A 47669-nucleotide genomic window follows, 5' to 3' on the forward strand; every position below is an offset into this window, starting at 1 on the left:
GCAATCCATGGGGCGTTTGACCGAGGCAGCATGTCATTGCGGGCTTGACCCGCAATCCACGGGGCCTTTGATCGAGGCAGGGAGATGGATCCCGGGTCAAGCCCGGGATGACACCTGGAGCCCGGGATGACGAGCGCTCAGCCCTTCTTCGCCGCCGACCTCTTGATCGCCTCGTTGATCTCGGCGATCGAGCGCTCGATGGCCGCGTCGTCGAGGTCGTCGACCAGCGTGTCGAGCACGCCGGCCTGGATGGTGGAGGCGAACACGCCGTCGCTGATGGTGTCGGTGGAGATGCCGCGGGTGGACTCGAAGGAGTCCGGGGTCTCCCACTCCATTGCGATCACCGTGACGTTGTCCGAATGCTCGCCGCCGTTGCGCAGCGCCGCTTCCACCAAGTCGGGCACGGCTTCGGCCACCGGCTTGGTGCTCAGGTCCTGCACGATCACCTTGTCTTCCAGGCTGCTCCACAGGCCGTCGGAACACAGCATGATCTTGTCGCCCTGCTGCAGTTGCACCGGCCCGGTGACGTCGAACACCGGCTTGGTCGGCGAGCCCAGGCAGGTGAACAAGATGTTGCGGTTGATCCGGTCCATGCGGATCACGCCGGCGTTCTGCTGCTCCAGGTACGAGTGGTCGCGCGTGCGGGTGAGCATCTCGCCCTCGCGCACGACGTACAGGCGCGAGTCGCCGCAGTGCACCCAGGTGGCGCTGGTGCCTTGCACGATGGCCGCCACCAGCGTGGTGCGCGGCGTGTCGAGCATGCCTTTTTCGCTGGCGTAGCGGATGATCTGGTGGTGCGCCGCCATCAGCGCCTGCGACAGGAACTCGGCTACGTCCTTGACGATCGGGCGCGCTTCCTTCTGGTACAGCGCGGAGATGGCTTGCAGGGCCAGCTGGGCGGCGACTTCGCCTTCCGGGTGGCCGCCCATGCCGTCCGCCAGCAGGAACAGGCCCGACTCGCGCGTGTAGCAATAGCCCATGCGATCTTCGTTCTTTTCGCGGCCGCCCTTGCGGCTGACCTGGAAGACGGAAAACTTCATCTGGCTTTTGCCCCGCCGAAGCCGGTGGCGCGCTTCATGCTTTTCTTGGTGTCGGTAACCATGTTGTCGAACTGCAGCCGCATCTTCTCACCGACCGTCAGCTTGGTGTAACGGCGCTCGCCCTCGCGGCTGAGCTCCTTTTGCAAGGCGAACACCGATTGCGGGCGGGACAGCGGATCGAGCGACATGCACCATTCCACCACTTCGATCAGGTTGTCGGAGTACACACCGCGCAAGCGGGACAATGCGAGCGCCAGGCGGTCTTTTTCCAGTCGCTGCGGCGCGTCGTTCGGCGGATAGCCCTGCATGCAGGCGTAGATGCAGGCGCCGATCGCGTAGATGTCGGTCCAGGGACCCATCGATGAATCGCGGCGGTACATCTCGGGCGCCGCGAAGCCGGGCGTGTACATCGGGCGGATGAAGTTGCCTTCCTTGGACAGCACTTCGCGCGCCGCCCCGAAGTCGATCATCACGGCCCGGTTGTCGTCGGTGATGAAGATGTTGGCCGGCTTGATGTCCAGGTGCAGCATCTTGTGCTGGTGCACGATGCGCAGCCCGCGCAGGATTTCGTCGAACAGCGAGCGAATGGTGGATTCGCGAAACACCTTCTGCTTCTTGAGCTCGCGCGCGGTGATGATGAAGTCCTGCAGGGTCGCGCCCTCCAGGTAGTTCATCACCATGTAGACTGTCTCGTTCTCGCGAAAGAAGTTCAGCACGCTCACCACGGAAGAGTGCGATATCTGCGCGAGGGAACGGCCTTCCTCGAAGAAGCTCTTGAGGCCCAGGCGGTAAAGGGAGAGTTTTTCCGGCGCCACCTGCGGCAGCAATTCGCCGGGCGGGCGGGTGGCCAGCGACGAGGGCAGGTATTCCTTGATGGCGACCTGCTGGCCTTCGTTGTCCACTGCGAGGTAAACGACGCCAAAACCGCCCGCCGAAAGCTTGCGAACGACCCGGTAGCCGCCGATCACGGTGTCTGGCGGCAGTGGGGCCGGTTTCAGCTTTGACATAATTTGAAGATTGTTGGGCCTCCGAAGAGCCCGTTTGATCCTCGAACTCCCGCAACGAACAACCGCAAAGAACTCCTCAGTGCCAGTTTACAGCATGACCGGCTACGCCTCGGCGCAGCTCAGCCCGGGGCAAGGCCCTGCCAGCCCCGAAGTCGGCAAAGGCGCAACAGCGGGCAGCCGGCTCGGCCTGGAGATCCGCTCCGTCAACAGCCGCTTCCTCGACCTGAGCTTCCGCCTGGGCGAGGAACTGCGCGCGCATGAGCCCGCGCTGCGCGAGCTGATCACGGCCAAGCTCAAACGCGGCAAGGTCGAAGTGCGCGCCGGCGTGGAAGGCATCGCGGCCGACACCGTACGCGACCCGTCCGCCCGCACGCTGCAGCGGCTGTCGGCTGTGCAGGACACCGTGCGCAGCTGGATGCCCGAAGCCGGCCCGCTGAGCGTGGCCGAGATCCTGCGGCTGGCCACGGCCGAATCGGGGGCCGATGTCGACTGGGCCGCCGCCTTGCAGGAGCTGGCGCGCAAGACGCTGGCCGACCTGATGGCGGCGCGCGAGCGCGAAGGCGCCAGGCTGGCCAAGATGCTGCTGGGCCACCTGGCGCAGCTGCGCACGCTGGCCGAACAGGCCGGGCCGCTGGTGCCGCAGCTGGTGGAGCAGCAGCGCCAGCGCTTCCTGGAGCGCTGGAAGGAAGCAATGGCGCTGGCCGATGGCGTGGCCACGCCGGAGGCGGCGCAGGACCGCGCGCTGACAGAGGCAACCTCGTTCGCCATCCGCATCGACGTCGCCGAAGAACTGACGCGGCTGGCCTCGCACTTGGACGAGATCGAGCGGCTGGTCAAAAAAGGCGGGGAAGTCGGCAAGCGGCTGGACTTCCTGATCCAGGAGCTGCACCGCGAAGCCAACACCATGGGCTCGAAGTCGGCCGCGCTGGAACTGACCCGCATCTCGGTGGACATGAAGGTGCTGATCGAGCAGATGCGCGAGCAGGTGCAGAACCTGGAATAGCCGCCAGCGACAAGGAAAGGCCGTCGGGTATCATCGCCGGCTCATTCCATGGACTACCCAGGCAACCTCTTCGTCGTGGCGGCACCCAGCGGGGCCGGCAAGTCCAGCCTGGTGAAAGCCCTGCTGGAGCTCGACTCCCACGTGCAGCCTTCGGTGTCGCACACGACACGGCCGCCGCGCGGCCAGGAAAAGCACGGGCGCGAGTACTTCTTCACGTCCACCCCCGAGTTCGACTCCATGGTGCTGGGCGACGCCTTCGTCGAGTGGGCGCACGTGCACGGCCACCGCTACGGCACATCCAAGAAGGCGATCGAAGACCGCATCACCGGCGGCGCCGACGTGATCCTGGAGATCGATTGGCAAGGCGCGCTGCAGATCAAGCGCATCTACCCGAACGCGGTGCTCATTTTCATCCTGCCACCGAGCTGGGAAGAACTGCGCTCGCGGCTCGAGCGCCGCGGCGAAGACACGGCGGAAGTGATCGAGACGCGGCTGGTCAACGCCGCCAATGAGCTTTCCCAGGCCAAGGAATTCGACTTCGTTATAATCAACGAGTTATTTGAGCGCGCGCTTTTCGACCTGAAAGCGATCGTTCATGCCCAACGGCTCAAGTTCCTGTCGCAGCGCCGCCTTCGCGCCGACACCTTCCGTGCGTTGGGCATTCTCTAGTCACTCTCGGAGAGTTCTATGGCCCGCATCACCGTCGAAGACTGCCTGGCGCAGATTCCCAACCGTTTCCAGCTGGTGCTGGCCGCGACCTACCGCGCCCGCATGCTCAGCCAGGGCCACGCGCCGAAGATCGAGAGCAAGAACAAGCCGGCCGTGACCGCCCTGCGCGAGATCGCCCAAGGCAAGATCGGCCTGGAGATGCTCAAGAAGGTGCCGGGCTGAAAGCCAGTGCACGCTGACGAAAAACACCGCCAAGGCGGTGTTTTTTTTCGCCTGTGCTCCGCAGGGCCGCGGGCTTGGCGGCCGGGAACCGGCGCAACAGCCTCGCTCGCCACGCATTTCCCTAACCCCTAGTCCCCGGTCCCCAGCCCCTTCCCCCCTATGATGTCTCCATGAGCGCCGTGCTCCATCCGGGCAAGGGCAAGCGCCCCAGCAGCCCGATCCTCCCCAGTCCCGCCGCCGCCAACGCCGCCGCGGCAAGCTTTGCCGCGCTGACCGCGCGCCTGGACTACCTGGCGCCGGGCGAGGTCGACGAGGTCCGCACGGCCTACCGCTTCGCCGACGAGGCGCACCTGGGCCAGATCCGGGCCAACGGCGAGCCCTACATCACGCACCCGATCGCCGTCGCCGCGCAGTGCGCCGAGTGGAAGCTGGACGTGCAGGCGCTGATGGCCGCCCTGCTGCACGACGCCATCGAGGACTGCGGTGTCACCAAGCCGGAGCTGATCGAGCGCTTCGGCGCGCCGGTGGCCGACCTGGTGGATGGCCTGACCAAGCTGGACAAGCTGCAGTTCAACACCCGCGAGGAAAACCAGGCCGAGTCGTTTCGCAAGATGCTGCTGGCGATGGCGCGCGACGTACGGGTGATCCTGATCAAGCTGGCCGACCGCACGCACAACATGCGCACCCTGGAAGACGTGCCGCGCGAGAAGTGGGGCCGCATCTCCTCGGAGACGCTGGACATTTACGCTCCGATCGCCCACCGCCTGGGCCTGAACCAGACCTACCGCGAACTGCAGGAGCTGTCCTTTCGCTACCTGCGGCCGTGGCGCTACGCCACCTTGAACAAGGCCGTGGCCAAGGCCCGCAGCCGCCGCCGCGACCTGATCCAGAAGGTGCAGCGCGATGTCGAGAACGCCTTCGATTCGGCCGAGATGAAGGTGCGGATCGCCGGCCGCGAAAAGACCCTGTTTTCGATTTACAAGAAGATGGACGAAAAGCACCTGAGCTTTGCCCAGGTGACGGATATCTACGGCTTTCGCATCGTCGTGCCGACGGTGACCGACTGCTACACGGCCATGGGCCTGCTGCACCAGTTGTACAAGCCGGTGCCGGGCAAGTTCAAGGACCACATCGCCATCCCCAAGATCAACGGCTACCAGTCGCTGCACACCACGCTGGTGGGCCCGTCCGGGGTGAACGTGGAGTTCCAGCTGCGCACCGAGGCCATGCACCTGGTGGCCGAGTCGGGCGTGGCCGCGCACTGGCTGTACAAGGCCAGCGTTCCGCAGGAAGAGAACGCCGAGCGGCTGGGCACCAAGTGGCTGCAGTCTCTGCTGGACATCCAGAACGAGACGCGCGACGCCGCGGAGTTCTGGGACCACGTCAAGATCGACCTGTTCCCCGATGCGGTTTACGTGTTCACGCCCAAGAGCCAGATCATGTCGCTGCCGCGCAGCGCCACGGTGGTCGACTTCGCCTATGCGATCCACAGCGACGTGGGCGACCACACGGTGGCTGCGCGCATCAACGGGACCCAGGTGCCGCTGCGCACCGAGCTGAAGAACGGCGACGTGGTCGAAGTGATGACGGCGCCGGTGTCCACGCCCAACCCGGCGTGGCTGGGCTTCGTGCGCACCGGCCGGGCCCGCTCCAAGATCCGGCACCATTTGAAGACGCTGGCCCACGTGGAGTCGCAGCAGCTGGGCGAAAAGCTGCTGGCGCAGGCGTTGCGCGCCGAGGGCATGGACCGGCTGCCGCCCGAGACCGAGCAGTACCAGCCGCTGTGGGACAAGCTGCTGCGCTTTACCGGCAACAAGAGCCGGGGCGAGTTGCTGACCGACCTGGGCCTGGGCCGGCGCATCGCCGGCATCGTGGCCAAGCGCCTGATGGTGCTGCTGGCAGAACTGGGCGAGCGGCCGGACGCCCTGCTCCTGAGCCGCGAGCGCTTCACCGCGCACGAGAACGTCTCCCAAGGCGGCATCACCATCGACGGCAGCGAGAACGCCTCGGTGCAGTTCGCCGGCTGCTGCCGGCCGGTGCCCGGCGACGTGATCGTCGGCTATCTCGGCCGCGGCGAAGGGCTGGTGGTGCACGCCGAAGACTGCGCCGTGGCGCGCCGGCTGCAGCACAAGGACGCCGAGCGTTTCATCGGGGTGGAGTGGTCGGACGAACCGGTGCGCCCGTTCGAGACCGGCGTGCTGGTGACGGTGGCCAACGGCAAGGGCGCGCTGGCGCGGGTGGCCGCGGCGCTGGCGCAAGCCGAAGCGGACATCATCCACGTCGACATGGACGACGAACGCGCGCAGGACGCGACGGATCTGCGCTTCGTTGTTTCGGTGCGGGACCGCAGCCACCTCGATGCGGTGCTGCGCAACCTCAAGCGCACGCCGTCGGTGATGGGCGCGGTGCGGATCCGGCACGGCGGCTAGCGACCGTCATCCCGGGCTCGCCCCGGGATCCACGTTGCGCTCGCACGGCGCTGTCGGCGGCTTGCGGGTCAAGCCCGCAGTCACAAGAAAGAGCCGCCTGCTTCAGCGCCCGGGTAAGTCACGCTCAGCACTTCCACTTCCTGCACCCCGGCCGGCGTCACCAGCTTCACCACGTCGCCCTGGCGCGCCTTCAGCAGCGCCCGCGCGATCGGCGAGATCCAGCTCACCTGGCCTTGCGTGCTGTCGGCTTCGTCGATGCCCAGGATGGTGACAGTGCGCTCCCGCCCCGCCTCGTCGGCGTAGGTGACGGTAGCGCCGAAGAACACCTGGTCGCGGCCGTGGTGCACCGAAGGATCGGTCACCTCCGCGATTTCCAGGCGCTTGGTCAGAAAGCGGATGCGGCGGTCGATCTCGCGCAGCCGCTTCTTGCCGTAGATGTAGTCGCCGTTCTCCGAGCGGTCGCCGTTGCTGGCGGCCCAGTGCACCACCTCCACCACCTTGGGCCGCTCCTCGTCCATCAGCAGGAACAGCTCGGCGCGCAGCCGCGCGTAGCCACCCGGGGTGATGTAGTTCTTGCCGCCGGCGGGCAACGGGGGGGCACCGATCTCCTCGTCGTCCTCCTCGGTGTCGGTCTCGCGCGTGAAGGCCTTGCTCATGGCGCCAAGCATAACGAGAGCGCGAGGGCGGTGCACGCAAGCGCAGTGACCTCCCCCGTTGTGGGGAGGTGGGCGGGCGGTGGCCGCTCCTAGAATCGGCTTGCAACCGCGGCCTGGCCGCCTCACGCGTGAACACGCACCACGACTCCGCACTGCTGACTGCCGAACCGCCGCTGGTGCCGCGCCGGCGCCGCCCGCTCGTGGCGGTGTTGCCGTTCGCCGGCAGCGCCGCCGACGACGAGCTGCGGCTGCTCGGCACCGACCTCGCCGACCTGCTCCGTGAGCTGCTGGCCGCCACGCCGGAACTCGGCTCCATCCTGATCAGCTCGGAGTTCCTCTCGCGCGCCCCCGAACACGCCCTGGAACTGATCTGCCGGCAGCTGCGGGTGGGCTACCTCATCTCTGGCACCTGCTACCACTTCGGCCCCGGCACTTCGCTCTACATCGAGCTGGCCGACACCCGCCACTGGCACATCGTGTGGGCCGACTACCTCAAGGGCAATGCGCGCGATCTGCTGGACCCGGCCAGCGCGACCACCGCCCGCGTGCTCGCCGGCCTGCGCCACGCGCTGCGCCACCACCACCCTTCCTACTGAACAGTTCCACCATTCGCAGGATGGCGGGCCGTCGCCGCCTGCCTAGGATGGCGGCGGGAGGTGAACGATGGCCAGCTATTTCGTCGACGAGCGCGCCCGCGCCAACGGCGTCCACCCGGTCCACGACCGCAACCGGTGTCCACCCAGCTGCTTCGCGCCCGAGCGGCAGCCGCAGTACCTGGGCGACTTCATCGATGCCGCGCAGGCCATGTGCGTGGCGCGCCTGCGCTACCGCCACGCGCACGGCTGCAGCTGTTGCAGCAACCAGGCGCTGCCGCCCCAGCGGGGGGCCATGCCGCGGTTGCCGCCTGGCCTGGTGCAGCAGCGACCCTGAGGCACCAAGCGTCAACCCCGTCCTACGTCATCCGTTGCGGCGGCAGCCAATACTCTGCCGGGCATGACACCCAATCCCGTCGACATCCTGCTGGTCCTGGTGGTGCTCGTCGGCGCGTGGGGCGGCTGGCGGCGTGGCTTCCTGTTCGCCGCGATCGACCTGTTGACGCTGGTGGTCAGCCTGGCGGCGGCCTTCGTCGGCTATCGCGCCGCCGTCGATCTGCTCGAGCGCATGTTCCCGCCGCTGGGCGTGTGGATCGCTCCCCTGAGCTTTGTCGGCATTTTCGTCGTCGTGCACTTGCTGCTGGCGACCCTGGCGCTGTCGCTACTGCGCCGGCTGCCCGAGCGGGTGCACGGCACCATCGCCAATCGGCTGCTCGGGCTGGCCCCCGGCGTCGCCAACGGCTGCATCCATGCGGTGGTGGCGGCCGTGCTGCTGCTGGTGCTGCCGTTGGGCCCGGCGCTCGGCGGCTGGGCCCGCGACAGCGCGCTGGCCAGCCGCTTTTCGGCGCCGGCCGAGTGGATCGAGGTGCAGCTGGCGCCGATCTTCGATCCCGCCATCCAGCGCAGCCTGCACGGCATCACGGTGTTGCCGGAGTCGCGCCATTCGGTGCCGTTGCCGGTGCCTGTGACGACCGCGCAGGCCGCGCCGGAACTCGAAGCGCGCATGCTGGTCATGGTGAACGCCGAACGGGCCAGGCGCGGCTTGAAGCCACTGCGCGCGGACCCCGAGCTGACGGCTGTGGCGCGAGCCCACAGCCGCGACATGTTCGCCCGGGCCTACTTCTCGCACGTTTCGCCCGAAGGCGATGACTTGTCCAACCGCCTGCGCCAGGCCAGGCTGGGCTACCTGGCGGCGGGCGAGAACCTGGCGCTGGCGCCGACCCTCAGCGGCGCGCACCAGGGCCTGATGAATTCCCCCGGCCACCGGGCCAACATCCTGCGGCCGCACTACGGCCGCGTCGGCATCGGCGTGCTCGACGGCGGCGTCCACGGCCTGATGGTGACGCAGAACTTCCGCAACTGACCATGGCCGCCAACGCAACCGAAGCCGCCCCTGCCGGCAGCGGCGCCGACGATCCCCGCGAAGCGGCCGAGGCCGCCGGCCTGGTCTACGTCAGCGACGAAGATCGCGGTCTGCGGCGCGAGCGCGCCGGCGACGCCTTTGCCTACTTCAAGACCAACGGCGACCCAGTCACCGACGCGGCCACGCTGGAGCGCATCCGCAAGCTGGCCATCCCGCCGGCCTGGACCGAGGTCTGGATCTGTCCCAAGGCCAGCGGCCACCTGCAGGCGACCGGGCGCGACGTGAAGGGCCGCAAGCAGTACCGCTACCACCCGCAGTTCCGGGCGCTGCGCGACAGCACGAAATACGAGCACATGCTGGACTTCGCGCGGGCGCTGCCCGCGATCCGCGCCAAGGTGGCGGAACACATGGGGCTGCGCGGCCTGCCGCGCGAGAAGGTGCTGGCCACCGTCGTCCACCTGCTGGAGACCACGCTGATCCGCGTGGGCAACGACGACTACGCGCGCGCCAACAAGAGCTACGGCCTGACCACGCTGCGCAATCCGCACGTGAAGGTGGAAGGCGCCGAGCTGCGCTTCCAGTTCAAGGGCAAGAGCGGAAAGACCTGGCGGCTGCAGGTGAAGGACCGCCGCATCGCCAAGGTGGTGCGCGCCTGCCAGGAGCTGCCGGGGCAGCGATTGTTCCAGTACCAGGACGGCGACGAAACCCGCGAGGTGACCTCCGCCGACGTCAACGGCTATCTCAAGGAAATCACCGGCGCCGACGTCACGGCCAAGGACTTCCGAACCTGGGCCGGCACGGTGATGGCCGCCGTGGCGCTGCGCGAGTTCCAGGGCGTGGACAGCCAGGCCGCAGCCAGGCAGAACCTGCGCGCGTCGATCGAGCGAGTGGCCTCGCGCCTTGGCAACACCCCCACCATCTGCCGCAAGTGCTACATCCACCCCGAGGTGCTGTCCGCCTATGCGGAAGGCGCGCTGCTGCTGCGGATGAAGGAGCAGGTGGAAGAGCAGTTGCGCGAGCACCTGACGCAGCTGCGGCCCGAGGAAGCCGCGGTGCTGGCGCTGCTGGAGGCGCGGCTGAGCCGCACGCTGGAAGACAGCCTCAAGCAGAGCCTGGCGGCGGCGAAGAAGAAGAAGAAGAAGAAGAAGCCGAAGGCCAGGCGGGAGTCCGCACCTTCACCAGGATCCGCAACACCTCGGCCACGCTCCCGGCCTGCGCCACGCAGCCGCGCGGGGTGAACGGCTGCCGGGCATCGAACATTTCGCTGATCGAGCCGATGCAGGCTTCGCCCAGCCGCCTGGTGAAACCCTCGACCAGGCGCTGGATGGCCCGGCTGTCCTGCCGATGCACCTTCAGCCAGGCATCGGCGAAACGGGCCGGCCGCCAGCCCCACATGGTGCCCTGGTGGGAAGCCGCGTCGCGGGCCCGCAAATCGCCCTCGTAGCGCGGCTTGTCGTCCGGATGGCCCGGGGCCAGTGAGCGCAACCCACCGGCGTGACCAGCTTCTCCAGAGCCACGTCAACCAGGCTGCCCCAGCGGTCGCGGTCCAGCACCCGGTTGGGCAGGGAAATGGAGAACAGCATGTTGGGCCGGATCGTCGGATCGTCGCCAGCCTGGCCGTCCACCACGCCGTGCAGGTAGCCGGTCTGCGGGTTCCAGAAGCGCCGGTTGAAGCTCTCACCACGCGCGCGGCGTGGCGTGCCATCTCGCTGGACCGGGCTTCATAGCCTTCCTCGCGCAACCAGCGCTCCATCAGGTACAGCGCGTTGTAGAACAGCGCGTTCAGCTCCACCGCCTTGCCGCGCCGCGGGGCCACCACCCAGCCGTCCTTCCTTGGCGTTCATCCAGGTCAGCTGGCAGCCCTCGGCGCCCTGCCGCGGCAGGCCGTCACCAGCGTCCACGCCGACGTTGAAGCGGGTGCCGCACCGGTGCTGCTCCACGATGGAGATGAAGGTAGGGATGGCATGGCGCATGCGCGAGCCGGTCGTCGGTCGTCGGTCGTCGGTCGTCGGTCGTCGGTGAGCGTGACGTAGCGGCCCATCGCGTGGAAGAACCAGAGCGTGGCGTCGGCCGTGTGGTCGTCGCCGCCACCAGCGATGAAGCGCAGCAGGAAGCCTCCGGGCCCAGCACCGTGCCATGCATGCGGCGGCTGTGCTGGCGGCAAACACCGGGTCTTTGCGCCGCAGCCGCAACCGGTCGCGGTGCAGGGCCAGCACGGGCGCATGGCGCTCGCGCTCGGCGTGATTGGAGCTGCAGCGGCGAAAGGCGGCCTCGTCGGCCGGCGGCGCGAGCAGGCGGCGCCTGCCGGGATTGCCGATGTTGGGCAACTGCTCCAGGAACTCGCTGCGGCCGGCCCGCACCATCTGGTCCAGGTCCTCGCCATGGCAGGCCAAGCAGAGGAAAGGCGCCGACGCGGCGAACTCCTGGCCCTTCAACAGCAGCGGCGTGGTGGGCCCAAGCAGCAGCGCCGTCAGCGCGCGCAGGCGGCCGGGCGTGGTCAGCGCATGCAGGCGCTCGCCGCGCGCCGAGTTGGCCACCTGGTGGTGGTTCTGCAGGAACTGGATGAAGGCATGGGCCAGCAGGTCGAGCGCGGGCGTGCCGCGCCGCTGCCTTTGCCAGGCGTAGTACTGCCCTGGTAGAGGAAGCCCCACGCGAGCGCCGAGATCAGCTCCTGGGCGTGCCGCCGGTCTGGGTGTAGTACGCCTCACAGGCGCCGGTCGCGGCCACCGATGCACTGTGGTGGAAGTCGTCGCTCCACAGCGCATCGATGGCATTGCCGCCCCGCTGCGCCGGCCGCGCCAGCCCGTGCGCTGCGGCTCGTTTCCGCTGCCAGGTGATGCTGCGCGCGCCGCCGGCCGCGCGCCAGGCGCGCGCAATCTCCACGACGACGCGGTAGCGGCCGGCCAGGTAGTGCGGGGAAAAGCGCGGCAGGTGATTGCCGCTGGGACCCAGCTGGCTGTAGACCACGTCCAGCATCACGCCCAGGCCGGTGGCGTGAGCCCGGTCGACCAAGCGGCGCAGGTCGTCCGGCGTGCCTTCAGGCGGGTCGGCGCGAACAGGTTGACGCCGTCGTAGCCCCAGTCGAACAGCCCGCCGAACTCGTTGACCTCGTTGACCTCGTTGACCTCGTTGACCTCGTTGACCTCGTTGACCTCGTTGACCAGCATCAACTCGAGCACGGTGACGCCCAGTTCCTTCAGGTAACGCAGGTGGGCCATGGCGGCCGCTACGTGCCCTCGGGCGAGAAGGCGCCGATGTGCATCTCGTACAGCACCTGGCCGCGGCCGGGCACGCCCGGCCAGGCGGCATCGGTCCAGTCGAAGGCATGCAGTTCGACCGCCTCGGTCGGGCCATGGGGCCGTCCGGTTGCCAGCGGGAGGCTGGGTCGGCAATGGCTTCACGTCGTCGAGGTGCAATCGGTAGCGGGTGCCCGGCAGCACGGCCGGCACCAAGGCGCGGAAGTCGCCGCCATCTTCCGGGGCAAGTGGCGCCGGATCGAGGATGGATGGGCCTTCGAAGACCACCGCCACGCTGCGGGCGGCCGGCGCCCAGACGCGGAAATGCGTGCCCTGCCCGGCGCGGTACTCCGCGCCCGCTGGCAGGCTTGTCCCCCCCGGGGTTGCGGGCCGTCACCAAGCTCGCACAGGCAAGCAACTGGCAACTGGCAACTGGCAACTGGCAACTGGCAACTGGCAACTGGCTGCAGGAGCGTTGCATGCGCAGTGCACAAACGCGACGCGCCAAACGAAAAGGGCTACGTCCTTTTGAGACGTAGCCCTCACGTTTTGGTGCGGCTGGCAGGAATTGAACCCACGACCCCTTGGTTCGTAGCCAAGTACTCTATCCAACTGAGCTACAGCCGCGAAGCCTCGGAGTATAGCAGCAAGTGGCCGCCTGCGTTCGCGTTGGCGCCGCCGATCAGACTTGCTGGCGCGAGGCGGCGCCTTCCTACGCGAGGGCGGGCCTGGCTCGGGGGATCATGGCGCACCTGAAAGGCCACCCATGAGCGCAATTCCTCCACCCGAACCCCTGCCACCGTTGTCCCCGACGCCGCAGCCGCCAACCGGGCCCGCGCCCAGGCCGGAGCCGATGTAGGGGCAGGGGGGCCCGCAGCGGGCGCGGCCTCAGCCGTATCGGGCAAGAAACCGGCGCTGCCGGGTTCCGGCCTTTGTTGCCTCAGCCTCATCGGATAATCCAGAGGTTCCGGCCGATGGTGCCGGCCAGCCAAGGGCGGATTCGTGGCCACCACCACCAACGCAAGGTATGCACTCCTGGACATCTACAACGGGAGCGGGTTTTCACGTTGGAACTACCCCGAGATGGTGGGCGAGCCGATCAACTCCACCGCCGGTATCGGGCACGGCGTGGACCTCAGCTTCAAGTTCCTCACCAGCCTGCCCGCGCACAGTGCCGTCGGCGGCTTCCAGAAGTTCAGCCCCGAGCAGATGGCGGCGGCGACGGACGTGCTGGCGTCGATCGAAGACGTCGCCGACATCGACTTCACCCAGACCACCGGCACCGGGCAGATCACTTTCGGCAATGGGTACCTGGCCGCCGGCCTGGTCGGCCATGCCTACCTGCCCAACTATTCCTACAGGTATTCGGGCAACACCGTCGTCTCCGTCACCGAAGACAAGTCGGCCGGCGACGTCTGGACCAAGCGCATCGAGTTCTGGGACGGCGACGCCTGGCAGCCCGGCGGGGAGGGCTATCAGACCCTGCTGCACGAAGTCGGCCACGCGCTGGGATTGAAGCACCCGTTCGAGAGTACCTGGCAATTGCCTGCCCAATACGACAACGAGCGCTTCACTGTGATGAGCTACACGCAGGGCGCCAACACCACGCTGCTCGAGGTCTCGGGCAACTCCTCGAGTTACTCGTGGCAGTCCTCCTATCTGCGGCCCAGCACGCTGATGCCGTTCGACATCGACGCGCTGCAACACCTGTACGGGGCCAACACGGCGGCCCGCTCCGGCAACACCACCTACGCCTGGACCACCAATGCCGAACTGCTGCAGACCCTCTGGGACGGCGGCGGCATCGACATGATCGACTGCTCCAACCAGGTGTTCTCCTGCGTGATCAACCTGGAGGGCGACTCGTTCAGTTCCATCGCCTTGCGCCAGACCGCGGCCCAGATCAAGACAGGCCTGGGCCTGCCGGACTGGTTCCCGGCCGCCCACTTGCCGGCCGACATCTACAACGGCAGCGACAACCTGGCCATTGCCGGCGGCGTGGTGATCGAAAACGCCAGGGGCGGCAGCGGCCGGGACCAGATCAGCGGCAACGCGGCGGCCAACAACCTGGCCGGCAATGCTGGAAACGACACCCTGTCTGGCTGGGCGGGCAACGACACCCTCAATGGTGGCCAAGGCTCCGACAGCATGGCCGGCGGCAGCGGCACCGACACCTTGTCGTACGCGTGCGGCGCCAGCAGCAAAGGCGTCGCAGTCAGCCTGGCCGTCAGCACCGCGCAGGCGACTGGCGGCTCGGGCTCGGACCAGGTCTCCGGCTTCGAAAACCTCGTCGGCTCCGCCTTCGGCGACAAGCTGACCGGCAGTACCGGCAACAACCGGCTGCACGGCGGCAGCGGCGCCGACGTGCTGGCCGGCGGCAGCGGCAACGACACGCTGACGGGCGGCGCCGGCAGCGACACCCTCGCGGGCGGCAGCGGCAAGGACATCTTCGACTTCGACGCGCTCGCGGACTCCGGAACGTCCCAGGCCACGTGGGACGTGGTGACGGACTTCCTCCGTGGCCAGGACGACATCGACCTGTCGGGCCTGGACGCGAAGGCCGGCTCGGCGGTCGACGATGCCTTTGCCTTCATCGGCAAGGCCGCCTTCAGCGCGGCTGGCCAGCTGCGCTATGTGTACGACGGCGCCAAGGGCTACGGCATCCTGTACGGCAGCACCGACAGCGACGCGTCGGCGGAAATCGCGCTGCAGGTCATGGGCGTGAGCAGCCTGTCGTCGTCCGACTTCATCAGCTGACGGCGGCGGCCCGGCCGCCCCCCGCGCCAGCGCAGGCGCGCTACATTGGCGCCACCGTCCGGCCAGCCAGCGCCGGCCAAGGAACGCGCCCGAATGAAGAAGATCTCCGCCCGCACCTGGGTCATTGCCGCTTTTGCCGCCCTGGCCACGCTGGTCGCCACGCTGCTGTACCTGAACCTGACCACCGGCGAGAAACGGATCCAGCACCAGCTGCCGCGCCTCTACGAAACCGACGACTCCGAGTTCCGCCGGTCGCTGAGCTCGCTGCTGGGGCCGCAGATCGTCGAAGGCAACCACGTGGAGACGCTGGTCAACGGCGAGCGCATCTTCCCGTCCATGCTGGCGGCAATCCGGTCGGCCGAGCGCACCATCACCTTCGAGACCTACATCTACTGGTCGGGGGACACCGGCCGCGAGTTCGTGCAGGCCCTGGCCGAGCGCGCCAAGGCCGGCGTCAAGGTGCACGTGCTGCTCGACTGGGTCGGCAGCATCAAGATGGACCTGGCGCTGATCGAGCAGATGCGCACCGCCGGCATCGCGGTGGAACGGTTCCACCAGCCGCACTGGAGCAACTGGGCCCACATGAACAACCGCACGCACCGCAAGGTGCTGGTGGTGGACGGCTCGGTCGGCTTCACCGGTGGCGTCGGCATCGCCGACCAGTGGCGGGGCGACGCGCGCAACCCCGACGAATGGCGCGACACCCACTTCCGCGTCCAGGGGCCGGTGGTGGCGCAGATGCAGTCGGTGTTCCTGGACAACTGGGTGCGGGTCACCGGCAAGGTGCTGCACGGGGAGGCCTACTTTCCGTCGCTCAAGCCGGCCGGCAACTACGCGGCGCAGATGTTCAGCAGCTCGCCCAGCGGCGGCAGCGAGAGCATGCAGCTGATGTACCTGCTGGCCATCACTGCGGCGCGCCGGACCATCGACCTGTCGAATGCCTACTTCGTGCCCGACGCGATGACCATCGAGACGCTGCTGGACGCCGCCAGACGCGGCGTCAAGATCCGCGTCATCACGCCCAGCGGCCACATCGACTCCGAGACGGTCCGCAAGGCCTCCCGCGGCAGCTGGGGCCCGATGCTCGAAGCGGGCATCCAGATCGCCGAATACGCCCCGACCATGTACCACGTCAAGGGCCTGGTGGTGGACGGCATGTTCTCCTCGGTCGGCTCCACCAACTTCGACAACCGCTCCTTTCGCCTCAACGACGAAGCCAACCTGAACGTCCTGAACAGCGATTTCGGCAAGGAGCAGGCAGCGGTGTTTGAGCGCGACTGGGCCAAGGCCACGAAGATCACGCTGGCGCAATGGCGCGAGCGGCCGCTGACCGAGCGGCTGTTGGAGCGGCTGGCGAACCTGCTGCATACGCAGCTGTGAGGCAGGCGTGGACCTTCCCGCCACCATCTGGACCATCGGCCATTCCACCCGCGGCGCCGACGAGTTCGTCTCGGTGCTGCAGGCGCACGCCATCGAGCTCGTGGCGGATGTCCGGCGCTTTCCCGGCTCGCGCAGGCACCCGCACTTCGGCAGTGAGGCGCTCGAGCAAACCCTGGCCGGCGCGGGCATCGACTACGCCTGGCTGGCCAGGCTGGGAGGCCGGCGCCAGGGGGACTCTACAGCGGACCAGGCCGGCTGGCGCAACCCATCGTTTCGCGCGTATGCGGCCTACACCTGGAGCGAGGAGTTCGCGCAAGGCCTGGAGCAGCTGCTGCACATCGCCTGCGGCAAGCGCACCACCCTCATGTGCTCGGAGCTGCTCTGGTGGCGCTGCCACCGGGCACTCGTCGCCGACGTCCTGCGCTTCCTGGGCGTGGAGGTGGTCCACCTGGCCGGCGCGGCAGCCGGGACGGCCCACCCGTACACCTCGCCGGCGCGCATCGCCGACGGCCAGCTGAGTTATCCGGCCGGCGACTGCTGCTGATTGCGGCCGGTGTTCGGCTAGACAGCCGCCTTTTCGACGCTGCAGATCGTCGTCTTGGTCTGATGCATCAGCGTCACGCTGTCGTGGCCGTAGGTGGTCGCGGCGTTGACCACTTCGCCGCGCAGGCGTGTGGAATCTCGCTGCCTGAGTCAAAACATCATCGGCACTCGGCCAGCCACCTGCGCTCATTCGCGCCGCACGGCGCATTCCCCGGCACCGGAAGAGCGCCTGCCCGCCTTCGTGTAACGGCTCCAGGCCCATGCGCTGTCGGGAGCCGAACCGCTGGCCGAAGTGATGGATTTCGCGTCGCTCCACGCCGACGCGCGCCCTTCAGCGGCACCAGGCGCTTTGCAAAGCATTCCAGATTTCCAATCTGCTGCGGAAGAACTGCTCGAGGGCCGCTGGAGGGTCGACCTTGTGCAGGCACGGCGGGCCGCCGGCGCCATGCCGCGCGGTCTGGCCTCCACCAGGACTGCTCCCATCTTCCCTGCCCGTGCGTCCTTTTCTTCCCCCGCGGAGGCTCGAAAAACCCGAGAGGCACTCGGAGCGATCCTATTGTCGCTTGAGCTTCTCCGACCTGATCATCAGATCCTGGATGGCGGCTCCAGTTTGTTTGGTGTGCTTCAGCAGAGCTGCGCAGGCGCGGTCTACATCGCGCGCCAGCACGGCCGCCAAGATTTCGGAGTGCTCGCGTGCGACGTTGCGCTTTGGAATTCGGTCTTTCAGGTACAGCCGCCGATATCTGTCCGTCTGGTCGTGGAGCACGTTGCTGAAGTGCATCAACATGGGCATGTCACACCCTCCGATCAGGGCTTGGTGGAACTGCCGATGCACGCTCTCCCATTCCTCGTCATACGGTGCCCGCCCGGGCGTCTCTTCGACGCGCTTGAGCCGGTGCGAGATCGCCACGACATGTTCCTCCCACTTCGGATCACCCCGTTCAATCGACAGGCGCAAGGCCAGAGGCTCGAGGACGGAACGCAGCGCGATCACTTCTTCCAGCTTTTGCAGCGAAGTCTCCGCGACACGGAAACCTCGCTGCTCCTCGCTGACGACGAAGCCTTCGCCACACAGCCGAAGCAGCGCCTCCCGCACCGGACTGAAGCTCACGCCGTAAGAGGCGCCGAGCTCCTCGAGGCGCAACCGCGCGTTGGGTGCCAGCACCCCGCGCAAGATGGCACTGCGCAAATCTTCGGTGAGCGCGGCCGCTCTGCTGCCCTTGGCGGACTTCTCCGGAATCATTGGGCTCATCATAATGTTCTCGAAAAAACGAACAAGCCCCGGGCGCACCGCCGCCCGTTGTGCGCTTCCGGCAACGGACAGCGCCTGCAAGGCAGGCGGCGCGGCGGACCAGACTGTCTATTCCTCGCGGAAAAAATCAAGGCAGAGCCTGTTGAAGTGATCGGAATGCTCGAGCATCGCCCAGTGACCGCAATTGCCGAAGATGTGGAGCCTGACATCGGGCATCTGGTGCAGCATGAAAATCGCCCGATCGATCGGAACGACCCGGTCGTCGCGCCCCCAGACCAGGAGACTGCGGTGCTTCAAGTCCCCCAGGTTTTGCCACAAGGGCTCGAACCGATGGGGCGCCGGCGCCATCTTCTTCGCCCACTCGACCACCTCCGGGCGTATCGAACGCTCATACCGGTCCTGGAGCGTGGCCTCGTCGATCAGGTCCGGGGCATGGACCAGGACGTTCAGGAACTGGCGCATGCGCTCCAGGCTCGGCCCGGTGCCGTGATAGTAGGTGCGCAGGAGCTTGGCGCCTTCGGTCGGATTCGGTGAAACGGTGGCGAGCTGGATCGACGGGGCCATCAGGACCAGCCGACCTACGCGCTCAGGGAAATCCAGCGCGAACTTCATTGCCACGTGCGCTCCCAGCGAATTGCCGACGAAGTGCACCTTTTGCAGCCCGAGCCCGTCGAGCCACTCGGCCAGGACACGAGCGTTGAACGCACCGATCAGCTCCGGGTACTGGCGCTTGGTCGACTCGCCGAAACCGGGCAGATCGGGCACGAGCACCCGATGGCTGTGCGCGAACGCCGCCATGTTCTTGTGAAAGTTGGTCCAGCCGGCGGCGCCGGGCCCGCCGCCATGCAGCATGACCACGGTCGACCCCGCACCGGCCTCGTGGTAGTGCAGGTCGATGTCGCCGACTTTGCTGAACCTGCTGGTTCCATCCTGGGTGAGCGCTTCCATTGATTTCTCCGTCATTGTGGGTTTCGGGCCTGCAGCAGATCGAGCGCCACGTCGACGATCATGTCTTCCTGGCCGCCGACCATGCGCCGTTGACCAAGCTCCACCAGGATGTCGACGGTCTTGAGCCCGTACTTCTTTGCCGCGACCTCCGCGTGGCGCAGGAAGCTGCTGTACACGCCGGCATAGCCGAGCGCGAGCGTCTCGCGGTCCACCCGCACCGGGCGGTCCTGCAGCGGCCGGACGATGTCATCGGCCGCATCCATCAGCTTGTACAGATCGCAGCCGTGGTTCCAGCCCAGACGGTCGGCCGCGGCGATGAACACCTCCAGCGGCGCGTTGCCGGCACCGGCACCCATGCCGGCCAAGCTGGCGTCGACCCGGTCGCAGCCCTCCTCCACCGCCACGATGCTGTTGGCGACGCCCAGCGACAGGTTGTGGTGGGCATGCATGCCGGTCTGGGTTCCGGGCTGGAGCACGTCCTTGAAGGCACGGAAGCGCTCGCGCACGTCGTTCATCGACAGCGCGCCGCCCGAATCCACCACGTAGCAGCAGGTGGCGCCGTAGCTTTCCATCAGCTTCGCCTGCTGTGCCAGGCCTTGCGGCGTGTTCATGTGGCTCATCATCAGAAAGCCGACTGCTTCCATGCCGAGATTGCGCGCGTACTCGATGTGCTGCCGTGACACGTCGGCCTCGGTGCAATGGGTGGCAACACGCACCACGCGGGCACCGGCCTGGTAGGCGGCCTTGAGATCGTGCACGGTGCCGATGCCCGGCAGCAGCAGCGTGGCGATCCTCGCGTGCTTCACTTCTGCCGCCACGGCCTCGATCCACTCGACGTCGGTGTGGGCGCCGAAACCGTAGTTGAAGCTGCCGCCCTGCAGCCCGTCGCCGTGGGCCACCTCGATCGAGTCGACCTTGGCGTCGTCAAGCGCGCGGGCGATCTGCCGGGCCTGGGCCACGCTGTATTGGTGCCGGATGGCGTGGCTGCCGTCGCGCAGCGTCACGTCCGAGATGTAGATCTTCTTGCGGTCCATTGTGTTTTTGCGCGTTCAGGCGACCAGCCGCGCCGCCATCCGCTCGGCGGTCTGCAGCGCGGCGCTGGTCATGATGTCGAGGTTGCCGGCATAGGCCGGCAGGTAGTGCGCCGCACCCTCCACTTCCAGGAAGATGGAGGTCTTGAGGCCGTCGAAGCGGTCGCCGACGCCGGGAATTTTCAGCCCGGTGACGCGGTCGAACTGCACCTTCTGCTTGAGCCGGTAGCCCGGCACGTACTGCTGCACGGCGGCGGCCATTTCTTCGACCGAGCGGGCGATGGCCTCTTCGCTGGCCAGGTCGCTGAGGGTGTAGATCGTGTCGCGCATGATCAACGGCGGCTCAGCCGGATTCATCACGATGATGGCCTTGCCCTTGGCCGCCCCGCCCACCACCTCGATGGCGCGGGCGGTGGTCTCGGTGAATTCGTCGATGTTGGCGCGGGTGCCGGGGCCGGCGCTCTTGCTGGCGATGCTGGCCACGATTTCGGCGTAGTGCACCCGCGCCACCCGCGAGACCGCCGCCACCATCGGGATGGTGGCCTGGCCGCCGCAGGTGACCATGTTGACGTTGGTGGCGGCCAGGTGCTGCTCGCCGTTGACCACCGGGACGCAGTAGGGGCCGATCGCCGCCGGGGTCAGGTCGATCAGCCGCAGGCCGGGCTTGTGCCGGCGCAGGAAGGCGTCGTTCTTCACGTGCGCCGCGGCGCTGGTGGCATCGAACACGATCTCGATGTCGGCGAAGACCGGCAGCCGGACCAGGCCTTCCACGCCCTCGGCAGTGATTGCCAGGCCCAGGCGTGCCGCCCGAGCCAGTCCGTCGGAGGCGGGATCGATGCCCACCATCGCGCCATTTTCTATGTACTTTCCGTGGCGCGCGATCTTGATCATCAGGTCGGTGCCGATGTTGCCGCTGCCGACGATGGCGGCCTTGAGCTTGCGTGTCATTGGGGCTCCTTCAGGCCATGCGGCAGTTGACGGTGCCCAGCGCGCCGATCTGCGCCTGCACCAGGTCCCCGGCCTGCACCGGCACCATCGGCCCCAGGGCGCCGGACAGGATCACCTGCCCGGCCTTCAGGCCCTGGCCGTGTTGCGCCATGGTGCGCGCCAGCCACCAGGCCGCTCGCAGCGGGTGGCCCAGGCAGGCGGCGCCGTTGCCGGTGGAGACCAGTTGGCCGTTCTTGGTCATCTGCATGCCCAGCTCGGCCAGCGACAGCTGGCCGATCCCGACCGGCTGGTCGCCCAGCACGAACAGGCCGCTGGAGGCGTTGTCGGCCACGGTGTCCACCAGGGTGATCTTCCAGTCGGCGATGGCGCTGTCGACGATCTCGATGGCCGGCAGCGCATAGGCCAGGCAGGCGAGGAACTCGCCGTAGCTGGGGGCCTGCGCGGTCACGTCGCGGCCGACCACGAAGGCCACCTCGGCCTCCACCTTGGGCTGCATCAGCCGCTGCGTCGGCACCTCCTGCTGATTCAGAAACTCCATGTCGTCGAACAGCATGCCGAAGTCCGGCTGGTCCACGCCCAGCTGCTGCTGCACCGCCCTGGAGGTCAGGCCGACCTTCATCCCGATGATGCGCCGGCCTTCCTCCAGCCGGGCCCGGGTGTTGATCGCGGCAACCGCGTAAGCCGCGCTGAGGCCGGCGATGCCATGGCTCTCGGAGATACGGCCTATGGTCTGCCGGTCGCGGCGCGCCTGCCGCAAGGCCGCCGCTGCGGCCAGGGTGGTTGGATCGGGGTTCATGGCCATGCCGTTCATCAGTGCGCCTGCCGCTTGTGGCCCCACATGCTGGGCGTCTGGTGGTATTGCACGACCCAGTCGGCATCATCGACGAGGCGGCCGCCATGGCCGTACTCGATCTCGAAGCCGGCCGGCGATTGCATGTAGAACGAGACCACTTGGTCGTTGCTGTGCCGGCCAAGCGTGGAGGTGATGGGCACGCCCTTTTCCTGGCACAGGTACATGGTGCGGCAAACATCGTCCAGCGAGGTCAGCTCCAGCATGAAGTGGGCCAGTTTTTTGGGCCGGTCGACCTGGACGAAGGCAGCCGAGTGGTGCCGCGGGTTGGTGTGCAGGAAGGCCATGCGCACCGGCGTGCGGGCCATCTCGAAGTCGATGTAGTCGCTGACGCGGAAACCCAGCAGCCGGCTGTAGAAGTCCAGCGTGCGGTCCAGGTCACGCGCGAACAGCACGATGTGGCCCATTCCGAGCTCGCCGGCCGTGAAGCCGGCGATCCCGCGCGGCGAATGGAACGGCCGGTCGGCACTCACGCGCAGGCCGTAGAAGACCTCGCAGCGCAGTCCATTGGGATCGTCGAAGCTGATCATGTCGATCACCTTGCGCCGCTCGATCTCCTCGGGCGTGGCCTGGCGCACCGCGACGCCGTCGGCGACCAGGCGCTCGCGCACCTCGCACAGCGCCTGCAGCGTGGCGACCATCCAGCCCGCATAGGAGATGTCGTCCTCCGCTCCCGGGTGCACGACGATGCGGTGGTGGTATTCGTCCATCCTGAAGTACAGGCTGCCGTCGGCGCCCTTGCCGCTCAACTGCGCGCCCAGGATGTCCGCGCCGAATTGCTCCCAGCGCCCCAGGTCCGACGCGCTGATACCGATATAGCCCAGTTGACTGATCATGTTTTTATCCTTTCGGCGGTTCAGAGCTGCTTGCCCAGGAAGTGCAGGGAGGCGGCGTTGAAGTCGGCCGGCTGTTCGATCATGGCCCAGTGGCCACACTCGGGAATGAGGTAGACCCAGGACGGCTTGATCAGCTCGGAGAACTTGAGGGCCTTCCAGACCTGGTTGACCTTGTCGTCCTTGCCGTTGACGATGAGGGTCGGCGCGGTCACCCGCGCGATGTCGGCCTCCTCGTAGAACAGCCCGCCCTGGTCCACGATCCACCCCATGGTCGCCACGTACGCGGCCAGCGTGGCCGGGTCGCTGGTGAGGCGGACCCGGTAATCGAGCATCTCCTCGGATGGCTCGTAGCTGTACGTCAGATGCTTGACCAGCTTGCGCATCGCTTCCTTGTCCGGCGACTTGTAGGCGGTCAGCGGCTGCGGGGCCCCGGTCTTGTCGTAGCGGGAGAGTCCGGCGCTGCCCATCAGGATCAGGCGGTCCACCAGCTCCGGGCGCTCCATGGCCACGCCCAGGCTGGCCGAGCCGCCCATGGAATTGCCCACCAGGCTCACCTTGCGCAGGTCCATCGCCTCGATGAAGCCGATCAGGTGCTTGACTCGCGCCTGCGTCGAATAGGTGAAGCCGGCCGGATCCGGCTTGTCGGTCTTGCCGAAGCCCACCATGTCGATGGCGAAGACCTCGTATTGTTTGGAGAACTCGCGAATCGTGTCTTTCCAGTTCCCGTGCGAATCCGCACCGGCGCCGCCCCCGTGCACCAGGATCACCGGTCGCCCAGATCCCGCATGCAGGTAGTGGGTGCGAAGGCCGGCGGCTTCGACATACTTGCTTTCCATTTCCATCGTTCTTCTTCCTTCCTGGCGCCGGCGCGCAGCCGGTCGTGTTGAGTGGGATGCCGGGGCTAGAGGTCCAGCACCAATTCGTCGGTCAGGCTGCCGGAGCAGCAGATCAGCATGGTCTTGCCGGCCGCCTGTTCGGCCGTCGTGAGGAACAGGTCGCGATGGTCCGGAACCCCCGCCAGCACCTTGGTCTCGCAGGTACCGCACACGCCCTGCTCGCAGACCCGCGGCACGTACACGCCCGCGGCTCCCAGGGCGGCCAGGATGCTTGTGCCCGCAGACACCGGCACCTTCCGGCCCGACTTCGCAAGCACCACCACGAAGCCGCCGGCGGCCGGTGCCACGCCGGCGCCGAAGTACTCAAGGTGGACCTGCTGCGGAGGCAGCGAGGCAGTGGCGCGCTTGTAGGCTTCCAGCATGGGCCCCGGTCCGCAGCTATAGAAGTGGGTGCCCGGCGGCGCGCGGGCGACCAGGCTGGCCAGGTCCAGGAACCGCCCGCCCTCCTCCTCGTCGACGTGCAGCTGCAGGCGGCCGGCCTCGGCCGCCGCCAGCTCCCGCAACGGCTCGAGGAAAGCGGCGCGGCTGCGGCTGCGCACCGCGTAGGCGACCTGCCAGGACCGGCCGATCGCCTGCAGCCGGCGCACCATGGACAGGATGGGCGTGACGCCGATCCCGCCGGCGATCAGCACGCTGTGCCCGGCGCTCTCGCACAGCGCAAAGTCGTTGCGCGGCGGGTCGACCTCGAGCACATCGCCGGCGGCGAGCTGCTCGTGCAGCCAGCGCGAGCCGCCGCGGCTGTCCGGATCGCGGTACACACCGATCACATAGCGGTCGCGCTCGTCCTGGCTGTTCAGGAGCGAGTAGCTGCGCACGATGCCACTGCCAGTCCGCACATTGATGTGCGCGCCGGCCGTGAAGGCCGGCAAGGGCTGGCCGTCGCAGGCGCGCAGCTCGATGGCGAGCACATCCGGCGCCGCGCCGGCGATCGCCTGCACGCGCATGCGCAGCGTCGCGTCAGCGGCGGTCATGGGTATTGCCGTATCCGCCATGACTCTAGCGCCCTCCGCGCAGGCGGGTCGCGATGAACAGGCACAGCGCTGCGGCAGCCAGTCCGATCAGCACGATCATGCTGCCCACCACTGCGGCCGGGCCGACCGAGCCGCCGTACAGGAACTCCAGCTGCAGCACCGACAGCGGCGTGGATCTGCCGGTGCTGAGCAGCACGATGGTGCTCACCTGCCGGATGGTCATCGCGAAGATCATGAGGATGACCACGGCGACGGTGGGCGAGACCAGCGGCAGCACGATGCCCGTGAAGGTACGGTACCAGCTGCCGCCCACCACCCGGCCGGCTTCCTCGAAGTCGTTCCCCAGCTGCAGCAGCGCGCTTTTGAGCATCTGCACGCCCAAGGTCATGGCCGCCAGCAGGCTGACCAGGATCAGCACGCCCACAGTTCCGTACAGCGGCGACAGCACTGCGACATCAAGCACGAACCAGAGATACCCCAGCCCCAGGATCACCCCGGGGATGACGAAGGGCAGCCAGGACACGAAGTCCAGGGCGAAGCGCAGCCGGTGCGGCGCGCGGATGCTGCTGTACGCCACCACCGAGAACAACAGCAGGCCCAGCAACGTGGTGCTGATGCCGAGCACCAGCGTGTTGCGCAGCGCGTTCATGAACGTGGCGTCGGCGAGCGCGTCGGCCCAATGGCGCAGCGTCCACACTTGCGGCAGGTCGAAGAAGCCGTACATGGACATCAGGCTGCCGGCGAACTGGAACACCACCGGCACCAGCGTGGTCAGGGACAGCACGGCGACCAGCACGCCGAAGACGATCCAGCGCTTGTTGCCCAGCCGGATCGGGTCGGCGCGGTGGTTGCCCGTCACCGTCACGAAGCTGCGCCGGCTCGAGGCCCATTGCTGGGCCAGGACCATCGGCACCATCAGCAGCAGGATGGTGGTGGCCAGCACCGTGGCACTCGGATAGTCAGGCGGCGAGCCGCGCAGCATCTGGTAGATCTTGGTGCTGTAGACGTTGAAGTTGATCGGCCCGCCCAGCACCAGCTCGAGCTCGAACGCTTCCAGGCCCTTGATCAGCGACATCAGCAAGGTGACCAGCAGCACCGGCGTGAGCACCGGCAGTGTCACCCCGATCAGCGCGCGCCAGCCGCTGGCCCCGCAGATCCAGGCCGCCTCTTCCAGCGTGCTGTTCAGGTTGCGGAAGGCGGGCGTCAGCAGCATCACCTTGACCGAGACACTGTTGGACACCAGGTGCGCGAACACGATGCCCCAGAACGAGTACAGCGTGAACGGCGGAGCATCGACGATGCCATGATCGACCAGAAAGCGGTTGATCAGGCCGTAGTCCGGGTTCAGCAGCAGCAGCCAGCCGGTGGTCGTGGCCAGGGCCGGCAGCAGAAAGGAGGCCCAGAACCCGAACTCGATCAGCCGGGAGGCGGGAACATCGGTGCGCGCCAGCGTCCAGGCGATCGCAATCGCGACCGGAAAGGAAATTCCCTGCACGGTCACGACCACCTTGAGGGAATTGAGGATCGCCTCACCCATGCCTGGCGTGGCGAACGCGCGCTGCCAGACTGCGAAGCCGCCGAGCGCGGCGTCCTCGGCGTGGAAGCTGTTGGCGACGATCAGCGCGATCGGGTAGCAGACGAAGATGCCGATGATCCCCACCAGGAGGAGGGTCCAGAGGTGCTGGCGCGACAGGGCGAGCGCGGAAAGCCGCGCGGTGCTGGCGAAGTAGGACATCTTCACGCCACCGCCACCGCCACCGCCGCGGCTGGCTTCGCTCCCGCGCGGGCGGGCACCGCGTCGGCCGCATCTGCGTCGGCCAGGGACCAGACGCGGGTCGCCTGCGGGGGCAGGTGGATATACACCGACTGGCCCTCGGCCCAGGCCACGCTGCGGGGCAGTTCCAGCAGCACGGTCTGGCCACCGACGCGGATCTTGCATTCGAAGCCGCTGCCGACGAACAGCAGCGTCTCGATCCGGCCTTCCAGCACGTTGTGCGCCGGCAGCTCCGCGGGGCTGGCAGCGACCCGCACGTCCTCGGGCCGGGCGGCGACTTCGACCAGCTCGCCTTCGCGGACAACTTCCGGACCGCCGGGCACGACCAGCGCCTGCGTGCGGTCGGCCCCGGCCTGGTCGCCGAGGCCCAGGCGCACGGCGCCCGGCTCGCGGGCCAGCACCACGGCACGCAGCGTGACGACCTTGCCCAGGAAGTCGCGCACGAAGCGCGTGCTCGAGTTCTCGTACACGTTGCGCGGTGTGTTGATCTCCTCGATGCGGCCGCGGTTCATGATCACGACGCGGTCGGCGATGCTCAGCGCCTCGACCTGATCGTGCGTGACGAACAGGGTGGTCAGGCGGATCTTCTTCTGCAGCTCCTTGAGTTCCAGCCGCAACTGCGTGCGCAGCTTGGTGTCCAGGTTGCTGAAGGGTTCGTCCAGCAGCAGGATGGACGGCTCGTACACCAGCGCCCGAGCCAGCGCCACGCGCTGCTGCTGGCCGCCGCTCAGGCGCGGCACGGGCCGGCTTTCCAGCTCGGCCAGGCCGACCAGCGCCAGTGCCTCGAGCACCTTCTTCCGGACCACGGCGGTCGACATGCGGCGCAACTGCAGCGGGTAGGCGACGTTTTCGAACACGGTCTTGTGCGGCCACAGGGCATAGGCCTGGAACACCATGCCGACCTGGCGCTGCTCCGGGGGCAGGAACACGCCCTTGGCGGCCGACGAAATCACGCGGCCCTCGCAGGTGATCCCGCCTTCGCTGGGTCGCTCCAGCCCGGCGACCATGCGCAGGGTGGTGGACTTGCCGCAGCCGCTGGGGCCCAGCAGGGCGACGGTCTCGCCGTGTCGGACCTCCAGGTCGATGCCTTGCACCACGTAATCGGCCCCGAAACGCTTGGAGAGCTTCTCCAACTTGAGCGCCGGCTGGTTGGTCATTGTTGTTGTCACGGCCTGCATGGCACTCAGATCAGAAAAGTAAGGTTGTTGTGGGCTTGGTCCCGGCCGAGCAGCCAGACCTTCTTGAGGACGATTTCCAGGCGACCGTCCGTGCGGCGCAGGTGATGCTCACAGCTCGCGGCCAAGCTCCTTTCGCCTTGCCCGCGCGTCTCGTGCACCGTCAAGTTCGACAGCACCTTGACCAGATCGCCGGCGGGCGCCGTACGCACGTTGGTCACCGCGTGCAGCGTGCGCGAGGCCGGCGCCTGGGCGTGGAAGTTGCGATTGCCAAGCCGGGTGACCCGGTCTTCCAGCGTCCCGCGGTCGTCGTAGGCGATCGGTGTTTCGACGTGGGGTGCGACGTCACGACCCGAAGGGATCCAGTAGCGGACGTCAGGGGCCAGCAGCGTCAGCCACTCCTCGAAGCGGCGCTCGTCGAGCATCGCCGCCTCTTCGTACAGGAAGTCTTCCGCTTCCTGGCGCGTGATTTGAAGCATTCTCTTGTCCCGTCCTTCAGTCGTTGGCCCGCGCCATGCGCCTGGCCCATTCGAGGTAGATGCCGCGGTGCGTGACCTCGTCGGTGATGTCGCCCACGACGCGGCCATCGCCCATGGTTTGCTCGCGCTGCAGACCCCGGCTGAACAGCAGCCATTCCGCCTGCGAGACCTTGAGGCCTTCCTGGCAACGCTCGAACGCTTCGAGATCGTCGGGCTGCCCGAAGCCTGCTGCCGACGCCCACCAGCCAAGCTTGGTGGTCATGCGATCGTTGATCTCGTCGGGTGCGCCGCACAGCCGGTACGGAAAGGCGTAAACCTCGGTTTTGTCGACCGCGATCGGGCGCAGCACACGGAAGTGCTGGGCGTTGCTCTGGATAAACAGATTCGGAAACAGCAAGATCTGCAAGTCGCTTTCGAGCACCTTGCCGGCGCGGTCCGCTCCCAGCCGGGCCTCGAGGGCGGCGCGATAACCCGCCGCGTCCTTTTCCGAGTTCAGCGCGGCGCGCGAAGTGCCGGTGTAGTCGAGCAGGGCATGGCCATTGGGCAGTCCGACTGCGCGGGCGGCCGAGCCCTGGTTGCTGCCGGGCTTGGCCCCGGTCTTCTTGCCGACGATCGCGAAGGCGCTCTGGTGGGTGAAGGTCGGGTGGTAGCCGTCGACCCAGTTCTCCGCCTGCAGCTTCCAGTTGGCGTTGTACGTGTACTTCTGAACGCCGCCGTTCGCTTTGATCGCACCTTCCGGGGCCGCGTCCATGATGGTGTCGATGATGCCGGCTGCCGGCCCCAGCGCCGTTCGCAGCTCAGGCACGGCGGCGCTCAGGCTGGCGAAGACGAAGCCCCGGTGCGAGTCCACCCGCGCCGCGTGGATCAGCCCGAGGCTGCCCTGATCGAAACCCTCACCGTAACCCTCGGCGAACGGCACGACCAGAAGATCGCCATTGGTCGAGAAGGTCCAGCCATGGTAGAGGCAGCGGAACGCGCGCGTGTTCCCGCTCTGCTCGCGGGTCAACAGCGCGCCGCGGTGCATGCACCGGTTCAGCACCACATGCAGGGCGCCGTCGGTATGCCGCGTCAGCAGCGCCGGCTGCCGCCCGATCTGGACGGCCTTGAAGTCACCGGCCGCCGGGACCTCGCTTTCGTGGCCGACGAAGACCCACCCCCGCTCGAAGATGAGCTCCATCTCGGCTTCGAAGATCGCGGGATCGACGTACACGCTGCGGTGGACCCGGCCCTGCTGAACGCGGGAGTCGAGATTCAAACTGGAATTCACTTGCACATGCCTTTCGGTCGGTGACGTGGGCGGGCGGTCACGGCCGCACTTCCTTGGCAATGCGGCTCGCCTCGTTCTGCCATTTCAGGACGTTCTCCTGGATCTGCACCCGGAAGTACTTGACGCCCGGTAGCGGCTGCTTTTCCTTGCTGACCGCGGGCACGTCCGTGCGTCGGCTGTTGCGGCCGGTCACGGCCGACAGCGCCGCCTGCGTCTCCTTGGTCAGCAGCCAGTTGATGAACACCTTGGCTGCGTTCGGGTTCGGCGCCTGATTGAACAAAGCCACGGTGCCATAGCCGACGCCCTCATAGGCAGCCCCCGGCGTGTTGCCGACGTTGCGGATATCGAGCTGCATCCCGGCAGCGCGGTAGGGCCGCAGCACATCGACCAGGTCCGAGCCCAGACCGATCGGGTGCGTTCCGCGCACCATGCGCTCGGCGATGTCGGTGTTGTTCGGCACGAACAGGGGCTTTTGGTCACCCAACAGCTTGCGCAGGGCGGGCTCACCTTGCTGCGCAAGCATCATGGCCGCGTAGTTGGAGCCGCCGCCGCCCACGCGCGGGTCCCACCAGACGATCTTGCCGGCGTACTGCGGCTTGAGCAGGTCGGCCAGGCCCTTGATCTCGCCCGGCGGGATCAGCTTGGCGTTGTAGTTGATGCTGAGCAACTCGCTCCAGAACGAGAAGATGTACCGGTGGCCGGTGTCCGTGAAGGCATCGTTCCAGCCGCCCCAGACGGCGGGGTCCTTCACCTCGGGCAGGTGCAGGGCCGGCAGCAGCGGATCGAACACCTTGTTGTCCGCCAGCCGGTAGATCTCCGCGCCCGGCCCCCAGAAATACACGTCCCACAGGTAGCGGCCGGCGCGGCGCTCCGCCTCCACGCGCGCCGGCCAGTCGGGCAGGATGGCAGGCGTGTACTCGATGCGGATGTCCGGATACGCCTTGGCGAATTCGCGCATGATGAATTCACGAGCAGCGGGGACGGGCGGACCACCGAGCAGGAGCTTGCCTTCCTTGCGGGCCGCTTCCACGATCTGCTGCCATTCGGGCGTGCCCGCCGCCTGCGCGTGGACGGCGCCGGCGCCCAGCAGGGCGAGAGAGCCGGCCGCGGCGGCCAGGGCCTTGAGCGCCCGGCGGCGCGGCAATGAGTTCGATCCGTTGTGCATGTTGTCTCCAGTTGGCGCGTTTCGCGCTTGTCGTCTCACGTTCAGAAGAAAATGCTCAGGTTGCTCGAGTTCAGGACGTTCTGCTCGATGACCACCTTGCGTCGGGCGATCCGCCAGCTCTCGCCGCTGCGCCGCAGCAGGTCTTCCCTGTGGCCCACGTAGAGGTTCTCGACCGACTGCAGCCGATTGCGGTAGACGAGGAAGTTGCAACGGGCCGTGACCTCGCCGTCCTGCGCGCCGGCCTCCAGTTCGACGTTCGACAGCAGGCGCGTGGTGCGCGAGGGCGGATCCTCGGCGAAGGCGAAACCGGTCGCCAGCCGCTTCACGCGCAGCGTGAGAGTGCCCTTGTTGTCGTCGAAGAAGGCCAGCTCCAGGCGGTCCGACTCGTGCGCCTTGCCGCTGCGCACGCTCTTCATCGGCATCCAGTAGCGGATGTCGTCGGTGAACAGGGCCAGCCAATCCTCGAACCGACCCTCGTCCAGCATCCGGGCTTCCCGGTACAGGAACTGCTCGAGTTCCCTGACATATGCGTAGTCCATGTGGCTCCTCGTGATTAACGGCGGCTCAAGCCAGGTCGCGCCAGGACTCGGCGCCCATGAGGTCGGCCCAGCGCTGGTACATCGCACGTTGGTTGATCTCGCTCCACATGCCGCCGATGCGGCCTGGCAGGTCGACGCCGAGCGCCTCCTTGACGGTGCGGTCGCGCCCAAGGCCCATCGAATAGTCGAAGTGGCCGTCCCGTCCCACCGTGCCCCTGGCGCTGCTGGTGCACTGGCTCCAGTTCTCGCCGTCCTCCTGTTCGAAGACGCCGCTCGGGCCAAAGGTGAAGATGTATTGCGCGCGCACGGCCGCCTTCAGCTCCTCCGGCAGCGCCTTGTCGACCACGCACCAGGCCTGGATTTCCATCGCGTTCGGTCCGCGCGGCTGCCACACCCGAAAGGTGCGAAAGCGCATCGTGTCGAGGAAGGAGAAGTTGGGAAACACCGTACCGTGGCCGATCGGAACGATCTTGGTCACGAACTCACCCCGTTCCTTTTCGAGGTTCTTGCGCACCTCCTTGACGAACGCGGTGTATGGCGTGGCAGCCTTCTCGCCCTCGGCCAGGCCGCCGAACTCGCCACCGAAGCCGTGGCCGTTTCCGGGGCTGATCTGGTAGCCGTCGTCGCCCCAGGGCTTGCGAATGCCGATGCCCAGCGAGGAGCCGTGCGTGACCGGCACGTGGTACATGTCGCCCACGAAGTTGTCGGCGGCCAGCTTCCAGTTGGAGTTGATGATCCACTTGTGGACCCCACCGATGATCTCGATGCCGCCGACCATGCGGTTCGCCATCAGGTCTAGATAGACCTTCATGCCGCCCAGATACTCGTCCAGGGAAGGCGCCTGCGGATCCCAGGTGGCGAAGATCATCCCATGCAGAATGCCGATATGCGCCGCTCGGCGCAGCCCCAGCATGCTCTTGTCGATTCCGTTGGAATACGCCACGTCCTCGCGCGGCACGCCCACCAGGTCGCCGCTGCTCGAGAATGTCCAGCCGTGGTAGCTACAGGAGAAGGAGCGGGCGTTGCCCTCGTCGCTGCGGCAGATCTTCATGCCGCGGTGCGTACAGGAGTTGTGCAGGACCTGAATCACGCCGTTGCGGTCGCGGATCACGATCACCGGATCCTCGCCCATGTAGGTGGTGATGTAGTCGCCGTTCTCCTTCAGCTGGGTCTCATGGCCCACATAAAGCCAGCAGCGCGCGAAGATGCGCTCGAGCTCCTGCTGATAGATGCCCTCGTCCGCAAAGATGCGCCGGGAGATCTTGCCGGTCTCGACATTCACCAGATCACCGATGTCGACTGTCATTGCCATGCCGCCTCCAGTTGGCGAGTGGGGAATAGAAAATGGACCCGGATCAACTCGCCAATCGCAAATACTACGTATTTTCGAAATTCGTATCTATTATCGTAATCCCTAATGCCAGGCGCAATGACGCAGGTTTCCTGGAGTGGAGTGGAGTGGAGTGGAGTGGAGTGGAGGAGTGGCGATGCGGCGTTCGCGCGCCTGGCGGTCCAACACGCGGCCGTGACGCCGGGGCCGCCGCGAAGCTGCAACCGGGTTGCATCGACGCACCCGCGTCCGGCAGCTCCGGGGGCGCGGTCGCAGGCACGCCGACTTTCATGGTGGGCGGCCCGGCCTGAGACCCGGCGCGCGCGTCCGCTGCTGGAGAAGATGGGCCAGAACACTTGCCATGCTTGGCGGTGCCCGAGCCGGTCAGACCGCCAAGATCTGCACCAACATGCCCCTGGGCCTCCTCATGCAAGGCAGCTGCGAAGCGTCGGCGCTGGGCGTGGCCGATGGGCTGGGTCCGAAACTGCTGCCGGACCGCATGCGCCGCAGTGCGTGCAGCAACTGGGCGCTGGAGAAGTACAAGCGCGTGCCGGGCGTGATCGAGAACGCGCCCGCCTCCAGGCACTGCGCGAGCGGATTCGGCACCGAGCGGATGCTCGAGGACCCGGGCGCGCAGCAGAACGGCGCCGCCGTGCGCGCCGCCGCGCCGCCGGCCGGGCCGCCAGCCTGTATGCCGCGCCAGCTTGGCCGGCAGCGCAGTGCAGCGCTGGAGTTCTCCAGCGTGGTGCGCCTGCTGCAGCGGCCGCCGGCGGGACGGGATCTCAGGTGGCGGCTCGCAGCGTCTTTGCCGCCTCGACCATGTTGGCCAATGCGGGCAGGACCTCCGACCACTGGCGCGTCTTGAGGCCGCAGTCCGGGTTCACCCACAGGCGGCTCGCGGGGATGCGCTCGGCGGCCTTTTGCATCAGCGCCACGATGTGCTCCTGCGTAGGGATGTTCGGCGAGTGGATGTCGTAGACACCGGGGCCGATCTCGTTCGGGTACTTGAAGTCATCGAAGGCGTCGAGCAACTCCATGTCGGAGCGCGAGGTTTCGATCGTGATCACGTCCGCATCCATGTCGGCAATGGACGCGATGATGTCGTTGAACTCCGAATAGCACATGTGCGTGTGGATCTGCGTCTCATCCGCCACGCCGTTGGCGGTGATGCGGAAGGACTCGATTGCCCAGTCGAGGTAGGTCTTCCACTGCGACCTGCGCAGCGGCAGGCCTTCCCGCAGCGCCGCCTCGTCGATCTGGATCACGCGCACGCCCGCCTTTTCCAGGTCCTGCACCTCTTCGCGGATGGCCAGCGCCAGTTGCTTGCAGGACACCGAGCGCGGCTGGTCGTCCCGCACGAAGGACCAGTTCAGGATCGTCACCGGGCCGGTCAGCATGCCCTTCATCGGCTTGGTGGTGAGCGATTGCGCGTACCGGGTCCACTCCACGGTCATCGGGCGGGGCCGGGTGATGTCACCGAACAGGATCGGCGGCTTCACGCAGCGCGAGCCGTACGATTGCACCCAGCCGAACTGGCTGAAGGCGTAGCCGTCCAGCTGCTCGCCGAAGTACTCCACCATGTCGTTGCGCTCGGCCTCGCCGTGCACCAGCACGTCCAGGCCCAGGGCCTCCTGCGCGCGCACGCAGCGGGCGATCTCGCCCTGCATGGCGGCCTTGTAGTCCGCCTCGTCGAGCGCGCCGGCCCTGAACTGGCTGCGCGCATGCCGGATCTCTGCCGTCTGCGGGAACGAGCCGATCGTGGTGGTCGGAAATTCAGGAAGCCGCAACCTGGCAGCTTGCAGCGGCGCGCGCTGTGCGTACCCGCTCTTGCGTTGTCCCAGGCTGTCGTCGAGCTTGGCGATCGCCGCCTTCACGAGCGGGTTGTGGACGCGCGGCGACGCGCGGCGCGCGTCGAGTGCGGCCTTGTTGGCGGCCAGCGCTTCGCTGGCGGCCTCGCGCCCCTGATTCAGCGCAACCGCCAAGACCTGCAGCTCGTCCAGCTTCTGCAGTGCATAGGCGAGCCAGGACTTGATCTCGGGGTCGAGCTTCTCCTCGCTGGCCAGGTCGACCGGGACATGCAGCAGCGAGCAGGAAGGCGCAAGCCACAGGCGGTCACCCAATCGTCGCGCGAGCGGCTCGACCCAGTCGAGGACGGCGTCGAGATCGGTTTTCCAGATATTGCGGCCGTTGACCACGCCCAACGACAGCACCTTGTGCGGCGAAAGCAGGTTCAGCAGCGGCATGACGTCTTCGCGCCCGTTGACGGCGTCGACGTGCAGGCCGGCCACCGGCAGGTTGGCCGCAAGGTACTGGTTCTTTCCCAGCTGCCCGAAGTACGTTGCCAGCAGCAGCTTGACGCGGGAGCCTTTGAGGTCGTGGTAAGCCGTGTTGAAGGCGTGTTGCCAGTCGGCATCGAATTCGGTGACCAGCAGGGGCTCGTCGACCTGCACCCATTCCACGCCGTGGGCCGCCAGCGTGTCCAGCAGCTGCGCGTACGCCGCAAGCAGCCGCGGCAGCAGTGCCAGCTTGTCGGAGCCGTCCTTGGTCTTGCCGATGGACAGGTAGGTCACCGGGCCGATGATCACCGGCTTGGCCTTCACCCCCGAGGCCCTGGCTTCGGCCAGGTGCTCCAGCAGACGCGAGGCGTCCAGCCTGAACTCGCTTTGGGCGGTGAATTCCGGGACGATGTAGTGGTAGTTGGTGTCGAACCACTTGGTCATCTCGCCGGCGGCGACGCCACCGCAGCAATCGCCGTGGTCGTCGCTCCCCTGGGCCGAGCGGCCGCGCGCCACGCGAAAGTAGTTGTCCAGCGCATCGCCGTGGAAGCCGCGCACGCGCTCGGGCAGGTTCCCCAGCGCGAAGCTCATGTCCAGCACTTGGTCGTAGAACGAGAAATCGCCGACTGGCGCCAGGTCGAGGCCGGCCTGGTGCTGCCAGTGCCGTGCGCGGAGCTGGGCGCCAAGCGCCTGCAACTCCTCGCGCGAGGATGTGCCCTTCCAGTAGGACTCGAGCGCGAACTTGAGTTCACGCTTGGCGCCGATGCGGGGAAAGCCGAGATTGTGGGTTTGGACCATGGGTTGCCTTCGGATGCCGTGTTGTGCGAGTGGCGGATCGTAAAAGCAGCAAGCCATGAAGTAAAATGGTCTTCTTTCAACAATCAATGAGATCTGCTCATACATGCTGGAGCGCATCCACTTGGCGATCGTGCGTGAAGTCGCCCTCAACGGCTCACTTACCGCCGCAGCGGGCAAGCTGCACCTGACGCAGTCCGCGCTGAGCCACACCATGCGCAAGCTGGAGCAGCAACTGGGCACGGACATCTGGCTGCGTGAGGGGCGCAGCCTGCGACCGACGAAGGCGGGGGACTACCTGCTTTCCGTCGCCAACAGGGTGCTGCCGCAACTCGACGTCGCCGAGGAGCGGCTGGCGCAGTACGCCCAGGGCCAGCGCGGCTCGCTTCGCATCGGCATGGAATGCCATCCCTGCTACCAATGGCTGCTCAAGGTGGTGGCGCCCTACCTCGCCGCGTGGCCCGACGTCGACGTCGACGTCAAGCAGAAATTCCAGTTCGGCGGTATCGGGGCGCTCTTCGCCTTCGAGATCGACCTGCTGGTGACGCCCGATCCGCTGTTCAAGCCCGGCCTGCGCTTCGAGCCCGTCTTCGACTACGAGCAGGTGCTCGTTGTCGGTGCGCGGCATGCGCTGGCCGGGGCGGCCTACGTCAAGCCCGCGCAGCTCACCGGGGAAGTTCTCATCACCTATCCAGTGGCAGCGGAAAGACTGGACATCTACAACCAGTTCCTGATGCCGGCGGGCATCACGCCCAAACGCCACAAGACCATCGAGACCACCGACATCATGCTGCAGATGGTGGCCAGCGGCAGGGGGGTCGCGGCGCTTCCGCGCTGGTTGGTCGAGGAATACACGGACAGCCTGGAGATCGTTCCGATTCGGCTCGGCAGCCGTGGCATCCGCAAGCAGATTTTCCTGGGCGCCAGGGAGAGTGATGGCGCCGTCGACTACCTGAAGGCCTTCATTGCCCTAGCTCGCGATCAGGATGCCGTCAAGGCGATGTGACGCGGGCTGCGGCTCGCGGCGGTCGTGACGCCGCTGTCCGAGCGCGAGCAGGTCGTGCTGGCGGCAGCCGGTGCCGCAAGCGCGCTCCCATCGATCGCTTGCAACTTCATCGCATCACCCTTCCACCATCCACCAGCAACACCTGGCCGGTCACGAACGCGCTCGCCGGCGAAGCGAGGAACACCACGGGGCCGGCGACGTCTTCGGGCCGCGCCAGCCGGCGCAGCGGCGTGGCGGCCATGATCGACTCCCGGAACGCCGCCCGGGTGGCGGCGCTGCCTTCCGTCGGATGCACCAGGCCCGGCGCAACACAATTCACGCGCACCCCGAGCGGCCCGGCTTCCGCCGCCAGCTGCCGGCTGAAGCCGACCAGCGCCGCCTTGGCCGTGCCGTAGTCGTGGTATGGCACGACCGGGTCCTCCACCAGGTCGCTGACGATGTTGACGATGGCGCCGCCGCGGCCCGCCAGGTGCGGCAGCACCGCCTGGCACAGGTGGAACGCGGCGCCGACCGAGCCCTCGTACTGGCGCAGGAAGTCGGGCCAGGCCAGCCCGGCCAGGTCCTTGCGCCGTTCCGGATCGAAGCTGTAGGGCGCGAACGCGTTGTTCACCAGCACGTCGACGCGGCCGAACGCCCGCAGCGTCCGCTCCACCAGCGCCACCGCCTCCCCGGGCACCGTCACGTCGGCCTGCAGCGCCTGCGCCTCTGCGCCCGAATCTTCACAGGCACGCACCACTTCGCGCGCGGCCTCCCCGTTGCGCAGGTAGTTGACGCCGACCGTGGCCCCGCGCGCGGCGAAGGCGCGCGCGATCGCCGCCCCGATGCCGCGCGAGGCCCCGGTGACCAGCACCACCTTGCCGGCGAACTCGCCCGCGCTCATGGCATCCCCGGCAGCAGGTCGGCGGCCACCACCTGCCGCATGTCGATCGCGCGGCGCACCAGTCCGAGCTGCCGGTACACGTCGGCGGCCTGCTGCAGCGAGGCGACATCCATCGCGCCCAGCCCGGCCCGCCGGGTCACCCCGGACACGCTGGCTGCATTGCGCAGCCGGATGACATCCAGCGCCAGCGCGGGGTCGGTGCCGTCGATGGCGCGGGTGGCAGCCAGCCGCGCCGCTTCCGCGGGCTGCGCCATCATCCAGGCGGCAGCGTCGCTGTAGCCGCGCAGGAAGCGGCGCAGGGCCTGCTTGCGCTGTCGGTAGACCTCCTCCCGCACGACGAAGAGATCGCTGGACACATGGAGGTACTTGCCCACCTCGATCACCTGCACGTCGCCCAGGCCGCGCCGCCGGCCGATCGCCAGGCCGGTGTCGGTCGCCGCGGTGGCGTCCACCTGCCCCTGCAGCAGCGGCGCGAAGTTGAGCAGGCCGGTCACCACCACCGTCACGTCCGATTCGCGCAGCCCGGCCTGGTGCAGCAGCACCTGCAGGTTCTGCCGGGTGCCGCTGGCCAGGCTGTAGACACCGATCTTCTTGCCCTTGAGGTCGGCCGGCGTGCGGATGCCGCTCGTGCGCAGCGCGACCACATTGAAGACGTTCTGCGGATAGATGTCGTAGATGGCCCGCAGCCGCTCGCCCTTGTCCAGCGCGGCGAACAGGGAGCCCGGGTCGGTGAAGGCGACGTCCGCCCGGCCGCCAAGGATGTTGCGGATGGCGTCGCCACCGCCGGCGCCGGGCACATACGCCAGCTCGATGCCCTGGGCCCGATAGAAGTCTTTGTCGGCATGCACCAGCAAGGGCATGACCTCGGTAATGGCCTTGCTCCAGCCGGCGACGGTGACCTTCTCCGCGCGGGCTTGCCCCCAGGAAAGAGCGGGAAGGGATGCGGCAGCGGCGAGCAGGTGGCGGCGAAGCAGTGGCATGGCAGCGATCAGGAAGTGGAAGAATAGGGACGCAGCAGGCGCCGCTCCAGCAGCAGCGCGGCCTGGTAGGCACACAAGCCCAGCAGGCAGACCAGCACCAGCACGGCGAACATCAAGGGCGTGTCCATGCTGCCCTGGGCGCCGATGATGAGCGCGCCAAGGCCCTGGCTGGTCCCGATGAACTCTCCGACGACCACGCCGACCAGCGCCAGCACCACCGCGATGCGCAGTCCCGCAAGGATGGCCGGCAGCCCCGTCGGCAGCTTCAGGCGCCACAGCGTCTGGGCGCGGCTGGCGCCCAGCATACGGAACAGCTCCAGCCGCTCCGGCGCCACCTGCGCCAGCCCGGTGAGCGTGTTCTCCATCAGGGGAAAAAAGCAGATCAGCGCGGTCACCACCACCGTTGGCAGCAGCCCGAAGCCGAACCAGACGATGAAAAGCGGCATCAGCGCCAGCTTGGGAACGACCTGCGTGACCACGACATACGGCAGCAGCAGGCGCCGCAGTCCTGCATGCTCCGCCAGCACCACGCCAGCGGCGAAACCGAATGCGCTTCCGGCCACCATGCCGAGCAGCAAGCCCAGCGCGGTGGCACGCAGGTGCGGCCAGAAGAAGCCGGAGGCCAGTCCGCTCCATAGCGCTTGCAGCACCGCGCTTGGCGGCGGAAGCACCAGCGCCGAGATGGCGAACCCGCGGGCAGCGAGCTCCCATAGCAGGAGCAGGCCGGCCGGCAGCAGCAGGCTGGCGGCGCGCGTCTTCATGCGGGCGCTGCCTCGCTCGCCGCAACGGCTTGCCCAAGTGCCCCGCGCACCTGGGCGCAGGCGGCGCCGAAGGCCCCAGTGTCGCGCTGCGCGCCGGGCGGGCTCACGATGGTGCGCACCAGCCGACCGCCCGCGAGGACCGAGACCCGGTCGCCCAGGAACACCGATTCACCGACGTCGTGCGTGACGAACAGCACGGTCGTGCCACGTGCCTTCGCCAGCTCCCGCAGGTCGCACTGCAGCTCCTCGCGCGTGAGCGCATCGAGCGCGGCGAAGGGTTCGTCCAGCAGCAGCAGCGCGGGCGCCGTCACCAGGGCACGCGCCAGTGCCACGCGGCTTTGCTGGCCCCCGGAGAGCTGGCGCGGATAGCGTTCCGCCAGGCCTGCCAGGCCGAGCCGGGCCAGCAGGGCTTGCGTTGCGTGCGCATCGGCGGGGGTCGGCTGGCGCTGCAGGGACACGGGCAGCAGCACGTTGTCGCGCACGCGCAGCCATTCCAGCAGCGTCGGCGCCTGGAACACGAAGCCGACTTCCCCCGGGCCGAGAGTGGCGCCGCCCCGCACCTCGATCCGGCCGGCGCTGGGCGCCAGCAGCCCGGCGGCCAGCTTCAGCACCGTGGTCTTGCCGCAGCCGCTGCGACCCACCAGGCAATGAATCTCGCCGGCGGCAAGTGCGAGGTCGATCCCCTGGACCACCGGCGGGGTGCCGGGGTACTGGAAGGCGACATCCCGCAGCGCAAGGAAACTCATGGCAGATCTTCCTGCGCATAGGGAGCGAGCCGATCGGCGGCGCGCTCGGTGGCCGCATCGATTTCGACCATGCGGACCAGGTCGGCCAGGCTGAAGCGGCCGTCGTGATGCCAGCCCGGCTCGGGCTGCGCCATCGCCCCGAGCGGCGCGATGCGCGTGACCCCGGCGCGGCCCAGCAGTTCCGCCAGAGGGTACAGCGCCTCGGGCGTGGTCGCCACCGCCACGGTCTGCAGCACCGGCGCGTGCGGCGCGAGCAGGGGCAGGACATCTTCCAGCGCATTCACCGCACTCACGACGATGCAGCGTTGCCCGGGCGTTGGCCGCACCGGGTGCGGCGCATCCGCGTACACCACGGCCCAGCCGCAGCCCTCCTCGCCCAGCAGCTCCAGGCTGTCGTTCCACTCGGCGGCCTGCCGCCAGCTGGCGACCGCCGTGGCGTCCTCCAGTGCCAGCTCGCGGGACGGGTGGCGATGCTGCAGGTTCGCGAGTTCGGCGGCCAGATAGCGGGCGAAGGCGCGCGGTGATACCTCGCCTCCCCGCTCTACGTAGATGACGTGCGGCGAATAGCAACCCTGCTGCTCGTGGCGCGCCAGGTCCCGCGCGGCGAGCCTGGCGCTGGCCCCGCCACGCTGGCGGTCGAGCGCGGCTCGACCGACCAGCGCCACCCCCAGCTTGTGCCCGTAGGCCAGGAACCGGGTGGTGACGGGCACACGCTCGCGCAGCTCGCGCAAGGCCGCATTGCCGCCGTAGGCGAGCACGGTTTCCGCCTCGCGGAACAAGGTGGCGTCCATGCCCGCGTCGCCGCCTTTCCACCAAACCACCGCCAGGCAGCCGGCCCAGGGCGGATGGAGTTCGGCCAGCAGGCGCGCGAAGACGCTCGCGAACACGGGCTCGGCGCTCGGCAGCTTGCCGATGTTGCCGGCCTTCACCAGCAGGCCACAGGCCAGGCTCCACAGCGGCAGCCCCGGCACGTTGCCGGCCCAGATGTGCGCCAGCAGCCCAGGTCCGAGGGCGCGGACGGACCCGCCCTTCACCGCCGGCTGAAACCCGTCCAGCACCTTGGGATTGGCGAAGTCCTGCGCGACGAAGCGGCGCAGCTGCGGACCGCGAAAGCCCTGCAGGTAGGTGCTCAGGCCCAGCCGCACCAGTTCAGCGTCGAAACCGGTCACCAGCGGCAGCAGGTCGTCGAGCTCGCGGCGGCGCGGGTCGGCCGGGTCGAGCAAGCGCGCGACGGCGGCGTCCAGCACTTGGACGACCGCGTCCACCGGCATCGGCTGCAGCCGCTCGCCTGCCGCGGCGCGAACGGAGTGCGCCAGCGCCCGCAGCTGCGCCTCAGCGAGCACCGGCACCTCCACCCGCAGCTGGCGACCGCGGGCGCTGAACGGCAGCACGTGCCAGCGCACGTCGGCGGCGTCCACGCCCGGCAGGTGGCCGGCTCGCCAGGTGCGGGGAGTCACGGGTTGGCCTCCAGGAACTCCTGCATCGCCAGCGAGCAGCCCTTGGCCTCGGCGCCTTCGGCGCGCCCCAGCAGGAGGAAGCCGCCGTCCACGGCCACGCCGACGTCCTCGGTCAGGATGGTGGTGGCCGAGTTGAAGTTGGCCAGGTCGCAATGCGCCAGCAGCCCGCGCTCGCCCCGCGCGAGCTCGCGCCCGGTCAGCGGCTCGAGCACGCGGGTGCGGACCCAGTGGGGGCCGGACTTGACGGCGGGCAGCGTCGCATTGCCGTTGTCGTAGAACTGCGAGCTCAGCTCGGTCATGCCGTACATGTTGATGCAGCGGGCGGCGGGCACCCCGAACGCGCGCTCCAGGCCGTCATAGAAGGCCTGCAGCTCCAGCGTGCGCGACTGGCCCTTGTAGCCGCCGGTGTCGAGGATGCGACTGCCCTCGGGGAGGGCAAACCGGCGGCCGGTGGCGGCCAGGGCATCCAGCAGGTGGACGAAGCTGTAGCTCGCGCCCAGCATGGCAACGGGCTGCCCCGCAACCACGGCGTGCCCCAACGCGGCGCACACCCGCGCCACGTCCAGGCCGCCCGGGCCCACGCAGTGGCCCCCGCCTTCAACCCCGAAGTGACGCGCGGCCTGCGACAGGTAGCGCGCCAGCGATGAATCAGGCAGCTGCTGCTCATCGGGAAAAAGGATCAGCATGGCGAGCGGTCCGCTGCCTTGCATGAAGCGCCGCGCGAAATTGCGCCGCATCGAGCGGTCCCAGACCTCCAGCGTCGGATGGTGGTTCCGGCCCCTGACGTCGGCGCGCGTGGTGCCGCTGGTCGTGAAGACGCGCTCGCATTCAGCGGGGGGCAGGCAACTGAGCGTCGCGTCCTTGAAGGCGCTGATCGGCACCGGCGGGATGTCGCGCCAACTCGCCACGCGCCGCGGCGTGGTTCCGCGGCGCTGGCAGAAGCGGCGGTACGCCGCATCCTGCTCGTACTGGAAGGCAAACAGCGCGGCGGCCAGTGCATCGAACTCGTCGTCGGTGCAGCCATCCTGAGCGAGAAAGGAAAGGAGCCGCTCGACCAGCTGTTGCATCTGCGGCGGCAGAACGGTTTTCATGGCGAGGGGCGCATTTGCATGGGCTGCGGCGCATGCGAGTGGTTCAGGGGGCCGCTGCCTGCGCCCATGCGCGCGCCGGCTCCTGCCGTCAATGCCGCGCGGACGTAGGCGTGGGCCGCTCGCACCGCGGCGGCCAGCTCGCAACCCAGTGCGAGATGCGCCGCGATGGCGCTGGAGAGGGTGCAGCCGGTGCCATGGATGTTGGGCGTGGCGATGCGCGGATGGCGCAGCCACAAAGGCCTGGCACCCGGGATCAGCAGCAGATCGCTGACGATTCCGCCGGCAAGGTGCCCGCCCTTGACCAGCACCGCGCGGGCGCCGCGCTCCAGCAGCTCCCGGGCGGCGGCTTCCATGTCAGCCTCGGTGCGAAGCTGGCGGCCGACCAGCAGGCCGGCTTCATCCAGGTTGGGGGTGACCAGCAGGGCCCGCGGGAACAGTTCACGCACGAGTGCATCGACCGCCTCCGGCTGGATCAGGCGGTCACCGCTGGCGGCCACCATCACCGGGTCCAGCACCACTGTGCCCATGCAGTGGCGGTCCAGCGCGGCAGCCACGGTCTGCACCACCGGTGCGGAATGCAGCATGCCGATCTTCACCGCATCGACTCCGATGTCCTCAGCCACCGCATCGATCTGGTCGGCCAGGAACTCCACCGGCACGGCGTGAATCGCGCGCACACCCAGAGTGTTCTGCGCGGTGAGCGCCGTCAGCGCCGTCATGCCGAAGCAGCCCAGTGCGGCAAAGGTCTTGAGGTCGGCCTGAATGCCCGCGCCGCCACCGGAATCCGAGCCGGCGATGGCGAGCACGCGCGGATAGCGGGTGCGAATTTCGGCTTCGCCCGCGGGCGGGGCGATGGGTGCGGGGGCGGATTGCTTCAACGGACCTCCTTCGTGACTGGTGCTCCGAAGGAAACGGTCCACCGGCCATGGGGCCGTATGGGCTGCTCTCCTTACGCCGGTATGAGCCGGTTCAAGTTCTCGGGTCTGGATCTCAGCACGCCAACGCGCACACCCCGGAGCGATGTCCATTGTGACACGGTCGCGCACCGCGGCCGAAGGCCGCAGCATCCGGAGGCGTAGGTCCGAACCTTCAGCGGCCCTCCACCGACGCGGCAAACATTCCAGTTTCTCTGCAAGCCGTGCACGTCGGAAAACGCGAAGCAGCACGTGGGCACTGTCGCAGACGGCCGAGTTCAACCCTGGCGGCGGGCAAAGAACCCCCCGGGCGAATCAGCTGCTCGGGCACGCGAAGCTTGAGAGCCCAGTGCGCCGCCTGGGCGTAGAGGCTGATGACGCACTGGAGAGCCCGGAGCAGACCGAGATCCAGGCTCCTCTTCGGCGAAAGCCGCCGTCCCTCTGCCGGCAACACTGAAGCTTCGACATGGGTCACTGCCCTCGCGTCGGCGCGGCCGGCTGACGCGACCTTATGCGGTGGCAGCCTTCGCTCTCAAGAACTCGAGCGCTTCCTTCTCGATGTCGTAGTCGTACAGTGATCGGCGCAGCAGCGCGGAGTTGGCGATTTCCCTGTCACGTTGCCCCAGGTCTGCGTACTTGGAGTCGTAGCGCAGCCCGTTCTTGCGGGCTTCGGCCTGCACCATGGAAGTCCGCGGTTGCCGCAGCTCCTGGTAGCTCTGGAGCGCATGCTCCAGCGACAACGAAGCATCTTGCGCGCAGGCCTGCAAGATCACTGCCAGGGCCGTGCCATCTTCGATGGCCTGGTTGGCGCCCTGGCCCAGGTGCGGAAGCATCGGATGGGCGGCGTCGCCGAGCAATGCCAGCCGCCCGCTCACCCACGTGCCGAGGGGCTTGCGGTCATAGAGGCCCCACCAGAAGCAGGTCTCGACCTTCTCCAGCAGATCCGTCACGCGCGGATCCCAGCCGGCAAATGACGCGGCGAGCTCGTCGCGGTCGCCGACGGCGGACCAGGACTCTGCCGTCTCGCTGGTGGTCGGCACGAAGCCGACATAGTTCAACAACTCGCCGCCGCGCACAGGGAACACCATGAAGTGCTTGCCATCACCCATCCAGACCTGGTGAGCCTCGCGCCGCCAGTCGGGCAGTTTGTCCGCGGGGAGCAGTCCGCGGTAGGCCCGGCACCCGGCGTACTCGGGCGGCGAGGGTTCCACCACGTGCTTTTGCAGGACCGAGTTGATGCCGTCGGCCGCGATCACGACATCCGCGTGCGCCACGTTGCCATTCTCGAAGGCAAGATGGGCTCCGGCCTGGTCCTGGCTAAAGCCAGTGCATCGGTGGCCGGTATGGATCGCGTCGGCGGGAAGCGCATCGGCCAGCACCTTCAAGATATCGGCGCGGTGCATGCCGTACATGCCGTTCCAGCCGGTGGAGTCGGTGGTCAGGATCTTTCCAACGACGGAGCCGTCCATGCGGTAGTACTCCGATCCGTCGCCGACCTTGGCGCCGACGCGCGCAAGCGCATCGCCCAGGCCCATGCGCTCCATCTGCCGCAGGCTGTTGGGATAGATGAAGACGCCGGCCCCTACCTCGCGCAGCACGCCCGACTGTTCATACACCGCGACGCTGATACCCCGATGGGACAAGGCCACGGCTGCAGCCAGGCCGCCCATGCCTCCGCCCACGATGGCCACATGAATACGCTTTGACATCACAACCTCATCCTTCATTTTGTGTTTTTTGCCCTGGTGCCTAGCAACTCGCTCACAGCCCGGAACTCGCTGGATATTTCTTCGGACAGCGCACGGCCCGAACCCCACTCCTGCACGATCCCGGCCGGCAGCAGCTGGGCCGAGATGCCTGCATGGCGAGTGGCTTCTTCCAGCGCCGGGACGATCCTGTCCACCACCGCCTTGGGCACACCAGCGGGCATGAAGAAGCCGAACCACACGCCCAGAATGTCGGCCTTGTAGCCCAGCTGGCGCAACGTAAGGACCTCAGGGAATTCCGGGAACGGCGAGGAGATCGCCAATGCGCGCAGGCTGCCGCTGCGGATATGCGTGCTCACCGCGCCCAGTGCCAGGATCACGCCCTCGATGTGGCCTCCGAGCAGGTCGGTGATGGCGGGTGCCGCGCCCTTGTAGCTGACCGAACTCAGCGCGGCACCGGTGGCCGAGTTGATCAACTGCGTGCTGATCTCACCCACGGAGCCCGGGCCGGCATTGCCGATGCGGATGCCGTTGGGAGCCTTGGGTGCGTGCGCGATCATCTCTTTCAATGTCTTGAAGGGCGCATCCTTGCGCGCCACCAGCACAGCCGGACTGCGGGTCGTCAACCCCAGCGGAGTCAGGTCGCGCAACGGATCGTAGTTGGTGGCCTCTGGCTCGAGCACGCGCCGGATCGTCAGCGGGCTGTTTTGCGCATAGAGCAGCGTGTATCCGTCCTTCGGGGCGCGGATGACGGACTGCGTGCCCAGCGAGCCTCCCGCACCTGGGCGGTTGATGACCGTGACAGGCGTGTCCAGCAAGCGCGATAGCTCCTGCCCCATCAGGCGTGCGGCGCGGTCGGCGGCGTCTCCCGCGGCCAGTGGCGTGACCAGGTTGATCGGCATGCGTGGATACTCGTTCGCACGCGCCAAGAAGGGGGCCGCCAAAAGCGATGTGAACCCCAGGATGTCTCGTCTCTTGATCATTTGTCAGCGCCTTGAAAGTTGCGGAAGATCGGCACGAAGCTGCGCCTGCCCGTTGCGGCGCGCGGAAAGCAAGCATGCTGCATCCGGGAGGCCCGCCCATTCTGGCGAACGCGAGGATGGCAGGCAACCACTTTTGCGCACTGCGCAGATAATGACCCCATGACCGACCAGGGCCGATCGCACCCGCGCGACTTCGTGGCATCGCTCGACAAGGGGCTGAAGGTGCTGCTCTGCTTCGAGCGCAAGCACTCCAAGCTGAACCTGTCTGAAGTGGCGCGCCTCACGGGCTACACACCGGCGACGGCGCGCAGGTTGCTGATGACGCTGCAGGAGCTCGACTACCTCCACAGCGATGGCAAGCGGTTCTGGGTCGCGCCTCGCACCTTGCTGCTGGCTCGGCCATACCTCATGTCCAGGCCAGCACCGCAGCTGGCGCAGCCCGTGCTCGACAAATTGGCCGACCGGACCCGGCAGTCCGCATCTCTGGGCTTGCTGTTGGACCAGGAGGTGTTGATCATCGCCCGGTCCACGGGCCAACGCACACTGTCCACCGGACTGGGCATCGGCTCCCGCCTTCCTGCCTTCTGTTCGGCCATTGGTCGAGCCGTGTTGTCGACCCTGCCCCGGGCCGACGTCGTGCGCTACCTCACGGGAACGTCGCTGGATGCCTACACCCGCATGACCGTGCGGGACGTTGCATCGGCTGCCGACCAAGTGGAGCACTGCCGCGACCATGGATGGGCGGAATGCGACGAAGAGTTGGAACTGGGCGTTCGCTGCATTGCGGTTCCGGTTTCCAGCCTTGCGGACAAGACGATCGCGGCCGTGAGCCTTTCAGTGCGGGCGGAACGAATGACGATGAATGCCTTTCGGCAGGCCCATCTCGCTGCGATCCTTGAGGCGCGTGACGAGTTGAAGGCGACCGTCAACTTCGAATAAGGAAGATCCGCACGACCTTGGGCGAAAGCTCACTGCAGATGGCTGTGGTGGCAACGCTGAGGTTGTAGAACATCACGATGGAGTTGAAGACGTCGGCTCTGGACTGGTCGCGCCGGGTAGATCTGGCGATGGATCCGCTCGCGTTCGAGCAACTGGAAGAAGGTCTCGGCCAAGGCGCCCTCATGGCAGTTGCCGCGCCGGCTGCTGCGGCAGGTCAGGCGCCGATGCGGTGCCCTATGGCCATCCGTGCGCGCGATCGCATGATCTTGAGCGCCGCATGACTGACTGCCGGAGCGAAGTTCACCTCCACGCGACCATCCTTGCCGACCGCCTCACGCGGTCGGAACGTATGGCATACGTTACCCCTCCTCGACCGCCGAATACAACGGCCAGGAATTCTCCTACACGCGCAGAAGGAAATCCCCAGCAGTTCGGCGCCCGACACTGCTTTTGCGCGGGATAGCATCAAGTTCACTCAGCATTCCGCTCCAGCGGGTGCATACGATCTCAATGCTTCAGCGGAGACAATGCCAGCCCCGAGAAGCGCTGGTGACTTCTTCCGGCCGGCGAGTGAGGGCCGGAATTCAGAGGCATGCCGACGGCTTGAGTTCCTGGGCTTATTCACGACCGAAGGACGGCCGAAGCTGCTGCTGCTGATTTTCGGCCCCTGGGTCGGCGTCGCGGCGGTCACGACCGGAGCCAGTACCCAGGGGGCCGGCGGTCAGGGGCAAGTGATGGCAGGATTGAGGCGCATGGGTAGCTTGCATTTCGCCGCC

General features: G+C 67.6%; 43 protein-coding genes, 1 tRNA gene, 5 pseudogenes and 1 riboswitch. Of the genes and pseudogenes, 14 read left to right on the plus strand and 35 right to left on the minus strand.

Annotation, left to right across the window (positions count from 1 at the left end):
• Positions 1-137 precede the first annotated feature (137 nt).
• Positions 138-1040, minus strand: a complete 903-nt coding sequence (locus tag JWP65_RS01470) for a protein phosphatase 2C domain-containing protein (protein ID WP_299759664.1) — start codon at positions 1038-1040, stop codon at positions 138-140.
• Positions 1037-2047 (minus strand): serine/threonine-protein kinase, encoded by a 1011-nt coding sequence (locus tag JWP65_RS01475; protein ID WP_299759666.1) that lies wholly within the window; start codon positions 2045-2047, stop codon positions 1037-1039. Before JWP65_RS01475 ends, JWP65_RS01470 begins: the two co-directional genes overlap by 4 nt.
• Positions 2048-2126: 79 nt before the next feature.
• Here JWP65_RS01475 and JWP65_RS01480 point away from each other — a divergent pair, with 79 nt between their 5' ends.
• The 4 genes from JWP65_RS01480 to JWP65_RS01495 all read left to right on the plus strand — a co-directional run bounded on the left by JWP65_RS01480 (position 2127) and on the right by JWP65_RS01495 (position 6370).
• Entirely contained in the window at positions 2127-3050 is a 924-nt protein-coding gene (locus JWP65_RS01480; protein WP_299759668.1) for a YicC/YloC family endoribonuclease, read from the plus strand.
• Between the two features lie 48 nt (positions 3051-3098).
• On the plus strand, positions 3099-3719 hold the full coding sequence (gmk, locus tag JWP65_RS01485) for a guanylate kinase (protein WP_299759670.1): 621 nt from the start codon (positions 3099-3101) through the stop codon (positions 3717-3719).
• An 18-nt stretch (positions 3720-3737) separates the two neighbouring features.
• Positions 3738-3941: a DNA-directed RNA polymerase subunit omega gene (rpoZ, locus tag JWP65_RS01490; RefSeq protein ID WP_299759672.1), complete on the plus strand. Its 204-nt coding sequence runs from the start codon at positions 3738-3740 to the stop codon at positions 3939-3941.
• A gap of 170 nt (positions 3942-4111) precedes the next feature.
• Positions 4112-6370 (plus strand): bifunctional (p)ppGpp synthetase/guanosine-3',5'-bis(diphosphate) 3'-pyrophosphohydrolase, encoded by a 2259-nt coding sequence (locus tag JWP65_RS01495; RefSeq protein ID WP_299759674.1) that lies wholly within the window; start codon positions 4112-4114, stop codon positions 6368-6370.
• 80 nt (positions 6371-6450) lie between these two features.
• Here JWP65_RS01495 and greB read toward each other — a convergent pair whose 3' ends face one another.
• The gene (gene greB, locus JWP65_RS01500) at positions 6451-7026 is read right to left on the minus strand and encodes a transcription elongation factor GreB (protein WP_299759676.1); all 576 of its coding nucleotides are present in this window, start codon (positions 7024-7026) and stop codon (positions 6451-6453) included.
• Positions 7027-7154: 128 nt separating this feature from the next.
• On the opposite strand from greB, the gene JWP65_RS01505 reads away from it, so the two are divergent.
• The 4 genes from JWP65_RS01505 (at position 7155) to JWP65_RS01520 (ending at position 10220) form a co-directional block, all read left to right on the plus strand.
• The gene (locus tag JWP65_RS01505) at positions 7155-7622 is read left to right on the plus strand and encodes a hypothetical protein (RefSeq protein WP_299759678.1); all 468 of its coding nucleotides are present in this window, start codon (positions 7155-7157) and stop codon (positions 7620-7622) included.
• Positions 7623-7689: 67 nt separating this feature from the next.
• Positions 7690-7956, plus strand: a complete 267-nt coding sequence (locus JWP65_RS01510) for a hypothetical protein (protein WP_299759680.1) — start codon at positions 7690-7692, stop codon at positions 7954-7956.
• A 63-nt stretch (positions 7957-8019) separates the two neighbouring features.
• On the plus strand, positions 8020-8982 hold the full coding sequence (locus JWP65_RS01515) for a CvpA family protein (protein WP_299759682.1): 963 nt from the start codon (positions 8020-8022) through the stop codon (positions 8980-8982).
• A 2-nt stretch (positions 8983-8984) separates the two neighbouring features.
• Entirely contained in the window at positions 8985-10220 is a 1236-nt protein-coding gene (locus JWP65_RS01520; RefSeq protein ID WP_299759684.1) for a DNA topoisomerase IB, read from the plus strand.
• Between the two features lie 7 nt (positions 10221-10227).
• Here the strand turns inward: JWP65_RS01520 and JWP65_RS20050 are convergent.
• The 6 genes and pseudogenes from JWP65_RS20050 to JWP65_RS01540 all read right to left on the minus strand — a co-directional run.
• Positions 10228-10610: pseudogene (locus JWP65_RS20050) on the minus strand (amylo-alpha-1,6-glucosidase); the annotation flags it as partial.
• A gap of 152 nt (positions 10611-10762) precedes the next feature.
• Positions 10763-11756 (minus strand): annotated as a pseudogene (locus JWP65_RS20055) (amylo-alpha-1,6-glucosidase); the annotation flags it as partial.
• On the minus strand, positions 11647-11994 hold the full coding sequence (locus JWP65_RS01530) for a hypothetical protein (protein WP_299759686.1): 348 nt from the start codon (positions 11992-11994) through the stop codon (positions 11647-11649). The pseudogene JWP65_RS20055 and the gene JWP65_RS01530, both read right to left, overlap by 110 nt.
• Positions 11958-12200, minus strand: a complete 243-nt coding sequence (locus tag JWP65_RS01535) for a hypothetical protein (RefSeq protein WP_299759688.1) — start codon at positions 12198-12200, stop codon at positions 11958-11960. Before JWP65_RS01535 ends, JWP65_RS01530 begins: the two co-directional genes overlap by 37 nt.
• 201 nt (positions 12201-12401) lie before the next feature.
• Positions 12402-12584, minus strand: a pseudogene (locus JWP65_RS20060) (hypothetical protein); the annotation flags it as partial.
• Positions 12585-12768: 184 nt separating this feature from the next.
• Positions 12769-12845: transfer RNA gene (locus tag JWP65_RS01540), tRNA-Arg, on the minus strand.
• 375 nt (positions 12846-13220) lie between these two features.
• On the opposite strand from JWP65_RS01540, the gene JWP65_RS01545 reads away from it, so the two are divergent.
• The 3 genes from JWP65_RS01545 (at position 13221) to JWP65_RS01555 (ending at position 16899) form a co-directional block, all read left to right on the plus strand.
• Positions 13221-14975 (plus strand): M10 family metallopeptidase, encoded by a 1755-nt coding sequence (locus JWP65_RS01545; protein ID WP_299759690.1) that lies wholly within the window; start codon positions 13221-13223, stop codon positions 14973-14975.
• Between the two features lie 93 nt (positions 14976-15068).
• Positions 15069-16355, plus strand: a complete 1287-nt coding sequence (locus JWP65_RS01550; protein WP_299759692.1) for a phosphatidylserine/phosphatidylglycerophosphate/cardiolipin synthase family protein — start codon at positions 15069-15071, stop codon at positions 16353-16355.
• Positions 16356-16362: 7 nt separating this feature from the next.
• Positions 16363-16899: a DUF488 family protein gene (locus tag JWP65_RS01555; protein WP_299759693.1), complete on the plus strand. Its 537-nt coding sequence runs from the start codon at positions 16363-16365 to the stop codon at positions 16897-16899.
• Positions 16900-17451: 552 nt separating this feature from the next.
• Here the strand turns inward: JWP65_RS01555 and JWP65_RS01560 are convergent.
• The 15 genes from JWP65_RS01560 to JWP65_RS01630 all read right to left on the minus strand — a co-directional run bounded on the left by JWP65_RS01560 (position 17452) and on the right by JWP65_RS01630 (position 32341).
• A complete protein-coding gene (locus JWP65_RS01560) occupies positions 17452-18141 on the minus strand; it encodes a GntR family transcriptional regulator (protein ID WP_299759695.1) in 690 nt (229 codons plus the stop codon).
• Positions 18142-18258: 117 nt separating this feature from the next.
• Positions 18259-19098, minus strand: coding sequence for an alpha/beta fold hydrolase (locus tag JWP65_RS01565; RefSeq protein ID WP_299759697.1), 840 nt, complete (start codon positions 19096-19098; stop codon positions 18259-18261).
• An 11-nt stretch (positions 19099-19109) separates the two neighbouring features.
• A complete protein-coding gene (dmpG, locus tag JWP65_RS01570) occupies positions 19110-20132 on the minus strand; it encodes a 4-hydroxy-2-oxovalerate aldolase (RefSeq protein ID WP_299759705.1) in 1023 nt (340 codons plus the stop codon).
• Between the two features lie 15 nt (positions 20133-20147).
• Positions 20148-21077 carry an acetaldehyde dehydrogenase (acetylating) gene (locus tag JWP65_RS01575; RefSeq protein ID WP_299759707.1) on the minus strand — a complete coding sequence of 310 codons (930 nt, stop codon included), beginning with the start codon at positions 21075-21077 and terminating at the stop codon, positions 20148-20150.
• A gap of 10 nt (positions 21078-21087) precedes the next feature.
• Positions 21088-21879 carry a fumarylacetoacetate hydrolase family protein gene (locus JWP65_RS01580; protein WP_299759746.1) on the minus strand — a complete coding sequence of 264 codons (792 nt, stop codon included), beginning with the start codon at positions 21877-21879 and terminating at the stop codon, positions 21088-21090.
• 8 nt (positions 21880-21887) lie between these two features.
• A complete protein-coding gene (locus JWP65_RS01585; protein WP_299759709.1) occupies positions 21888-22763 on the minus strand; it encodes a VOC family protein in 876 nt (291 codons plus the stop codon).
• Positions 22764-22783: 20 nt separating this feature from the next.
• A complete protein-coding gene (locus tag JWP65_RS01590) occupies positions 22784-23599 on the minus strand; it encodes an alpha/beta hydrolase (protein ID WP_299759711.1) in 816 nt (271 codons plus the stop codon).
• 65 nt (positions 23600-23664) lie between these two features.
• The gene (locus tag JWP65_RS01595; RefSeq protein ID WP_299759713.1) at positions 23665-24630 is read right to left on the minus strand and encodes a PDR/VanB family oxidoreductase; all 966 of its coding nucleotides are present in this window, start codon (positions 24628-24630) and stop codon (positions 23665-23667) included.
• Between the two features lie 25 nt (positions 24631-24655).
• Entirely contained in the window at positions 24656-26365 is a 1710-nt protein-coding gene (locus JWP65_RS01600) for an iron ABC transporter permease (RefSeq protein WP_299759747.1), read from the minus strand.
• Between the two features lie 2 nt (positions 26366-26367).
• Positions 26368-27573, minus strand: coding sequence for an ABC transporter ATP-binding protein (locus JWP65_RS01605; RefSeq protein WP_299759715.1), 1206 nt, complete (start codon positions 27571-27573; stop codon positions 26368-26370).
• A 14-nt stretch (positions 27574-27587) separates the two neighbouring features.
• Positions 27588-28058, minus strand: a complete 471-nt coding sequence (locus JWP65_RS01610; protein ID WP_299759717.1) for an aromatic-ring-hydroxylating dioxygenase subunit beta — start codon at positions 28056-28058, stop codon at positions 27588-27590.
• A 16-nt stretch (positions 28059-28074) separates the two neighbouring features.
• Positions 28075-29325, minus strand: a complete 1251-nt coding sequence (locus JWP65_RS01615; RefSeq protein WP_299759719.1) for an aromatic ring-hydroxylating dioxygenase subunit alpha — start codon at positions 29323-29325, stop codon at positions 28075-28077.
• A 37-nt stretch (positions 29326-29362) separates the two neighbouring features.
• Complete coding sequence (locus tag JWP65_RS01620; protein ID WP_299759721.1) at positions 29363-30490, minus strand: extracellular solute-binding protein; 1128 nt, start codon at positions 30488-30490, stop codon at positions 29363-29365.
• 41 nt (positions 30491-30531) lie between these two features.
• Positions 30532-31029, minus strand: coding sequence for a 3-phenylpropionate/cinnamic acid dioxygenase subunit beta (locus tag JWP65_RS01625; RefSeq protein ID WP_299759723.1), 498 nt, complete (start codon positions 31027-31029; stop codon positions 30532-30534).
• A 25-nt stretch (positions 31030-31054) separates the two neighbouring features.
• Positions 31055-32341 carry an aromatic ring-hydroxylating dioxygenase subunit alpha gene (locus tag JWP65_RS01630; RefSeq protein ID WP_299759724.1) on the minus strand — a complete coding sequence of 429 codons (1287 nt, stop codon included), beginning with the start codon at positions 32339-32341 and terminating at the stop codon, positions 31055-31057.
• Positions 32342-32592: 251 nt separating this feature from the next.
• Between JWP65_RS01630 and JWP65_RS01635 the strand changes: the two are divergent.
• A pseudogene (locus JWP65_RS01635) lies at positions 32593-33119 on the plus strand (NAD-binding protein); the annotation flags it as partial.
• Positions 33120-33141: 22 nt separating this feature from the next.
• Here the strand turns inward: JWP65_RS01635 and metE are convergent.
• Entirely contained in the window at positions 33142-35433 is a 2292-nt protein-coding gene (metE, locus tag JWP65_RS01640) for a 5-methyltetrahydropteroyltriglutamate--homocysteine S-methyltransferase (protein WP_299759726.1), read from the minus strand.
• 103 nt (positions 35434-35536) lie between these two features.
• Between metE and JWP65_RS01645 the strand changes: the two genes are divergently transcribed.
• Positions 35537-36436 (plus strand): LysR family transcriptional regulator, encoded by a 900-nt coding sequence (locus JWP65_RS01645; protein ID WP_299759728.1) that lies wholly within the window; start codon positions 35537-35539, stop codon positions 36434-36436.
• A 106-nt stretch (positions 36437-36542) separates the two neighbouring features.
• On the opposite strand, the gene JWP65_RS01650 is transcribed toward JWP65_RS01645, so the two are convergent.
• The 9 genes from JWP65_RS01650 to JWP65_RS01690 all read right to left on the minus strand — a co-directional run bounded on the left by JWP65_RS01650 (position 36543) and on the right by JWP65_RS01690 (position 45873).
• Positions 36543-37316, minus strand: a complete 774-nt coding sequence (locus JWP65_RS01650) for an SDR family oxidoreductase (RefSeq protein WP_299759730.1) — start codon at positions 37314-37316, stop codon at positions 36543-36545.
• Complete coding sequence (locus tag JWP65_RS01655; protein ID WP_299759732.1) at positions 37313-38296, minus strand: ABC transporter substrate-binding protein; 984 nt, start codon at positions 38294-38296, stop codon at positions 37313-37315. Before JWP65_RS01655 ends, JWP65_RS01650 begins: the two co-directional genes overlap by 4 nt.
• An 8-nt stretch (positions 38297-38304) precedes the next feature.
• Complete coding sequence (locus JWP65_RS01660; protein ID WP_299759734.1) at positions 38305-39057, minus strand: ABC transporter permease; 753 nt, start codon at positions 39055-39057, stop codon at positions 38305-38307.
• Positions 39054-39803: an ABC transporter ATP-binding protein gene (locus JWP65_RS01665; RefSeq protein WP_299759736.1), complete on the minus strand. Its 750-nt coding sequence runs from the start codon at positions 39801-39803 to the stop codon at positions 39054-39056. The genes JWP65_RS01660 and JWP65_RS01665 overlap by 4 nt, the downstream gene beginning before the upstream one ends.
• Positions 39800-41260 (minus strand): acyl-CoA reductase, encoded by a 1461-nt coding sequence (locus tag JWP65_RS01670; protein WP_299759738.1) that lies wholly within the window; start codon positions 41258-41260, stop codon positions 39800-39802. The genes JWP65_RS01665 and JWP65_RS01670 overlap by 4 nt, the downstream gene beginning before the upstream one ends.
• Positions 41257-42351, minus strand: coding sequence for a long-chain fatty acid--CoA ligase (locus JWP65_RS01675; RefSeq protein ID WP_299759740.1), 1095 nt, complete (start codon positions 42349-42351; stop codon positions 41257-41259). Before JWP65_RS01675 ends, JWP65_RS01670 begins: the two co-directional genes overlap by 4 nt.
• Entirely contained in the window at positions 42348-43205 is an 858-nt protein-coding gene (gene thiD / locus JWP65_RS01680) for a bifunctional hydroxymethylpyrimidine kinase/phosphomethylpyrimidine kinase (protein WP_299759748.1), read from the minus strand. Before thiD ends, JWP65_RS01675 begins: the two co-directional genes overlap by 4 nt.
• Positions 43206-43280: 75 nt before the next feature.
• Positions 43281-43376, minus strand: a riboswitch (TPP riboswitch).
• A gap of 398 nt (positions 43377-43774) precedes the next feature.
• Positions 43775-44992, minus strand: coding sequence for an FAD-dependent monooxygenase (locus JWP65_RS01685; protein ID WP_299759742.1), 1218 nt, complete (start codon positions 44990-44992; stop codon positions 43775-43777).
• Positions 44989-45873, minus strand: coding sequence for a tripartite tricarboxylate transporter substrate binding protein (locus JWP65_RS01690; RefSeq protein WP_299759744.1), 885 nt, complete (start codon positions 45871-45873; stop codon positions 44989-44991). The genes JWP65_RS01685 and JWP65_RS01690 overlap by 4 nt, the downstream gene beginning before the upstream one ends.
• A 240-nt stretch (positions 45874-46113) precedes the next feature.
• On the opposite strand from JWP65_RS01690, the gene JWP65_RS01695 reads away from it, so the two are divergent.
• A complete protein-coding gene (locus JWP65_RS01695) occupies positions 46114-46893 on the plus strand; it encodes an IclR family transcriptional regulator C-terminal domain-containing protein (protein WP_299759745.1) in 780 nt (259 codons plus the stop codon).
• Positions 46894-46954: 61 nt separating this feature from the next.
• Here JWP65_RS01695 and JWP65_RS01700 read toward each other — a convergent pair.
• Positions 46955-47096 (minus strand): annotated as a pseudogene (locus JWP65_RS01700) (IS3 family transposase); the annotation flags it as partial.
• Positions 47097-47669: the final 573 nt, after the last annotated feature.

Origin of the sequence: Ramlibacter sp., from assembly GCF_028292805.1 — a bacterium.
Lineage (GTDB): Bacteria > Pseudomonadota > Gammaproteobacteria > Burkholderiales > Burkholderiaceae_C > Ramlibacter.

Excerpts from the sequence above, each read along its gene's own strand:
- JWP65_RS01510 (WP_299759680.1), top strand. The coding sequence starts at position 7,690 with ATGGCCAGCTATTTCGTCGACGAGCGCGCCCGCGCCAACGGCGTCCAC.
- JWP65_RS01580 (WP_299759746.1), bottom strand. The coding sequence starts at position 21,879 with ATGGCCATGAACCCCGATCCAACCACCCTGGCCGCAGCGGCGGCCTTG.
- JWP65_RS01535 (WP_299759688.1), bottom strand. The coding sequence starts at position 12,200 with ATGGCCCACCTGCGTTACCTGAAGGAACTGGGCGTCACCGTGCTCGAG.
- JWP65_RS01475 (WP_299759666.1), bottom strand. The coding sequence starts at position 2,047 with ATGTCAAAGCTGAAACCGGCCCCACTGCCGCCAGACACCGTGATCGGC.
- JWP65_RS01695 (WP_299759745.1), top strand. The coding sequence starts at position 46,114 with ATGACCGACCAGGGCCGATCGCACCCGCGCGACTTCGTGGCATCGCTC.
- JWP65_RS01620 (WP_299759721.1), bottom strand. The coding sequence starts at position 30,490 with ATGCACAACGGATCGAACTCATTGCCGCGCCGCCGGGCGCTCAAGGCC.
- JWP65_RS01470 (WP_299759664.1), bottom strand. The coding sequence starts at position 1,040 with ATGAAGTTTTCCGTCTTCCAGGTCAGCCGCAAGGGCGGCCGCGAAAAG.
- JWP65_RS01665 (WP_299759736.1), bottom strand. The coding sequence starts at position 39,803 with ATGAGTTTCCTTGCGCTGCGGGATGTCGCCTTCCAGTACCCCGGCACC.
- JWP65_RS01585 (WP_299759709.1), bottom strand. The coding sequence starts at position 22,763 with ATGATCAGTCAACTGGGCTATATCGGTATCAGCGCGTCGGACCTGGGG.
- JWP65_RS01600 (WP_299759747.1), bottom strand. The coding sequence starts at position 26,365 with ATGTCCTACTTCGCCAGCACCGCGCGGCTTTCCGCGCTCGCCCTGTCG.
- JWP65_RS01690 (WP_299759744.1), bottom strand. The coding sequence starts at position 45,873 with ATGCCGATCAACCTGGTCACGCCACTGGCCGCGGGAGACGCCGCCGAC.
- JWP65_RS01660 (WP_299759734.1), bottom strand. The coding sequence starts at position 39,057 with ATGAAGACGCGCGCCGCCAGCCTGCTGCTGCCGGCCGGCCTGCTCCTG.
- JWP65_RS01495 (WP_299759674.1), top strand. The coding sequence starts at position 4,112 with ATGAGCGCCGTGCTCCATCCGGGCAAGGGCAAGCGCCCCAGCAGCCCG.
- JWP65_RS01625 (WP_299759723.1), bottom strand. The coding sequence starts at position 31,029 with ATGGACTACGCATATGTCAGGGAACTCGAGCAGTTCCTGTACCGGGAA.
- greB (WP_299759676.1), bottom strand. The coding sequence starts at position 7,026 with ATGAGCAAGGCCTTCACGCGCGAGACCGACACCGAGGAGGACGACGAG.
- JWP65_RS01590 (WP_299759711.1), bottom strand. The coding sequence starts at position 23,599 with ATGGAAAGCAAGTATGTCGAAGCCGCCGGCCTTCGCACCCACTACCTG.
- JWP65_RS01685 (WP_299759742.1), bottom strand. The coding sequence starts at position 44,992 with ATGAAGGATGAGGTTGTGATGTCAAAGCGTATTCATGTGGCCATCGTG.
- JWP65_RS01645 (WP_299759728.1), top strand. The coding sequence starts at position 35,537 with ATGCTGGAGCGCATCCACTTGGCGATCGTGCGTGAAGTCGCCCTCAAC.
- JWP65_RS01655 (WP_299759732.1), bottom strand. The coding sequence starts at position 38,296 with ATGCCACTGCTTCGCCGCCACCTGCTCGCCGCTGCCGCATCCCTTCCC.
- JWP65_RS01520 (WP_299759684.1), top strand. The coding sequence starts at position 8,985 with ATGGCCGCCAACGCAACCGAAGCCGCCCCTGCCGGCAGCGGCGCCGAC.
- JWP65_RS01630 (WP_299759724.1), bottom strand. The coding sequence starts at position 32,341 with ATGGCAATGACAGTCGACATCGGTGATCTGGTGAATGTCGAGACCGGC.
- JWP65_RS01515 (WP_299759682.1), top strand. The coding sequence starts at position 8,020 with ATGACACCCAATCCCGTCGACATCCTGCTGGTCCTGGTGGTGCTCGTC.
- dmpG (WP_299759705.1), bottom strand. The coding sequence starts at position 20,132 with ATGGACCGCAAGAAGATCTACATCTCGGACGTGACGCTGCGCGACGGC.
- JWP65_RS01560 (WP_299759695.1), bottom strand. The coding sequence starts at position 18,141 with ATGATTCCGGAGAAGTCCGCCAAGGGCAGCAGAGCGGCCGCGCTCACC.
- rpoZ (WP_299759672.1), top strand. The coding sequence starts at position 3,738 with ATGGCCCGCATCACCGTCGAAGACTGCCTGGCGCAGATTCCCAACCGT.
- metE (WP_299759726.1), bottom strand. The coding sequence starts at position 35,433 with ATGGTCCAAACCCACAATCTCGGCTTTCCCCGCATCGGCGCCAAGCGT.
- JWP65_RS01650 (WP_299759730.1), bottom strand. The coding sequence starts at position 37,316 with ATGAGCGCGGGCGAGTTCGCCGGCAAGGTGGTGCTGGTCACCGGGGCC.
- JWP65_RS01595 (WP_299759713.1), bottom strand. The coding sequence starts at position 24,630 with ATGACCGCCGCTGACGCGACGCTGCGCATGCGCGTGCAGGCGATCGCC.
- JWP65_RS01565 (WP_299759697.1), bottom strand. The coding sequence starts at position 19,098 with ATGGAAGCGCTCACCCAGGATGGAACCAGCAGGTTCAGCAAAGTCGGC.
- gmk (WP_299759670.1), top strand. The coding sequence starts at position 3,099 with ATGGACTACCCAGGCAACCTCTTCGTCGTGGCGGCACCCAGCGGGGCC.
- JWP65_RS01610 (WP_299759717.1), bottom strand. The coding sequence starts at position 28,058 with ATGCTTCAAATCACGCGCCAGGAAGCGGAAGACTTCCTGTACGAAGAG.
- JWP65_RS01675 (WP_299759740.1), bottom strand. The coding sequence starts at position 42,351 with ATGAAAACCGTTCTGCCGCCGCAGATGCAACAGCTGGTCGAGCGGCTC.
- JWP65_RS01550 (WP_299759692.1), top strand. The coding sequence starts at position 15,069 with ATGAAGAAGATCTCCGCCCGCACCTGGGTCATTGCCGCTTTTGCCGCC.
- JWP65_RS01575 (WP_299759707.1), bottom strand. The coding sequence starts at position 21,077 with ATGACACGCAAGCTCAAGGCCGCCATCGTCGGCAGCGGCAACATCGGC.